Here is a 57,232-nt window from a genome sequence, read left to right as displayed (position 1 = left end):
GGATTCTATCTGCCGCATCGCCCAGAAGGCCCGCGCCGCCGGTATGCACCTGATCGTAGCCACCCAGCGCCCCAGCGTGGACGTGATCACCGGCCTGATCAAGGCCAACATCCCCAGCCGCATCGCATTTGCAGTGTCCAGTCAGGTGGACAGCCGCACTATTCTGGACGGCTCCGGTGCCGAAAAGCTGCTGGGCATGGGTGATATGCTGTTCATGCCCGTGGGTGCGCCCAAGCCTACCCGTATTCAGGGCACTTTCGTGCGGGATGAGGAGATCAGCCGTGTGCTGGACTTCATCAAGCAGAGCGGCACCGTGCAGTATGACGAAGCCATGATCGAAGCCATGGAAAAGCACGCCATTCAGGACGGCAAGAAGGGCAGCGGCGGCGCGGACTCCGACGAGGATCCCGATACCGACCCGATGTTCAAGCAGGCCGTGGAGGTGGTCATCGATGCCGGTCAGGCATCCACCAGCCTGCTGCAGCGCCGCTGCAAGCTGGGCTACGCCCGCGCGGCCCGTATCATGGACGAGATGGAACAAAAAGGCATCATCGGACCCTACGAGGGTGCCAAGCCCCGTGCAGTGCTCATCAGCCGCCAGCAGTGGATCGAACAGCAGATGAACCAACCGGAGGAATGACCCTCTCAGGCGCTGACGCGCCAGCTCTCCCGAAGGGCGAGCTTTATGAGTGGGTAAGATATCGTCTGCCTTCAAAGAAAAACTGGATGAAAAGATGCAAAAAGCTCCCCCTTTGAGGAAAGACTTCCCCCGCTCCGGGGGAAGATGTCGCGCAGTGACAAAAGGGGGAATCTGGCAACGCCGCAAGGCGTTGCCTGAGAGGGTTTAACAATAAAAGGAGCATTATGGATAACTCTTCCCCAAAGATCTACACCGAATTTCTTCCCATCAGCCGGGCCGATATGGAGGCCCGCGGGTGGGAGCAGCTGGACTTTGTGGTGGTGGGCGGCGACGCCTATGTGGACCACCCCAGCTTTGGCACTGCCATCATCAGCCGCCTGCTGGAAGCCGAGGGCTATAAGATCGGCGTGCTGGCCCAGCCACGCTACACCGACTGCGAGGACTTCAAGCGATTCGGCAAGCCGAAGTACGGCTTCTTCATCGGCGGCGGCAACGTGGACAGCATGGTCAGCCACTATTCCGTGGCAAAGATCCCCCGCGCCGAGGACGAATATTCCCCCGGCGGCAAGGGCGGCGCACGCCCGGACCGCAGCGCCACCGTGTACACCCGCCTTGCCAAGCAGGCCTATCCCGACCTGCCGGTGATCCTGGGCGGTCTGGAAGCTTCTCTGCGCCGCTTTGCCCACTACGATTACTGGCTGGACACCGTGCTGCCCAGCATCGCCGAGGATTCCGGCGCGGACATCATCAGCTTTGGCATGGGCGAGCACCAGACCGTGGAGATCGCCCGCCGCCTTGCCGCCGGGGAACCGGTGGAGAACATCACGGACGTGGACGGCACCTGTTACATGACCGACTTCGACCATCTGCCCGAGCGCTACGTGGAGTGCGCAGGCTTTAAAAAGGTGGCGTCGGATAAGACGGCGTATGCCAAGGCCTGCCGCATCCAGATGGACAATCAGGATGTGGTCAGCGGCCAGATCATCGTGCAGAAGCAGAGCGAGAAGTATCTGGTGCAGAACATCCCCGCAAAGCCGCTGGTGCGCGGGGAGCTGGATAAGGTCTACGCCCTGCCCTACACCCGCCGTTACCACCCCATCTACGAGAGCATGGGCGGAGTGCCCGCCATCCGGGAGGTGCAGTTCTCCATCATCCAGAACCGCGGCTGCTTCGGCGGCTGCAACTTCTGCGCCATCCAGCTGCATCAGGGGCGGCGTGTCACCAGCCGCAGCGCGGACAGCATCGTGGCAGAAGCCGAGCGCATGACCCACGAGCCGGATTTCAAGGGCTACATCCACGATGTGGGCGGCCCCACCGCAAACTTCCGCTTTCCCTCCTGCCGGGAGCAGATGCTGCGGGGCATGTGCACCGGCGGCAAGCACTGTCTTGCCCCCACCACCTGCTCCCACATGATCGTGGACCACAGCGACTACCTGAAGATTCTGCGCCGGGTGCGGGAGCTGCCGGGCGTGAAAAAGGTGTTCATCCGCAGCGGTATCCGGTTCGACTACCTGATGGCCGACCCGGACGACACCTTCTTCAAGGAACTGGTAGAGTACCATGTGTCCGGCCAGCTGAAGGTGGCTCCGGAGCACTGTGCCCCCAACACGCTGGCCTACATGGGCAAGCCGCCCATCGAGACCTTCAACAAGTTCAAGGATAAATTCTATGAGCTGAGCAAAAAGGCCGGCAAAAAGCAGTATCTGGTGCCCTATCTGATGTCCAGTCACCCGGGCAGCACCCTCAAGGATGCGGTCTATCTGGCAGAATATCTTTATAAAAACCACATGCGCCCGGAACAGGTGCAGGATTTTTACCCCACCCCCGGCACTGTGAGCACCTGCATGTTCTACACCGGCCTTGACCCCTACACCCTGAAGCCGGTGTTTGTGGAAAAGACCCCCGAGGGCAAGGCGCTGCAGCGGGCGCTGCTGCAATACTACGAGCCTCGCAACGCCGAGAAGGTAGTCAAGGCGCTGAAGATGACCCACCGGGAGGACCTGATCCCCCTGCTGGTGCCCGCCGTAGGCCGCCGCGCCGTGCAGCGCTCTGCCCGCCGGGCCGAAGCCGCCGATGTGACAATCCACAATGACGGCACCTATACGGTGCGCCCGAACCAGAAGGGCCATAACGGCAAGCCTGCCCACGGCCAGAGCCGTGCCGCTGCACCGACAGGCCGTGCGCCCAGCCCCGGCGCACGCTTTGCGCCCCATTCGGCACCCGCGCGCAAGCCAAAAAACGATCAACAGAAAGAGAACACAACGTGGAAAACTGGAAAGAAGAAAAAGTAAACGCGCCTAAGAAAGGCCTGTGGCAGCGCCTTGCTGCGTTGGCCGCTGCCGCCGCACTGGTGCTGAGCCTTGCGGGCTGCAGCGGGCTGCCGTCCGTCCCGGGCGGAAGCGCCGATGTAGTGCCGAACCCGTCCGCTTCTGCTGCGGCGGCTGTGGATACAGTGGACGCACCCTTGGAGGTGCATTTCATTGATGTGGGTCAGGCGCTGAGTGTGCTGGTGGAATGCGACGGACAGTTCATGCTCTACGACGGCGGCAATGTGGACGACGGCAGTCTCATTGTCTCTTACCTGCAGAGTCAGGGGGTGGAACAGCTGGAATATGTGTTCTGCTCCCACGCGCACGAGGATCATGTGGGCGGTCTGGCTGCCGCACTGGCCTACTTCCCGGCGTACCATGTGTACAGCCCGGTGGCCGATGCCTCCACCAAGTGCTTTCAGGATTTTGTCAAGTACACCCAACAGCAGGGCCTGCAGGTAGAGGTGCCCGCCGTGGGCACGATGTGGCCGCTGGGCGGCGCTACCGTGACCATGCTTGGCCCGGTGGCACAGTACAGCGACACCAACGATACCTCCATTGTGCTGCGCATCGACTACGGCTCCACCAGTTTCCTGCTGACCGGCGACATGGAAAAGACTGCGGAGACCGACCTTGTGAACAGCGGCGCGAACCTCAGGGCCGATGTGCTGCAGGTGGGCCACCACGGTTCCAGCACCTCCACCAGCTACCTCTTCCTGAACGCGGTGCTGCCGGAAATGGGCATCATCTCCTGCGGCGTGAACAACAAGTACGGCCACCCGCACGAGGAAACGCTGAGCATCCTGCGGGATGCCGGGGTGGATGTGTACCGCACCGACCTGCAGGGCACCATCACCATTGGCAGTGACGGCCAGAACTACACCGTGGGCACCGAGCACTTTGCGGCAGATTCCGCGCTGAACCCCACCGACCCGGCGGCATCCAGCACGGCCCAGCAGGCGTACATCGGCAATGTGAACAGCAAAAAGTTCCATCTGCCTACCTGCCCGAACCTGCCGGCAGAGAAGAACCAGATCCTCTTCTCCAGCTATCAGGAAGCCGTGGAAGCAGGCTATACGCCCTGTTCCAGCTGCATCAAATAAAGAACGAACTCTCCCAGTCTGCTTCACAGACAGCCCCCTCTGGGATGGGGCCTTTGGCAAAACCGAAAAGCTTACCTTTTCGACAGAGGCTCCCTCCTTGAGGGAGCTGGCACGGCGTGAGCTGTGACTGAGGGAGTTTTCTTTTATCCGCCGCTCTGCGGGATTGATAAAATCCCACAGGTGCGGTATACTTAAGACCACTTTATTTCAAAAAAGCAAGGAGGTGCGGCGGATGATCGGTGCACCGCAGCCGCTGGTGCTGGCAAAACCGGCGGCGATCGATACAGCACAGGCAGCGCGGTATTTCGGGGCCAGAGGGGAACCGGACGACCGCACCATGACCCTGTTGGAAACATGCGCCATGCCGCTGCTGGCGGCGGCAACGCCCCGGGCGGTCTGGCTGGAAGCGGACACGGCTGCCCTTGCCGAAGCAGGCATCCTGCGGGGTGGGGATGTGATGAAGCATCTGGAAAACTGCCCGCAGGCGGTGCTGCTGGCCGTGACCCTTGGCCCCGGCGTGGATGCACAGATCCGCCGTGCCGGTGTGGGAGATATCGCGGCGGGCGTTGCGTCCGACGCACTGGGCAGCGCGCTGGCCGAGCAGGCCGCAGACGCAGCCGAAGCAGAGCTGCGCCAGTGGGCCGCAAAAGAGGGAAAGTATTTGACCGGGCGGTTTTCGCCCGGCTACGGTGACTGGGATATTGCAGTACAGCCGCTGGTGGCAAACGCGCTGGATACGGTGCGCCGGGCGGGCCTGTGTGTGACCGATACCAACCTGATGACCCCGCGCAAGAGCGTGACGGCCATTCTGGGGGTCAGCGGCCACCCGGTAAAGGGAAAACTGGCCGGGTGCGGCCACTGCGTGCTGCGCACCCGGTGTGAGTATAGAAAGAGGGGAAAGACCTGTGCAAGCGAGTGAACTTTTCAAGCAGAGCAATACCGTCCTGCTGGACGGCGGCATGGGCACCATGCTGCAGGCTTCGGGCCTGAAGCTGGGTGCAAAGCCGGAGGAGCTGAACATCACCAATCCGGAGCTGATCGAGAGCATCCATGCCAAGTATGCCGCTGCGGGCAGCCGCATCGTCAACGCCAACACCTTTGGCGCATCGGCCCACAAGCTGGCGGGCAGCGCCTACAGTCTGGAAGAAATCATTGCGGCGGGCATCGCCAACTGCAAGCGCGCCTGTGCGCCCTACGGTGCCCTGACCGCGCTGGATGTCGGCCCGCTGGGAGAACTGCTGGAACCCAGCGGAACGCTGGCCTTTGAGGATGCGGTGAGCGAGTATGCGCGCATCGTCCGGGCAGGCGCTGCCGCCGGGGCCGACCTCATTTTCTTTGAGACCTTTACCGATCTGTACGAGCTGAAAGCCGCTCTGCTGGCAGCAAAGGAAAACAGCGGCCTGCCTATCTTAGCCAGCATGAGCTTTGAAGCCGGCGGGCGCACCTTTACCGGCTGCACGGTGGAAAGCTTCGGCGTGACCGCCCGTGGCCTGGGTGCCAACGCGGTGGGCATCAACTGCTCACTGGGCCCCAAGGAGATCTTTCCCATGGCAAAGCGTCTGGCAGAGGCTGTGCCCGGCGACTTTCCGGTGTTCGTCAAGCCCAATGCGGGCCTGCCCCGGGCCGACGGCAGCGGCTACGATATCACTCCGCAGCTCTTCGCCATGGAAATGAAGCCCTACCGGGACCTGCACCTGTTTGCGGCGGGCGGTTGCTGCGGCACTACGCCGGAGTTCATCAAGCTGCTGAACAGCGTTTTTGCAGGCTGCGTACCCGGCCGTTCGGCCCACAAAATGCCCTCGGTGCTCTGCACGCCGGTGGATTTCGTCAACGTGGACGGCATCACGGTGGTGGGTGAGCGCATCAACCCCACCGGCAAAAAGCGCTTCCAGCAGGCACTGCGGGAAGAGGATATGAACTACGTTCTGGAGCAGGCGGTCAGTCAGGTGGAAGCCGGTGCTCAGGTGCTGGACGTGAACGTGGGTGCACCCGGCGTGGACGAGCCTGCCCTGATGCCCAAGGTGGTCAAGGCCCTGCAGAGCGTCACCAGCCTGCCGCTGCAGCTGGATTCCTCCAATGTGGAGGCGCTGGAAAACGGTCTGCGCGTGTACAACGGCAAGCCCATCGTCAACTCTACCAACGGCGAGCAGGAAAAGCTGGACGCGATCCTGCCCCTGTGCAAAAAGTACGGTGCGGCCATCGTGGGTCTTGCCATCGATGAGCGGGGCATTCTGCCCGCCGCCGAGGACCGGGTGGCCATTGCCCGCCGCATCACGGAGGCGGCCCTTGCCGTCGGCATCCCGCGGGAGGACATCTACATCGACTGCCTGACCCTGACCGCCAGCGCCCAGCAGAAGGACGTTCTGGCCACCGTGCAGGCACTGGAAGCCTGCAAAAAAGAGCTGGGGGTGCGCACCATTCTGGGCGTGTCCAACATCAGCTTTGGCCTGCCCTGCCGCCCCTATCTGAACACCACCTTCCTCACCATGGCGATGTATGCGGGCCTTGACCTCGCCATTATGAACCCTTCCAGCGAGGAGATGATGGCGGCAGTGTACGCTTACAATGTGCTGACCAACCGCGATCCGCAGAGCACGAAGTACATTGAGCGGTATGCCGACCATGTGCCCGCCTCGGTGGCCCTCAAGCAGGCCGCGCAGACGGTGCCTGCGGCTTCGGCATCCGCATCCGGTGAGAGCGCAGAGCTTACCGGTCCTTATGCTCTGCTGATGAAGGCGGTGGAAAAGGGCCTGAAGGGCGATGCCGCCGCCCAGACCAAGGCACTGCTGGCCGAAAAGCAGCCGCTGGAAGTGGTGGACGAAGCACTGATCCCGGCGCTGGACATCGTGGGCGCAAAGTACGAGAAGGGCACGCTGTTCCTGCCGCAGCTGCTGCAGGCCGCAAGTGCGGCCCAGAGCGCTTTTGAGGAGATCAAGAACGTCATTGCCCAGAAGGGCGAGGGCAGCGCCAGCAAGGGCCGCATCGTGCTGGCCACCGTCAAGGGCGACGTGCACGACATCGGCAAGAACATCGTCAAGGTCATTCTGGAAAACTACGGCTTTGAGGTGATCGACCTGGGCCGTGATGTGCCGGTGGAGACGGTGGTGAACACCGTGCGGGAAAAGAATGTGCATCTGGTGGGCCTTTCCGCCCTGATGACCACTACCCTCAAGAGCATGGAGGAAACCATTGCCGCCCTGCACGAAGCAGGCTTGGACTGCAAGATCATGGTGGGCGGTGCGGTGCTCACGCCGGAATATGCCGAGAAGATCGGCGCGGACTGGTACGCCAAGGATGCCAAGCGCAGCGCGGACATCGCCAAGGAATTTTTCGGGGCGCAGTAAAAGCATGAATGCAGGCCAGTAGGAAGCTTTCTCCGCGAACAGCCCGGGACTCCAGTCCCGCCCCAACGCTTATGCGCGGGGCCTCCTTTGAAAACACCTGAAAATCTATTTGCAAATTGTTCAAAAACTCCACAAAGAAATGCCACGATTGTTTGGTAGTATAAGGGTGCAGTCAGGGAGATGCAAAGACATCTTCCCAAAGCCGACAAGGGCTTTCACCTGCGGGGGCTGGTGCATCTGACACAGCCCAGCAGGTACTTATTAAAACACTGTCCCCCGCCTATGCCAGGCAATCGCCAACGACGGCGGACAGACTACCAAATCCCTCCTGATCCGCCGCAAAGTTCGGGAGTTCTCATACCGCAGCCAGCACCGCTTTATCCTCCTTTCCACGGTGCTGGCTGCTTTTGTTTTTACCTGAATGCAAGAGAACGATTGGGAATAGCCGCCGCGTGCGCTTTGGCTGTTTTAGCGGAAATTCTATTATAATTCGTTGAGCCTCGGAAAAATCTGCGGATTTTTCCGAGGCTCTTTTTCACGAATAGAATCGAAGCGATATACTTCATCTGAATGTAAAAAGCAAAGCGAGAACGAGTGCGAAACGAAATTGGTTTATACAGTTCGTTCTACTTCACTGGGTTTCGCCCATTTGTTGCTGATCTTATCTGCCAGCAGGGAGCCGCAGGCCCCCAATGCAAGGCCCAGTGCCACGCCGCCCAGAATGTCGGTGGGGAAATGCACATACAGGTACATCCGCGTGAAGCCGATGAACCCGGCCAGCACAAGAGCCGGGACGCCGAGCCTGCGGTTCTGCAGCCAGAGCGCAAAGGCAGCGGCAAAGGCGGAGGCCGTGTGTCCGGAAGGAAAGGACCAGCCATGCGGCCGGGCCACCAGCGTGAGCATCTCCGGCCGGAGGTCGCAGGGGCGCGGGCGTGCGAACAGCGGCTTTAAGGCGCAGTGGCCCGCCAGCATATAAAGGCCCAGCGCCAGCGCCATGGCCAGCCCGGCCCGGCGGGTGCGCCGGAACGCCAGCAGCACCACTGTAAATGCGATCCAGATCTCGCCGTGGGCACCGGCCTGATCGAAAAACACCGCCAGTGCATCCAGCACCGGACAGCGCAGAGCCTGCAAGGCATCCAGAAGGGTAAATTCAAAGGACATGGATAAAGCCTCCCTGCTTGTTGTTCTTGCCCTTATGGTAACATGGAACCGGGCAGAGAATAAGAACAAGGCTTGTACAAAGGATAAACAAATCTTAAACCGGCAGAGAAGATGTCGGAAACAGGACAAAACTGGAATATAGCGGCGCAATACTACAAATTGTAAATGAAAAAGAAGCCCTGCGGTGCTGGACGCGGGGCTTTTTGCATCCGTTACTGCATCTGGTCAAGGGTGGGGTAGCTGTCGATGGCACCGTGCTGCTGCACGCTGATGCCGCAGAACTGGTTGGAAAAGGCAAGGTACTCGCAAAGACGGGCCCGGCTCAGTTTTTCCAGCTTGTTCCGCGTCACGCCGTCACGTTCCAGCTGCCACAAAAACGAGCCGATGAAGCCGTCGCCTGCGCCGGTGGTGTCCACAGCCCGGACTTTCCGGCAGGGGGCAAAGCCGTGGGCGGTGCGGGTATAGGCGTGGGCACCGCTGCTGCCGCAGGTGTAGACCACCAGCTGCACATCACCCACAAGCAGCTGCGGCAGGGCGGCTTCGATGTCCGCAGTGCCGGTGAGAAATTCCAGCTCTTCATCCGAAATTTTGAGGATGTTGGAAAGCGGCAGGAACTGCAGCACGGTCCCGCGCAGCATGTCGCGGTCCGGCCAGAGGGGGAAGCGCAGGTTCGAGTCAAAGCTGACGATAGCACCAGCTTCGCGTGCGGCGGAGATGGCCGCAAGGTGGGCGTAGCGCATGGGGCTGTCCACCAGCGAGACACTGCAGAAATGCAGGGCAAAGGCATCGGCGAACCATGCAGGGTCGATCTGCTCCGGAGAATAGAGCAGGTCGGCCGAGGGCTTGCGGTAGAAGCTGAAGGTACGGCTGCCGTCCTCTTCCAGACTGACGAAGGCAAGGGCCGTGTTGGCCTTGTCGGTAAAGGCCAGATGGGAGAGGTCGATGCCGCAGTCTGCCAGCTCCCGGGCGATCTTGTGGCCGAAGGGGTCGTCGCCCAGCTGGCTCAGAAAAGCACTTTTGCCGCCCAGCCGGGCAAAGGCGGCGCACACGTTGGCCGGTGCGCCGCCAGTGCGCGGGCTGAACGAGGGAACCTCGTCAAAAGAACAGCCCACCCTGGACGGGATCATATCGATGAGTGCTTCGCCAATGGAAAACAGTGTGCTGCCGGACATAGAGAACCTCCCAAATTAAGATGCTGGTAATAAAAGACTTCCCCCGGCGAGGGGGATGATTTTGTGACCGCTCCCAGTGTAAGGGCCAGAGCCCGGGCTGTCAATGCTTTTTTGCGCGGTACAGGGCGCTTTTGTGTTGACTTGCATTTTGGGGTGTGCTAAAATATGCCGGTATGCGTAAAAAATGCCATGAAAGGGAACTTGGATGAACCTGACAAAACAGTTCTTTAAATATGTATCACAGAATATCTTCGGCCTGCTGGGCACCTCGTGCTACATTCTGGCCGATACCTATTTCATCTCGCAGGCGGCGGGCACCGACGGCGTTACCCTGCTCAACCTCTGCCTGCCGGTCTACAACTTCATCTTTGCCGTCGGCTCCATGGTCGGCCTTGGCGCGGCCACCCGCTATGCCATCCTCAAGGCGCAGGGAGACGAGCGCTGCCAGCGCTATTTTTCCAATGCCATCTTCTGCGCCTGTGTGCTCAGCGTGCCGTTCCTGCTGGTGGGCATTTTTGCGCCCGGCGGCCTTCTGCGGCTGATGGGCGGTGACGCGGGGATCGTGGCGCTGGGCATCCCGTATGCCCGCATCTTCCTTATGTTCACGCCCTTCTTCATGTGCAACTATATCGTGTCGGCCTTTGTGCGCAACGACGGCGACCCCTCCCTTGCCATGGTGGCTACCCTGAGCAGCAGCCTGTTCAATGTGGTATTCGACTACATCTTTATGTTTCCCATGGGTCTGGGGCTGGCCGGTGCGGCGCTGGCTACCGCCGTGTCTCCCATCATCAGCATTTCCATCTGCAGCCGGCACTTCTTTAAAAAGGAGAACAGCGTGCAGTTCGTGCGCCAGCGCCCCTCGGCAAGGCTGCTGGGCCAGAGCTGCCAGCTTGGCATCTCCGGCTTTGTGGGTGAGATGAGCTCCGGCGTTACCACCACCGTATTCAACCTCCTGCTGCTGGGTCTGGCGGGCAATGTGGCGGTGGCGGCCTATGGCGTGGTGGCAAACTTTGCGCTGGTGGCAACGGCCATCTTCAATGGTGTAGCACAGGGCGCACAGCCGCTGGTGAGCGAGTGCTACGGAAAAAGCGACAAGGCCGGTGCCAGAAAGCTGCTTATCCTGGGCAGCTGCACTGCACTGGTGCTGGCAGCGGTGCTGTACGGCATCATCTTTGGTGCTACCGATGCACTGGTGGGCGTGTTCAACAGCGAAAGCTCCGCCCGGATGGCCCAGTTTGCCCACATGGGCATGAGGCTGTATTTTGTGGGCTACTTCTTTGCCGGGTTCAACATCGTGGCGGCGGGCTATCTGAGTGCGACCAACCGCCCGGTGGAAGCCTCCGTCACCTCCATCTGCCGCGGCATGGTGGCCATCGTGGCCTGCTCGCTGGTGCTGAGCCGCCTGTTCGGCATGAACGGCGTATGGGCGGCGTTCCCGGTGTCGGAACTGCTCACCGCAGTGCTGACCCTGTTTTTGCTGCTGCGCGGTAAAAAGCAGACCGCATAGCCCTTAAATATAAAGCTCCTGTTCGCGCAGAGATTCCTCGGGCGAAAGCCCACTCTGCGCGGCGTGACCGGCCATTGCCCGCCACTGTGCGGGGGATTGGCCGGTTTCTTTTTTGAACACCCGGCACAGGTAGTTGGCACCGGAAAAGCCGCACAGGCTGGCTACCACGTCCAGTGTGTACTCCCGGTGGAGCAGCAGCCGCTGGGCTGCTTCAACGCGCACCGTGGTGAGGTATTTGCCCGGCGGCACGCCAATGGCTGCGGTAAAGGTGCGCACCAGATGGCTCTTGGACACGCCCAGCCGTTCGCTCAGCTCCTCCACGCCGTAAAGGCCCGCGTAGTTTGCGCGGATGTCCTCAATGGCGGCCTGCACCAGCGGCGGCAGGGCGGACGCGGCACTGTCGGCATCGGCCAGCTCACACAGCAGTGCGTAGGCCAACTGGCTGCGGGCACGGCTGTGGGCGGCCTTTTCCTCAGCAAGGCGGTCCATCAGTTCGGCAGCGGCCGGGCAGGAACCGCCCTTGGCTAGGAAGGGCAGTTCGTGCAGCCCGGCCAGAAACTGGGAAGCCGCCTGCCCGGTAAGCTGGACGCAGAGCAGATGGCAGATGCTTTCCGGCACAAGGGCCAGCGGGGCACGGCTCAGGATCAGGTGCCCGGCAGGCACGGACTGCGGCGGCAAAATGAGCGCTGCACCCAGCGGCAGCGGCCCGGCAGCAGGTACGGATGCAGAGCACTGGCCGCTGGACACAAGGCACACCCACAGTCCTTCGCCGGAGAGGGTGAGGGGGGCAGACAGCTGCAGATCCTGCACGGAAGCGGGAAAAGCGATGGTGTTCCAGTCAAAAAGCAATATCTGACACCTCTGATCAATAAAATGCTATTTTATATCACAAAATTATCTGCTATTATAGTACCAACGAATGAACACGCCGTCAAGAGCGTGAGAACCTTAAAAATTATGGAGGCAAACGACTATGGCTTCGATCAGCTGCCAGCACATCTATAAGATCTATCCGGGTGCTACCGCTCCCGCTGTTACCGACTTTAACCTGGAGATCCAGGATAAGGAATTCATCATCTTCGTCGGCCCCTCTGGCTGCGGCAAGTCCACCACCCTGCGCATGATCGCCGGTCTGGAGGAGATCTCCAAGGGCGAAATGTACATCGGTGGCCGTCTGATCAACGACGTTCCCCCGAAAGATCGTGATATCGCAATGGTGTTCCAGAGCTACGCTCTGTACCCCCATATGACCGTTTACAAGAACATCGCTTTCGGTCTGGAACTGCGCAAGACCCCGAAGGACGAGATCGACAAGCGCGTGCACGAGGCTGCTAAGATCCTGGAGATCGAGCACCTGCTGGACCGCAAGCCCAAGGCTCTGTCCGGTGGTCAGCGTCAGCGTGTTGCTCTGGGCCGTGCAATGGTTCGTAACCCGGCAGTCTTCCTGCTGGACGAGCCTCTGTCCAACCTGGATGCTAAGCTGCGTACCAGCATGCGCACCGAGATCATCAAGCTGCACAAGAAGCTGGCTACCACCTTCATCTACGTTACCCACGACCAGACCGAGGCTATGACCATGGGCGACCGTATCGTTGTTATGAAGGACGGCATCATCCAGCAGGTCGATACCCCGCAGAACCTGTACGATATGCCTTGCAACATGTTCGTTGCTGGCTTCATCGGCAGCCCCCAGATGAATTTCCTGGACGGCACCCTAATCAAGAAGGGCGAGCTGTACGGTGTTGATCTGGGCGGCGACGTGATCCCCCTGCCCAAGGAGAAGACCGCAGACGGCAAGCTGGATGCTTACGTCGGCAAGAAGATCAAGATGGGCGTCCGTCCCGAGGATATCGACGACGAGCCTGAGTTTATGGCAAAGCACGCAGACTGCCAGCTGGATGCTCAGGTGGATGTCTCCGAAATGATGGGTGCTGAGATCTACCTGTATCTGGAGTACAAGGGCAACAAGATGACCGCTCGTGTGGCTCCCACCTCCAAGGCACGCAACGGAGACACTGTCCGCGTTGCATTCGATCCCCACAAGGTCCACCTGTTCGACATCGAGACCGAGCTGACCATCCTGAACTAAAATTTTGCGACGATCATTTTTGATCCTCCTATCATAAGAAAAACCGCCGAAGGAAAGCCTTCGGCGGTTTTTCGTTTGTGTGTTCAGCTTTACGCTTCAATGGACCCGTGCTCTTTTCATTTGCTGGCAGTGCCGGGCGCGGGCTGGTGCACCAGCTCGATAAAAGCTTTCATCTGAGGGGTCAGCCATTTGTCACGGTGGTAAAACAGCTGACGGTGCATCTCCACGGTGCAGTCCGGCACATTCAGCCGGGCAAGACGACCTGCGGCCAGCGCCGGACGCACGATGTACTCCGGCAGGAAGGAAAGACCCATGCCCTGCTCCACCATCTGGCACAGCAGCGCAGCGCTGCCCAGCTCCAGATAAGGGTGGATGGCAAGGCCGCGGGCGGCAAGGCACTGATCCAAAGCGTCGCGGTAGCTCATGCCGCGCTCAGTGAGCAGAAATTCCTGCCGGGGCAGCTCTTCCAGTGTAACGGCTTCCTGCCCGGCAAGCGGGTGAGCGGATGGTGCAATAAAACACACCGGCTCCGGCACATCCGCCGCAAGCACCAGATTGGGCTGCAGCAGGGGCTGGTCCAGCGTATAGGCCAGATCAATCTGATTTGTGCCCAGCATCTGCAGCATTCCGTCGGCAGTGGCGGTGCACAGCACCAGCTCCACCTGCGGGCACAGGGCGTGGTAGCGTTTGAGCAGGCCGGGCAGGAAGGTGGAGCACACCGAATCCGCCAGAGCGATGCGCAGACTGCCGCTGATCTGCCGGGCGGGCTGCAGGGCAGCCTGCGCCTGCTGGGCCGTGGCCAGCAGGGTGCGTGCATAGCCTAAAAAGGTCTGGCCCGCATCGGTGAGCCGCACGGTCTTGCCCACGCGGTCGAACAGCGGTGCGCCCAGCTCTGCTTCCAGCTGTGCGATCTGGGAGGACACCGCCGACTGGGAATAGCCCAGCTGCCGCGCAGTGTGGGAAAAGCTGTGCAGCTCGGCGATGTGCAAAAAGGTATTGATGTTCCGCAGTTCCATAAACGCTTCCTCTCAGCGGCGGGCGATGCCGGTCACGGTGAGCACCTCGCCATCCACGGTAAAATGCACCTCTACCGGGCCGAACTCCATGCCGTACACCCGCTGCGGGTCGTGCTGATAGGAGGGGCGCGGGTCACCTGCCAGTACGCCGGTCAGGGCGGCGCGGTCGGCCTGCGGCACCTGTGCCAGCAGTTCGGGCGGGAACTGTACCTGCAGACGGTGGAACTGGGTCTGGCCGGTAAAGCCCTCGGCGGCATCCGGGTGGCAGTCGGCATAGGGAATGTAAGGCTTGATGTCGTAGATGGGGGTGCCATCCATCAGGTCGGCACCGCGCACGATGAGCACCGGGCCAACGTCCGGCCGGTGCTCGATGCCTTCCAGACGCACGCTGGAAAGGCCCAGAGGATTGGGGCGGAACGGCGACCGGGTGGCGAACACGCCCATGCGGGTGTTGCCGCCCAAGCGCGGCGGGCGTACAGTGGGGGACCAGCTGTCCCGCACCGCGCCGGAGAACTGCCACACCAGCCAGATGTGACTGAAATCTTCCAGACCGCGCACGGCATCGGCATTGCGGTATTCGGGCGCAAAGATCACCTCGCCGCGCAGCTCGTCCACAAGGCCGCTCTGGCGCGGGATGCCGAACTTGGTGGGAAAGGCAGTATGGATATGGGCAATGACCTTCAGGGTCATCTCTTCAGGTGCAGTGGGCATGGCGAACTCCTTTTAATAGATCTTTTTCAGGGGGCATTCCGGCGGGATGCTGTACCGTGCCCGGAATGCGTCCAGTTCCTGAGGCGTGCGAATGAGCTGAACGTCCTCAAAATGGCCATCCGGGGAGATGAAACCGGCCACCTGCTCCCCGGTGCAGATGCTGCACCGCAGTGCAGGCTGCTGGGTGGCGGGGTCGTAAGAACGGGCAGGCTTTTTGCGGGAGAAAAACATGAGAAGCCTCCTCCTTTTATGAAACGTGCCTGAAAGACTGCAGGCGGCTCACAGCCCCCGGCACAGGCCGACAGCGCGGCCCTCAATGTGCAGCTCTTCCAGCTGCAGGCCGGTAAAGATCATGGGTGGGCAGACGGCGGCATTGTCCGCAAGCAGCATCACAGCATCACCCTGCCGGTGGAAGTGCTTGAGGGTGGCCTCGCCGCCAATGCGCACTGCGGCGATCTCGCCCTGCTCCACCTCCGGCTGGCAGCGAATGCATACGATGTCGCCGTCGCAGATGGTGGGGGACATGCTGTCACCGTGGCAGGTCAGGGCAAAGTCGGCGCGCCACGCGGCGGGAACGCCGATATAGCGTTCAATGTTCTGCTCTGCCGTGATAGGAGTGCCGCAGGCAATGGAACCGATCAGCGGGACCTGCGTCATGGCAGGCAGCGGCTCAAAGCCCGGCGGCGGACAGGGTGCGTCCAGCCCCAGCAGATAGGCAGGGGTGGTCTCCAACGCGGCTGCCAGCTCTTCCACCTTGGACTGCGGCAGGTCGTTGATGCCTTTTTCCAGCTTGGTAATGGAGGATTTGGACCGATAGCCCATGCGCTGGGCAAGCTCTTCCTGCGAAAGGCCCAGTTCTTTGCGGCGCAGATGCAGACGGGTAGAAAGCTCAGACATGCGAAACCTCTCTGAAAAACGTATGGTTGTTCTGTAAAAAGAATGCTGTTACCAGAAGTATACCAAAAAATTGCATTAAAATCAACTTTTTTCTGCGAATTTGCAAAAATGGGTTGACACTGAATCAATGCAGGAATATACTACAACTAAAGATTGTGAAACGACATTGCCGATACGAAAAAAGGAGAGAGGAATATGGCAAATACTGAAATGATCCGGGATTATATCCGCGCCAGTGGGTACAAGATGCAGTATGTGGCACGAGCCTTGAAGATCAGCCCCAATGCACTGAACCTGAAACTGCAGGGGCGCACACAGTTCAAGCTGAGCGAAGCAGAACGGCTGAGCGCGGTGCTTGGTCTGAGCATGTACGAGCGGGATCTCTGCTTTTTTGAAGAGCAGAACCGCCGCGAAGTGCTGGCACGCCGCGCGGATGAAAAGAGGAGGGCAGAACATGACAAGCGAGCAGAGAAATCAGACGCGGCTGGCACTGTACCGATATGGGATGCGGCAGCGTGCACGAAGCCCGGTGGAGCGCAGCTGGTGCGCCGCCATTGAGGAGGGCCTTGCCTATTACCGGCAAAACGACCCGCTGCGTGCGGATCTGTTCGAGCTGCGCTATGTACAGCACCGCACGGAGGACGATGTGATCGATCAGCTGCACATCGGCCGCACTACTTACCAGAAAGCCCATCAGGACCTGCTGAGCACCATTGCCGTGTACGCGGCAGAGCGTGGGGTGTTTTACCGCGAGACGGAAAGCTGAAAGCAGAATGCCCCCGGACGCTGCCAGCAGGCAATGTCCGGGGGCATTTTTGAACTCAGGCTTTTTTGTTCGGGTCCTGTTTTTCGCAGTGGCTGTGGCAGGATGCACAGTTGCCGCCGCAGCCCTCGCCCTTCCAGCCGCCCTGCTTGGAGATCCACACAACGGCCAGTGCAAACAGAACGATCAGAACGATCAGCGTAATGATTCCACGAAGTGTCAGCATTTTTTGTACCTCTTTTCCCGGTGGGAAAGTTTCTGTGTTCAGTATACACGATTTGGCATCAAAGGGCAACCGGAAAGCGGATACAAAAAGTGTGATTTTTTTAAAATTAGGGCTTGCATTTTGGCAAAGGCCGTGCTATAATAATCACGTTCCAGTTCGGAACGCACAAAACAAAATATGGAGGATTAGCTCAGCTGGTTAGAGCACCTGCATCACACGCAGGGGGTCTGGGGTTCGAGTCCCTAATTCTCCACCAAACGTAAGGCCGTTTACCTGAAAAGGTAAGCGGCTTTTTCTTGTATCTACGTGCTTTTTGATATGCAAAAGTGAAACAGATTCACTTTTGCATATTGATAATGAAACGTGTAGGAGGCCCCCTTTTCAGTCGTTTGTAGCAAGTTTGTAGCAGATCTGTAGCAAAATTCGGAGAGGAACGGCAAAATGGCTCTGAAAACCCGATTTTTGCAGATTTTTTGGCATAAAATTTTATCCTTGGATTTTGTGCAGAATGACGGTGGTGCTTTTCATTCGGATTCTGATGCCGTACAATAAAGGAAAAGATCATGGATGAAAGGAGAAATCGCTGTGCGCTACACCATCAGGCATTTTGATTTGCCGCTGCTTACCTTTGAAGCAAACATGGACAGTGCAGATACTGACCTCCATATTATAAAGGTCTACGAAGAAAAACGTTCCTTTTTACCTTTGAACCTGACTGTATCAGAAGATGGTGTAGAACGCTGGCTGCGGCATCGCGCAATTCCGAAGAACCGAGCGTATGTAGATGCTCTGCTCTCTAAGGTGGGGCTTTCTTTGAATCGACCGCTTGGAATTATTGCAGCCAATAAAGGTCTTTCGCTCAATGATTGCTTTTGGGTAGATGCAGAGGGTTCCGGGGATACTTTTGAAAAAGTAAATCTTTACGATAACCGATTCAGTCAGGTGCTGGCAGCAATCGCCTTTACAGGATATGGCAGCAGCATACGAACTTCGCTTGCGTCCTGCCCGGAGTTCTCGACCAACGGGATGCTGCCAAAATGCTGGCGCAGACAAAACGGAAAAATCTATCTTTATAAAGGTGGCACGTCAGGGTTCAGTAATCTGGGATTTGAACCGTACTCGGAAATGTATGCTTATCAAGTTGCACAGGTGATGGGCGTGAATGCGATTCGCTACACCCTGACAAAAGATCTGAAAAAGACGCTTTGTTCCAAGTGTGAGCTGTTCACCAGCAAAGAGTATTCTTATATTCCCATCGGACAGCTTGTGCCCAAAGGTGGAATAAAAGCAATTTTTGCGTATTATCAGACGTTAGGTCAGAACTTTGTGGATGCGCTGGAAGATATGCTGGTCTTTGATGCGATCATCTGCAACACTGACCGCCACTATGGAAATTTTGGTGTGCTGGTAGACAATAAAACCAACACGATTGCGGCACCTGCACCGCTGTTTGACCACGGAAACTCGCTGTTCAGTCTGGGCGGAACGGATCTTTGGGACAACCAGAAAGCATTTGATGAATATGCCCGCACACTGCTTCCGCTTGCATACGATGATTTTTTTGCAGCTGCAAAGAGTGCAATGAAACCTCGTCACCGTACAATGCTCCATAAGCTGCTGGATTTCCATTTTGACCGCAGAGCGACACGTTATAATCTGCCGCCAAATCGCTTGAAGATGATCGAAAAAGAGGTACAGCGCAGAGCAAGAGTGCTTTTAGGGTAAAAAAGAAACCGTCAAACGTGAGAGATTTCTCTCTCATGCATTGGCGATTTTTTGTATATCTGAAGCCGTCACACCGTGCCAGTTCATCGTGCTGAGGGCATTGACATATTCCTGCGAGACTTCCTTATTGGGAATACTCGCAATGCGAGCAGAAGGAAAAACATTTCCCTCGTGCAATTTCATGATTGCAGCGTCCATTGTACAGGCACTTGGAAAATGTGTAAAAAGTGTTCTGTATATAGCAGCAATATGAAAGCAGTATTTCACAGCTGGGCATTATGAATCTATAATAGGTAGCTGGAAATAAACAGAAAGAGGGTCTTTTTGATGGCAACGATATTTCCAAGAGAAGAAAAGGCAGAGGCACTGTTCGGGGAGATCCTGAAAAATCCAGAAGCCTGCCGACGCCTGATGGATACCTTCAACGACTCGCTGGACATGGCAGACGTACTGGATGCGCCGGCCGTGAGTGCACAGCAGTTTGCCGCAGCACTGTTCAATGCCTACGAGAACAAGGATCTGTCTGCCTTTCTGATGGCGATCTGCCAGCACAGTATGTTTGACCTGCTACGGAACGCTGCCCTGATCCCGTTCAAATTCAACGCCGATGGTCAGCCGAACCCGGTGATCCTGACGGATGATGCCGGCGTTCTTTTGCCGAACAACAAAGTTGCCGTGAGCAGCAAAGTATACGACCGGTTCATCCGGGTGTTCCAGAAGCAGGAAAAGGTAAAAATGTACCTTGCCAGCGGCTACTGCAAGTATCATGGCTACGACGAAGGCTCGATGGATGTGGTGGAGTACCACTACAACCAGCATTTGGGGCTGCTGCTGATCTACGAACTGCCGGACACCGTGAAGCAGAAGGTAACGGAAGCGGAGGCCTACTCCACCGTCTGGGATATCCAGATGAAGCTGCAGCACGCACTGCCCCGTTCCGTGGTCTACTATGGACAGGATACGCTCAAGGACGGCGGAACCCGCTACGATGAACTTGGCGTTTTTCTGCCGCTGGAACACTTTGCCGACCGGCTGGAACGCCATGTGGAAACTACTACCAAGATCGTTTACGGGGAGTAAATGCCCTGTAAACGAACTCCTTTTATAAGTGCATCACAGCAAAACAAAACGCAGCGAACCGTTAAAAGATTCGCTGCGTTTTGCCTTATATGAGAGAATGGAAATGCTGCACATCAGGTGCAATAACGGAAAGTCTTGTCAGTGACAATACGGGCGAAGATCAGCCCTAACGGCAGTGCTACGATGATGAGAATGGCATCTGCAAACCATGTGGCAGAGTTCATCAGAGACAGGATGCCCAGATTATAGATGGCACGGTAGAAATACAGTCCCGGTACCATGATAACGATGGACGGCACGGTGACGGAGATGCGGGGATAACCGGCGGCGCTCTTCAGGCAGGAGGCCAGCAGTCCGGACAGCAGTGCGCCCAGAAACGCTGCAACAGCGGGCGGAAAGCCCGCAAGGCTCACCAGCTCCAGCCGGAACGTGTTCGTTACCGCACCGATAAGGGCGGCGCAGACTGCCAGGTTCCGGGGACTGTTGAACATGAGCGAAAAGCCGAACACACCGCCAAAACTTGCCAGCAGCCGGAACACGATCTCTTCCGGGAGTGTCAGGCTCAGGGCAGGGAACTGCACCGGCTGCAAATGCAGCAGCAGTGCCATGATCCAAGCCGTCATGGTTGCCACCAGAATGATGAGGACGGCGTAGGCCAGACGTTCCAGCCCGGAGCGCATATCCAGCTTGGCAAGGTCGATGCCGCTGGTAATGAACGGAAAGCCCGGAATGATGAAGAGCATGGAGCAAATATATCCCGCCTCGTGCTGCGCCGATACGGCAAACAGCACCTCGGCCAGCTTCAGCAGGATGGCATACACGAGGCTTGCTGAACAGACCGACGCCGTAATGCCCAGAAACAGGGTGAAATGGTGCTTTGTCAGCTTGCACCGTACAAAGTTGCCGATGCCTGCACCGCAGAAGGCACACAGCATTTCCACAATGCCGCCGCCAAGCAGAAAGGTGAAGCAGCTGCAGGCCAGTGCAGCTGCAAAGCCCAGTGCGATGGGCGAATACAAGCCGTGGATGCGCTCGATCTCATCGAGGTGGCTGTGCAGTTCTTCGCCGGTCATAAATTTTCCTTCCCGGTCGAAGTCGTTGACGAAATGCTCCAGTCGGTTCAGCCGGGAGGTATTCACGCCCGTATTTGTCAAACAGAGTGACTGGGTATAACACTGGTCACCGTCAAAGCAGGTGAACTCAATGGACAACAGGCCGATGTCCGCTGTTGTTGTGACTCCCAGCTCCCGCGAAAGGGTGTTCATGGAGCTTCGGACACGCCATGCGCCGGTGCCGCATTCCAGCAGCATCAGCCCGGTGCGTCCAATGACGGAGGCTTTTTCCACAAGCCCCGCCTCGGTAATGGGGATGCCCTTGCTGGCCGACGCATAGTCGTGCCAGTAAACTTCCATGTGATTTTTGATGATCTCACTTTGCCGTTGTCCCATACCGGAAAGCCTCCTTTGTGATATGGGAATGTTGCAGCCGTTTCAAGACTGCGGTGCTATTATAAGGGAAATTGCAGGGTGGGTAAAACGTATCTTGGATATGCCGGCAATGTTCGTTTGGTATTTCAAAGAAGAAAATACGTTGCGTTTTTGGCGGCTCTGCGGTAGGATAGAAAAAACACGCCGAAAGGAAACTGCCGTGACCCTTCAACAACTCCGCTATGTCACGGCTGTTGCCGGCGCCGACACCATCGAGCAGCTGGCCGAGTACATCGGTGTGGAGCCTGCAGCCCTTTCCGCTACTGTGGAGCAGTACAATAAGGTTTGCGCCGAGGGCTACGACAGCGACTTTGCCAAGGACCCGCACTTCCTGAATGCAGTTGCAAAGGCTCCCTTCTACGCCCATGTCACAACCCCGAGTCTGGGCTTTGCACTGGTGACCACCGGCGGCTTTGTGACCACCAATGACCAGCAGGTGCTGAACGAGGATTATCAGCCCATCGAGGGCCTGTACGCTTCCGGCAACACCTGCGGTATGCGCTTCGGTCCCGAGTATATCACCCCGATCCCCGGTGTGAGCATTGGTATGTGCCTGACGCTGGGCCGCGAGCTGGGCAAGTATCTGGCTGCAAAGTAAGCAGTTCTGATATAAATATAGAAAAGGCAGGCTTTTTCCGCTGGGAAAGGGCCTGCCTTTTTGCTTTTTATAAAAAGTATGTTACAATAGAACTGGCAAAGAAACCGCAAAGAAACCGGTGCCGGGCGGTGCGGCTCCGGGGTAAGGAGGAAGCACGGTGAGCGAAAACGAAAAGGGCTATTATATCCGAGAATTTTCCAACATGACCGGTCTGCCCCAGAGCAAGATCCGGTATTACGAAAAGATCGGCCTGTTCAAGGTGAAGCGGATGAAAAACGGCTACCGCTGGTTCAGCCCGGAGGATGCATTCCGGGTGAACGCTTTCCGCTGCCTGCTGCAGTATGGCTTCAGCATAGAGGAAGCGGTGCGGATGCTGGACGAAAAGCAGCAGACCGAACAGTTTGAGCAATCTCTCAAGCGGCAGCGCTACACCCTGACCCACGAGAAGCAGCTGCTGGAATACCGCCTGCAGGCGCTGGATGAGGCCATTGGCCTGCTGAACATGGAACCCGGTTCAGACTTTTCGGTTCAGGATGTGCCGGATAAAATATATGTCTATGCTTCCAATGGGCGGGACTTCAGCGTGGCGGGGCAGGCAGGGGAGACCATTTCCCGCTTTGTGGAGCTGCTGTCCATTTCCAGCTATGCGCGGGTGATCGAGACGGCGCAGTTCAGCTTCGAAAAACCGGAGCTGAACCCCAGCTATGTCTGTGCCATCCCGGCTTCGGAGGAGTGGCGGCTTGGAACATATGACCGCACCCATGTCCACTGGATGAATCTGGGCAAATGCATCGTGTATCACCGCAGCCTGACGCGGGAGGAGAGCGTGCGCAAGGAAACCTTTGCCCTGCTTCTGGACTGGATGACTGCCCACGGCTACCATATGCGGGAAAAAATGATGATCCTGCCCGGTTTTTTGAATCTGGATGGCTGCGGAAAGGACATGGAGACGGTGATCCTGCCGGTAATCTGAGCCAAAAACGCGGTACAGCACAATAGACACAAAAAGCCCTTGTGGAGTTTGCACAAACTCACAGGGGCTTTCTTGTTGTTAAATGACAAACAAAGTTTCAAAACGGTAACGGTGCTTGACCTTAAACCCGGTTTATGCTGTAAAGTGTTGTTCGTGAAATGTCAAACGAAGTTCCGGCCCGGCGGTGCCTGACCGGAAAACATCGTACACACGAAGAAGAAAGAAAACGTAAAGGAGAACCTTATCATGGCAAACCGCATTTCCCGTCGCAACTTCCTGAAAAAGGCTGCTGCCGGTGCCGTCGGCGCTGCTGCTGCCGGTGTGCTGACCAGCTGCGGCAGCTCTGCAAGCTCTGTTGCTTCCAGCACTGCTGCTTCCTCCACCGCTTCCTCTGCTGCTGCAAGCGCAGCTTCCGAGGCTGGCTTTACCTTCAAGCCCGGCACCTACACCGCCAAGGCTTACGGCAATATCTCCGACATTGAGCTGGAGTGCACCTTCTCTGAGACTGCGCTGACCGATGTGAAGATCGTGGGCCAGAACGAGACTCCCGCGCTGTTCAGTCAGGTGGAGAACGAGCTGATCCCCGCCATTCTGGACAATCAGGCAGGCGGCGTGGACAGCATTACCGGTGCTACCAATTCCAGCCGCGCTGTCAAGGAAGCCATTGCAGACTGTGTTGCGCAGGCAGGCGGCGACCGTCAGGCATGGCTGGCCAAGACTGTGGAAAAGACCGCAGGCGCAGCTGAGGAATACGATGTGGATGTGGCCGTCATTGGCTGCGGCGCAGCAGGCTTTATGGCAAGCATCGTGGCAGCCCAGAAGGGCATGAAGGTGCTCACCGTGGAAAAGGCCGGCAGCGTTGCAGGCGTGAACGGCATCAAGGTCTCCGGCCCCTTTGCAGTGGACACCAGCGTGCTGCACGCACGTGAGGGCGGCACCACCCTGACTGTGGACGAAGTGTTCAACCATGCCATGAACTACACCCACTGGACCCCGAACCCCAGCCTGATCAAGCGCTGCCTGGAGACCTCCAATGACGCTGTGGAAGAGCTGGTGGGCATCGGCTACGAGATGAAGGAAGCAAACTTCCGCTTCGAGACCCCCTTCAAGGATGAGAAGGGCGGCTTCCACCTGATCACCAACGCTCTGGATGAGCGCGTGCAGCTGTGGGAGAAGGCTCTGGACGACAACGGCGTGCAGGTGATCTACAACACCGCAGCCAAGAGCCTGATCGTGGAGAACGACAAGATCTGCGGCTTTACCGCTGAAAAAGAGGACGGCACCCCCATCACCGTCCATGCAGGCGCTGTCATCATTGCATCCGGCGGCTTCCTTGGCAACCGCGACCTGCAGGAGAAGTTCCTGCACACCCGCAAGCTGAACGCAGCTGCAGGCGGCAACAGCCTGTGCACCGGCGACGGCATTGTAATGGCAAACGACGCAGGCGCTGTGCTGTGCAAGACCTTTGGCTACTGCCCCTGCGAGTACGGCGGAACCAACAGCAAGGCCAGCCGCCCCGCAAAGCAGGATAAGTACGACCAGAACTACTGCTTCAAGTTCGGCCTGTACGGCAACCTGCTGGTGGACGGCGAAGGCAAGCGCTTTATCAACGAGGGCCTGCTGTGCGATTACCCCATGAGCTACGGCTCCGAGCAGATCCTGCTGAACGCCCCTTGGTACGGCATTGTGGATCAGGCTTATGTGGATGCCATGACCACGCAGGGCCTGTACGAGTACACCACGGCAAAGGGCGCTACCAGCGAGAACTGGTTCATTGGCAACTACTTCAAGGGCCGCATTCTGGACAACCTGCCCAGCGATATTGAAGAGGGCCTGAAGGAAGGCTGGCTGGTCAAGGCTGACACCATTGAAGAGCTGGGCGAGAAGTTCGGCCTGACCCATCTGGCTGAGACCGTTGCAAAGTACAACGAGTACTGCGAGAAGGGCGTGGACGAGCAGTTTGGTGCTAACAAGTGGTACCTCAGCCCCATCAAGGAAGGCCCCTTCTACGCTGTGCAGTGTGAGCCGAGTGCATGGAGCACCTTTGGCGGCGTGCGCACCGACGACTGCTGCCGCGCTCTGGATCTGGACAACCAGCCCATCGACGGCCTGTACGTTGCCGGCACCGACAGCGGCAGCCTGTACTACAGCCCCTACTACGATATCCCCGGCTTCTGCTATGGCCTGTGCATTGACAGCGGCTATATCTGCGCTGAGGAAGCAGCTGCCTTCGTCAAAGCCTGATCGGCTGCAGTAAAGCCCCATAAGCAAAAAAGATCCCGTCCACTTCTGGGTGAACGGGATCTTTTTTGCGTATCAGACAGGGAAAAGCGGCTCAGAGGTCGTTTTTCTCCTGCCCCAGATTGTCGGATTCCAGGACGACACAAACTATGTTGCCATTGGCGGCGTAACGCCGGAGAACATCCCGGAGTTCCGCAAGGCGGGCTGCCTTGGCGTGGGCCTTGCCAGCAGCCTGATGCCGAAGGACAAGGCCGCCGCCCGCGACTGGGATGCCTGCGCGGAATACGTGCACATGCTGCTTACAAAAGCCAAAGGCGAATAAACCGCAGAAACAGCAAGACCGCTCACCCGAAAAGATGAGCGGTCTTTTGTTGTGTGATGGGATGGCATCGCCGCCTACTCTTTAGACCATGGCTTCGCGTCATCCTGCCGGAGCAGTCGGCATCGATGCCATTCTGCTTTGTCTGCTGCGTGAACCACTTTCACTCCTGAAATGAACTGCATGAAAAATCAGAAGGCCCCATTCTATTGACTTTGCCTTTGCAGGGGAGTATACTCCATGTCACCAAGAATATTACGGCTATGACGAGAAAAAGTACCCGGAAGGAATGCTGCAGAGAGCTGCCGGTTGGTGCAAGGCAGTGCAGGGCATCCGTGGGAAGATCCTCTCCGAGCTTTCCGGCTGAATGGACGGTGTGCGCCCCAGTAAGCAGGAACGGCAGGCCCCCGTTATCACGGGCCGCGCGTTGTTGGACGTGCACTGAGTGGTCAGCGTTGTGCTGGCAATAAGAGTGGTACCGCAGAGGATATTACACGCCTTTGTCTCTTACAGACCGTAGGGGACAAGGGCGTTTTGTTTTGCGGATGCTTTTGTCCCAAAGCATGTCAGAAGGAAAAGGAGAAGCAATTATGAAAACACTGGAAAAAGTAAGCGACTTTGTGGGCAAGTACATGGCCGCCATCGTTATTGTGGTGGCTGCGGGTGCCCTGTTCTTCCCCGGCCCGTTCAGCGTGGTAAAGACGGCGTGGGTCAATAACCTGCTGGGCATCGTGATGTTCGGCATGGGCCTTACCCTGAAGCCGGAGGACTTCAAGGTGGTGTTCAGCCGCCCGAAGGATGTGATCGTGGGCTGCGTTGCACAGTTCACCCTCATGCCGTTTCTGGCATGGGCGCTCACGCAGGTGTTCCACCTGCCCACCGAGCTGGCCATTGGCGTGATCCTGGTTGGCACCTGCCCCGGCGGCACCTCTTCCAACGTGATGACCTACCTTTCCAAGGGCGACGTTGCACTGTCCGTTGGCATGACCGCTGTTTCCACCGTGCTGGCTCCGTTCCTCACCCCGCTGCTCACCCTGCTGTACGCTGGCCAGCGTGTTGACGTGAACCCCATGAGCATGTTCATGTCCATCGTCAAGGTGGTGCTGGTGCCCATCGCACTGGGCTTTGTGGTCAATCACTTCTTCCATAAGTTCACCGAGGAAGCCGTCCGCGTGCTGCCTCTGGTCTCCACTACCGCCATCGTGCTGATCATCTGCGCCGTGGTCTCCGCCAACAGCGCCAAGATCATGACCAGCGGTCTGCTGATCCTTGTGGTGGTCATCCTGCACAATGTGCTGGGCTACCTCACCGGCTTTGGCGTGGGCAAGCTGCTCAAGCTGGACTCCACCAAGTGCCGCGCGATCTCCATCGAGGTGGGCATGCAGAACTCCGGCCTTGCAACCAGTCTGGCCGCCGCACACTTTGCACAGTATCCGCTGGCTACCATTCCCGGCGCTGTGTTCTCCGTGTGGCATAACATTTCCGGTGCGATCCTCGCCAACTTCTTTGCCCGCACAGCAGAGAAGAAGGATTGATCTTTCATAACATAGTAAAGCCCCCGGCAGGTGCAAACCTGCCGGGGGCTTTGCTGTGCCTGCGGGCCGGGCAAGTGCAACAAAACCGGCACAAATTGTGCTTTTCACGCTGCTTTTAGGGCGATTCACGCAGGTTTGCTTCCAAAATGCGGTAAAGTGTGGGATAATCAAGATACTGTAATATATACCCCCCCCCGTAAAAATGCGAGGGGAAAAAGGAGGCTGTACCATGAAACAAGGCAAACTTATCCGGCGTGCAGTATCGGCGGCGCTGGCCGGATGCATGATGTTCACCTTTTCCGCTCCGGCGCTGGCTGAGAGCACCGATGCGCTGATGCAGTTGAGCACCGCTGCCAAAAGCGCGGTGAGCGTGCTGGACGCGGAAAATGGTGACACAGCTAACTATGGCTTTACTATCGATCTTAACGGAACAACAAAAACGGTTAATGAATCAAACTGCAAGGATATTTTCGAAGATAAAAAACTCAGCTATGATCCTATTACAAACAAGCTGACGAACAATGGCACCATAGGCGGAAAATTGACCATTGACGCGCCAAATGTGGACGTAGAACTGACAGGAAATAGCTCTGTTATTGACGGCTATAGTACAAACCTGAACATCAAAAACGCGCGGAATGTAACGCTCTCTACAAATAGCTTCTCTGTCGTGGGCGGTTTGTACAGCGGCAATGTTGAAATCAATTGCTCAGGCAAACTGACGATCAAGAACTCTGACTTTACATGGCCGGCGATCAAAGGCGATCTGACCGTGCATAATGCATTGGAGATATTGGTCGAGGGTCGGTTCAGTACAGTGGTCGGTGGCGATGTGAAAATTGAATGCGCCTGCCCGGCGACCTTTAAAAATAACCAAAACGGCGGAATTGCAAAGAGCATTACCTACGCTGGTGATTATGTTTACTACACCAGTGATGCAACAGATGCTGAAGCAGTTGACCCGAATGTTACGTCCATCCCAGCAGAAACGGCAAAGTATGTGCGCATTGCGCCGAAAATGCGCTACAACATCTATACTGCAGAAGATGCAACCATCAAGCTGCAGGGACAGAGTACAGAACTGAAGACTGCCTTTGCGGGCGAAAAGGTCACCGTGACCGCTGCAGGCAAAGAAAACGCTGAGTTTACCGGCTGGACTGCTGAGGGCATCACGCTTACAAAGGAGCAGAAGGCGAACCCCACAGTCAACTTTACCATGCCGGACAAGAACGTGACTCTGAACCCGAATTACAATGTTGTACAGGATTATGGCCTTGAGGTGGGCAGCGAGAACACTACACCAACCCGCGTTACCAGCAAAAACTGTAAAGACATTTTAGGAAATGGTGTGCTGAGTTACGACCCGACCACCCAAACGTTGAAGTCGGATGGCAGAATAAAGCGCTCGTCTCTGAAAATCAACGCACCCGGCAAGGATATAAATCTGGATGGTAAAGATCAGATTGCTGTGGCTGCAAAGTTGATTGTGGAGAATGCACATAATGTGAAGGTCAGCAGTGATAAGTATGCTGCGATTTTCGCCAGAGATGATACCAGCACAATCGACTGCACCGGTAAGGTGGATATCCGCAGCGGCGGAGACGTGGTTGTGAATGGAAATCTGAGTATTAACAATCTCGGTGATGTTGATCTTTATGCAAACGGCAATAGTATTTCGAATAAGGCTCTTACCATTACCAGCGGTGGTAACGTGACCATTGAGAGTACCGACGGTAGAGCGGCGCAAAAACTGACGATCAACAAGGCCGAGGATGTCACCATTTCCATCAGTGATGACGAAAGAGCAGTCTCCGAAAACACCAAGATCACCGCTTCCGGCACTGTGATCCTGGAAAACAAAGCACCGGGTGGCCCTGTGGGCACTGTTGACTTTACACAGGCAGACGGCAAAAAATACGTCTACTATACCAGCGAAGAGCCGGATGCTGAGCTGATCGACCCGCGCATCCATCCGCTTGCAGAAGCGGCAGAAAGCAGCTACCTGCGCATTGAGCCGAGGGAGACTTACTACAGTATTACCGTTGCGAACGGCACTGCGCAGGTGGGCGACGACACCACCGGCCAGATTACTACCGCCTTTGAGGGCGAAACGGTCACTGTCAAGGCCAATGCACCCACCGATGAGGATGCCGCCAAGGGCGTGAAGTTCCATCACTGGAAGGTGGAAGAGGGAAGCACCAGCTTTGACCCGACCGAGGGCAGTCTGGGTTCTGCGACTGAAGCAGGCACCGCAGAGATCAGCTTTGATATGCCCAAAGGCAATGTGAAGCTGACCGCCGTTTACAGCATCCCCGCTTCCGTGCTGAGGAGTACCGTTACTGTTACGGGCGGCACGGCAAAGTCCACTCTGGGCGAGGGCAGCGATATCCCCGCAGAGATCGGCACCGAGGTGGAGATCACAGCTACCCCGTATGATGCCGAGAAATACCCCGGCATGGAGTTCGTGGAATGGGAGATCAAGTACCCCGATAGCTTCTACGAGAAATTCCCCGATGGCATTCCGGAAAATCTGCAGCTCAAGCTGGACAATGCCAAGAGCGCGGCCACGACGTTTAAGATGCCCGTTTACCCGGTCAAACTGATCGCCCACTGGTCGGCAAGCCCGGTGGACAAGCCTAACCCGGACGAACCTATTGATGAAGACTTCGGCGTAGAACCTGCACCCATGGATACCACGGGCGGTGCAATTGCCGCCGTGGCCGTGGGCGGTGCAGCCATCTGGGGCGGCTACGAGATCGCCACCCGCATCATCCTGAACGACCTGCTGCCTGCAGGCGCAGCCATCCCGGCAAACCGCGGCCAGCTGGCTCTGCTGATGTGGAACACCGCAGGCAGGCCCGAACCCGCAGGCGCACCCGCCTTTGCGGATGTGGCCGACGCTGACATGGCAAAGGCCGCACAGTGGTGCACCGAGCAGGGCACCATGGATGCCAAGGGCGACCGCTTTGAGCCCGAAGGCTGGACCCCGAAGTTCAAGGTGATCGAAGTGTGGAATAAGGCATTCCCCAAGCAGTAAAACAGCAAACAGCCCCCGGCAGGCGCAAACCTGCCGGGGGCTTTGCTGTGCCTGCGGGCCGGGCAACTGCAACAGAACCGGCACAAATCGTGCTTTTCACGCTGCTTTTAGGGCGATTCACGCAGGTTTGCTTCCAAAATCCGGTAAAGTGTGAGATAATCAAAGTACCGTAATGCATACCCCCCCCCGTAATAATTTTCGCAAAGGAGGAACCCCTATGAAACGAAATATTTTGGCCCGGCGGGCGGCTTCCGCTGCGCTGGCAGCATGCATGATGTTCACCCTTTCCGCCCCGGCTCTGGCCGCAAGCACCGATGCCCTGCTCCAGCAGAGCACCGCCGCCAAAAGCGCGGTGAGCGTGCTGGACGAAGAGAACGGTACGGAGGTAGAAACTGAGTATCAGATGAATCTCAAATACGGCAGCATCACAGTCTATATTGGGGCTGATGACAAACAGTATGTCCAGCAGGGCAATAATGAAGCCCAGCAAAGGGGCAATCTGTCTATCACAACGGACGGCAGCCAGACGCACAATACCATTACCATCGAAGGCGGCACCACTGGTGCAAAAGTCACACTGTCTAATGTCAAGATCAATGCTTCCGGCGCGGCAGTCTCGGTCAGCGGCAATGTGGAGCTGGTCATTGAAGGCACGAATACCCTGCACAGCGGCACGAAACACGCCGGTGTTGAAAAGGCCGACGACAACGGGACCCTGACCATCAGCGGCTTCGGTACGCTGAATGCTTACGGCGGCGAGAGCGGCGCGGGCATTGGCGGCGCATGGCATAAAAATGCCAGCAATATTGTGATTGAAGGTGGTACGATCGAGGCCAACGGCGGTAACTGGGGTGCAGGCATTGGCGGAGGTCACGGCGCAGCGGGTCAAAATATTACGATTCGTGATGGTAATGTAACGGCGAAACCCGGTGGCGAAGCAGCAGGCATTGGCGGCGGCTATCTAGGTGACGGTAAGAACATTACCATTGAGGGCGGTACGGTACATGCAGAGTCTGGCGGCGGAAAAGGTCGTACTGCGGCAATCGGCGGCGGACGAGAGACTGGCAAAGGCGAAAACATCCAGATCACCGGCGGCAATGTTACGCTGCAAATTGTAGATGACAATGGCATTTATATCGGCAATGGTCAAGAGGAAGCTGAAATTGACACCAGCAAGCTGCTTGGCACGATCACCAAACTGGACAAGGACGGCAATCAGGTTGACGAAATTGTACAGGATTTCAACATCAAAATCAATGGTGAGTCTGTTACCAGCAAGAACTACAACGACATCCTTGGAATCTGCTATGACATTGAGGAAAAGACCCTGAAGCTGAAGGATGGAAAATCCTTTGAAGGTGCCCTGACCATCACGGCACCGGAGGATGTTTCCATTGATCTGGAAGCGGATGCGTCCCACGTTGTGAACGGTGACCTGACCGTAAACGGCGCAAAGGATGTGAAAGTGACCAAGCTAGGTGGCAGTGCGGCTGCAGCAATTGAAGGCAAGGCGGAGATCACCTGTTCCGGTGATGTGATCCTCAAAAGTTTTGGCGGTTCGCATGGTGACGGCCGAAACCTGATAGGGAATGGCCTTACCGTGCATCGGGCAAATACGGTCACGACCGAAGGCGGCATTGGCGGCGAAACGATTATTGACTGTACTGGCGATATAAAGCTTGGTAATGAGTGGGGCACGACGGTTTCAAAGCTGATGGTGAACAGTGCAAACAATGTGACGATGACGTCCGGCAGTTGGTATTGTTTGATCGATCAGGGCGCAGTGATCAAATGCAGCGGTACGGTAATAATTAGCGGTATGAGCCCAATCAAAGGTGATGTGACGATAGATGCAGGAAAAGATGTTTCTCTTGAGTATGAGTACAATGACAAGGTGATTAATATCAAGGCAGCTGGCAAGGTGGAACTGAACAGTGACAGTTACCGTAACCTTGGCAAAGTGATCTTCACTCAGGCGAAGAAAAAACCCTATGTCTATTTCACGGACCAATCTTCGGAGTACAAGGACTCCCGCATTACCCCGATTCCTGAGACAATAGAAAGCAACTACCTGCGCATTGAGCCGAGGGAGACTTACAGCATTACCGTGAAAAACGGCACCGCACAGGTGGGCGACGACACCACCGGCCTGACCAGCGCCTTTGAGGGCGAAAAGGTCACGGTGAGCGGTAACAACAAAAACCCGAGTGTTACAAAGTTCGGCGGCTGGAAAGTGATCAGCCCGGAAAGCTTTGAACTGACCGAAGCGCAGAAAAATACCGAAAAAAATATGACCTTCACCATGCCGGCCAGCCCGGTGGAGCTGAAAGCTTCTTATAGCTTCCCGGCACCTGTATTAGATATGCAAGTCACAGTGAAGGACGGCACGATCCGCGTCGGAAAGGGCGAAAGACAGACGGGCACGGTGTTCGTACAGCCGGGCCAGACCGTCACGATCGAAGCCAATGAGCCTGTCAAGGAGAATGAGTCGTTCCATCACTGGAAGGTGGAAAAAGATTCCAGCAAGAATATTGGCATAATTGAGGGTAGTCTGGGCTCCGAAACGGAAAAGGGCACGGAAAAGATCGTCTTTACCATGCCGCAGGACGGCGTGAAGCTGACCGCCGTTTACAGCATCCCCGCTTCCGTGCTGAGGAGTACCGTTACTGTTACGGGCGGCACGGCAAAGTCCACTCTGGGCGAGGGCAGCGATATCCCCGCAGAGATCGGCACCACGGTGGAGATCACAGCTACCCCGTATGATGCCGAGAAATACCCCGGCATGGAGTTCGTGGAATGGGAGATCAAGTACCCCGATAGCTTCTACCAGAACTTCCCCGATGGCATTCCGGAAAATCTGCAGCTCAAGCTGGACAATGCCAAGAGCGCGGCCACGACGTTTGAGATGCCCGTTTACCCGGTCAAACTGATCGCCCACTGGTCGGCAAGCCCGGTGGCCGACCCGGACGAACCTATTGATGAAGACTTCGGCGTAGAACCTGCACCCATGGATACCACAGGTGGCACCATTGCCGCCGTGGCCGTGGGCGGTGCAGCCATCTGGGGCGGCTACGAGATCGCCACCCGCGTGATCCTGCACGGCCTCCTGCCCGAGGGCGCAGCCATCCCGGCAAACCGCGGCCAGCTGGCACTGCTCATCTGGACTGAGAAGGGCAAGCCCGAACCCGCCGCACAGCCCGCCTTTGCGGATGTGGCCGACCCCGATATGGCCAAGGCCGCTCAGTGGTGCGTGGAGCAGGGTCTGCTGGATGCACGGGAAGGCAAGTTTGAATCGGACGGCTGGATGCCCAAGTTCAAGACCATTGAGATCTGGAACAAGGCGTTCCCCAAAAAGTAACCTCTGAGCGCTTTCTCCGTAAAGCCTCAGAATGACAGATCCCCCCGATACCGGATACCCGGTATCGGGGGGATTTTTTGCGCAGGCACGCGTGGCATTGGCGGTGGCAATCATCTCCGACATTTCAATGATCCAGTGACCTTGCAGTTTGCGCGAAACAAAAATACTCCGGCAACTTTCCAACCAAGAGAAAGCTACCGGAGTATTCCGCTTTACTTATTTGTTTTTACCAGCAGTGCCTGATACGGCTCCAGTTCCACATCCGCCAGCCAGACGGAAGTGCCCTCCGGGGTGTGATACTCGCCGCCCAGAGCGTCCAGACTTGCCCCTGCCGGGTACTCGGTAAAGTTGAACAGCCCCACCAGCGTTTCCTCGCCGCGCTTGCGTACCAGCGCCAGCACGCCGGGGTTGTGGCTGTCCCATGTGGTCACCCACGCATCCGGGGCAAAGCAGGGGTCTGCACGCATTTGGCGCAGCTGCTCCATGCCCTGCCACAACTTGTTTTGCAGCGTGCCCTTCCGGGTGCGCTGCTTTGCGTCCTCCCAGTTGAATTTTGTGCGGTGCAGATTGCGGCTGTCCTCCACACGGTCGGGGTCGTTTTTATAATCCCAGCCATTGAGTTGTGCAATCTCATCGCCGCAGTTCAGCATGGGGAAGCCCTGCAAAAACGCCATGGCAGTGTGCAGCAGCAGGTCACGCTTCACGGCATAATCCAGTGCGGTCTTATCGTCCTTTTCCAGTGCCTGCTCCACGCCGCACAGGCTGGCGGTGGTGCCGCAGCTCCGGGCATCGCCGGTGGCAGGGTCGTAGTTGTACAGCTCACCCTTTGCCCAGCTGCCGGGGAAATTGCCCTCGTAGAAGTGGTACAGATATTCTTTGTGCTTTTGCGGGTCAATGCCAAGCCGTTTCTCCACCGCCTCATCCAGACCCCAGCCGATATCATCGTGGCAGCGCAGATAGTTCACGAACCAGCAGTTGTCCGGCAGGGCATGGAGGGCATCCAGCTGAGCTTTCAGCAGCCGGGTATCCCGGCTGGCAAGGGCACCCCACAGGTTGACCATGGTGGACACGTTGTAGAGCATGTGGCATTCCGGCTTTTCGGGCGTGCCGAAATAAGCCGCCAGCTCCTTGGGAGCCATGACTACCTCGCCCTTGAGGATGACCGCCGGGCAGACGCATTCCAGCACCATGCGGAGCATCCGCACGATGGTGTGCACCTGGGGCAGATTGCGGCAGGTGGTGCCCAGCTGCTTCCAGATATAGGGTACGGCATCAATGCGGAACACCTCTACGCCGAGATTGGCGAGGTGCAGAATGCTCTTGGTCATGTCCACGAATACCGCCGGGTTTGCGTAGTTCAGATCCCACTGGTAGTCGTGGAAGGTGGTCAGCACCCACTTGTGCATTTCTTCGCACCATGTAAAGTTGCCGGGTGCGGTGTTGGGGAACACCTGAGGCACGGTCTGCTCGTACTGGTCGGGGATGGTGCGGTCCTCGTAGAGGTGGTAATAGGCCTGAAACCACGGGTCTCCGGCTTTTGCCGCCATGGCCCAGCGGTGGGTGCTGGCGGTGTGGTTCATGACAAAATCCAGACACAGACTGATGCCGGCCTTGCGCAGCTCCCGGGTCAGGTTTTCCAGATCCTTGTTGGTGCCAAGGGCCGGGTCTACAGTGTCAAAATCCTCCACCGCATAGCCGCCGTCGTTGTGGGGATGGGGCATCTGCAGCAGGGGCATCAGGTGCAGATAGGTCAGCTTCTGCTCCTTGAGGTAGGGCAGCTTCTTTGCCAGTTCTTTCAGGTTTCCGGCAAAGAGGTCGGTGTACATGGTCATGCCGAACATATTGCCCCGCTTGTACCACTCCGGGTCAGCAGAGCGCGCTTTGTCCAGCGCTTTCAGCTCGGCGCTGCGGGCGTTGTAGGCTTCTGCCATCTCCCGCTCCAGAACTTCCAGCCCTTCCCGGTTGTGGTACAGTTCCATGAACAGCCATTCCAGCTCGTCCTTGTGCTTGGCAAACCGGGACGCAAATTCCTGTTTTGCTGCCATGGTTCAGCCCTCCACTTCTGCAAGGGTGGGCATGGCAGGGATAGCACCATGCCGGCTGGTGGTGATGCTGGCCGCTTTGTTGGCAAAAGCCAGAATGCTTTCCAGCTTGTCCACCGTCAGGGTATCCAGCTCCTCCTTGCAGAGCTTGGACAGGGCAGCCCCAAAGAAGGTATCGCCTGCGCCGTTGGTATCACCCACCTTGCAGGGAACGCCAGCCACATGGCCAGTCTTGTCCCCAAAGCGGTAGAATACGCCGTTTGCACCCAAGGTGACAAAAATCAGCCGGATGCCGTTCTGTGCCAGTTGTGCCGTGCCGCTTTCGCAGTCGGTGGTGCCGGTGAGCAGGGGCAGTTCTTCATCGGACACCTTCAGGATATCCACCAGCGGCAGGGGAGCTTTCATCTGGGCAATGGCATCCTCTTTGTTCTTCCAGAGGTTTGCACGGTAGTTGGGGTCGTAGGTGATGGTAGCACCCAGCTTTTTGGCGCGGGCGGCAGCATCCAGCGTGGCAGTGCGGGAGGGGTCAGCGGTCAGGCTGACAGAGCCGAAGTGGACGATTTTGGCAGCTTTCAAAGCCTCGTCCGAAATGTCCTCCTTGCACAGCATCACGTCAGCGTTGGCGCTGCGGTAGAAGCTGAAATCCCGCTCGCCGGTGGCATCCACCGAGACCACCGCCATGGTGGTGGGGTGGTCTGCATCCACCGCCATGCCGGAAACGTCTACCTTGTTTTCTGCCAGAACCTCTTTCAGGTAGCGGCCAAAGGCATCCGCACCCACCTTGCCGATAAAGGCGGTCTGTGCGCCCAGTCTGGAAGCAGCCACCGCCAGATTGGCCGGTGCACCGCCGGGGTTTGCGGCAAACTGGGGGATGCCGCGCGCATCCTTGCCGGTCTGGGTCAGGTCGATCAAAACTTCACCAATCGTTAAAATGTCCATGCGTTTTCTCCTTATTTTTATCCTATAAGCCAAAACCCAACGGTCACCGCTGGAACAGATAATGAATGTAAGCGGCTGCACGCTCCGGGTGCGGTGCATTCTGCACTACCCCAAGATAGACCTTGCCAGAAAAACCTGCCTGCCTGACAAACGGCGTGTCCGAAATATCCAGCACGGTTCCACCGGCGTTCAAACCCGACAGTGCATGGAAAGACGCATCCAGTGTCCGCAGATCGAGAAAATAATCATCTGCCAACAGTCGATCCCGTGCATATTCGTCCATCAGAACAACATCTAACCGCTGGGCACTGACTGCACCCAGCAGCTTCATCTCCGAAGCATATACATACTGCTCCTCTGCGCGTTCGCTTTCACTGAGCAGCAAGCCGGACAGCAGATCGACCTGTTGCTTTTTGGTCAGACCCTGCGCCTCGGCAAAGCCGGTGGTAAGCTGTTCCGTCAGATCAGACCCGGCAGTGATATTTACCAGACCAAGGTAAAGCACATCCTCTTTTTTCGTCACATGACGGTAGGCTGCATACCCGAGGATATAGACGACGATGAGCACGATCGCAATGGGCAGCTTGTAATATGCCCAGATGTGCTCCCACTTTTTGCGCCCATGGAGGGAGCGGAGCGTATCCCGGTCAGTTTTTGTCATGGTCGTATTCCTCGTGTACTGCATCAGGGTCTCCACCGATCAGATAGAGGATCCGAAGCATCAGAAAGGAGCAGAGCATGGCGCACAAGCCCATGCCCAGCAGGAATGCAGGCGTGAATACAAACACTATGACGTACCCCATGATGCCATAGATCGCCGCCATCAGCAGGGTGCAAAACAGATACCGGACACCCACGAGAAACGCTGTTTTCAGGATGCCGAAGGTGGTGTTTTCAAACCGTGCCAGCAGAGGAAAGGCATACAGCAGAACGATGCCGTACAGAACTGCCGCACCAATAAGCACTGCAGTGAGCAGCGTCCAGAAAATGTTTTCGCTCCACATTCGGCGCAGCACAAAGCCATCCACAGCCAGGAAACTGCCGACTGTCAGCAGGATTAGCCAGAGTTTTGTGGCAGGCTTAAAATTCTCCCGGAACGCCTTAAAAAACATCCGGGTCAGACCATCGTCCCGATCTTCCGCCATTTTGAGCGTGACGTAGAACAATGCGGTCGTAGAAGCTCCTATGGTAACGATGGGCAGGCTGCACACGAGCCATAAGATGTTCAGGTAAGCACTGTAAGTCAATTTCGTCAGCACAGCAAACAGCGGCTTGTCCGTGTTGCACAGGTCACGCATGGGGGTTCTCCTTTCGCTCAATCTCCTGTGGATTCGCGCAGGATCAGGTTGGTTTCCGTATAGACGGTGCGATAGTTCAGCGATGGCTCTTCGATGCGGGTCATAAGCAGATTGGCAGCGGTGTAGCCCATGATCTGTCCATGGATATGGATCGAAGTCAGATGGGGGGCAAAGTAGGAGGCCTCCTGACTGTCATCGAAGCCGCAGACCCAGATATCATCGGGAACCGAATACCCCAGCTCATTCAATGCCTTGACCAGATCCATGGCAACAAAGTCATTGGCGCAGACAAAGGCATCCGGCATCGTTTTGAACCGACGTATGGTTTCGTACAGGGATACCGGATAGTTCTGCTGTCCAGATGGCATCGCACAGGTGCTCAGGCCTTCTGTCAGACCAAAGTACTCCACTGCATCCTTATAAGCCATATAACGCTCAAAGAAGGACTGACAGTGGTTTTTATCCCCCGCAAAGCTGATGCGTTTTTTGCCGCGCTGGACCATGTGGGCCACCGCATTCTGGACCTCAATGCGGTTTTCCATATAAAGGCGGTCGGCTTTAAGGGGAGGACGCATATCCATCACAGGGGTGTCTACAAACAGTAGCGGAACATCCAGATCGCACAGCATCTGTGCGTAGTCATAGTCGAATACTTCAATGCAGATGATGCCGGCTGTGCGCTGGATGTTGAGAGAAGATGGAAGCTTTTTCTCTTTCAGCTCTATGGGAGAAATGCGATGAATGGTCGTACAGCTATGCAGATGCTCGATTTCCGACTGGAAACGATCCAGCATCATGGAGGAAAAGTGAGAGCTGCTCAGAAACTGGGTCGTCAGCATGGCGATCTCCCGTTTGTCACTCGGCAGAATGGAATGCTCTGCTGCTTTTGCAGTGTCTTCCTGAAACAGCGGCAGATAGGCAAACTGCTTATAGCCCATTTCGGCGGCTTTGCGCAGGATCTTCTCCCGTGTGGCATCTGCCAGCACACCGGTGTTGTTGATGGCCTTTGAAACTGTGTTGCGGGAAAGCTGCAGTTCGTTTGCAATATCCTGAATGGTGACTTTGGTTGCCATAAGTCATCCTCTTTCTTTATAAATAGGAGCGGGTGTTCTTTCTTTTATAGATAAAGTCCGGTGACGGATCTTATTCTTTGCGACTCCAGTATAGTGCAAATGCACAAATTAGTCAAATGCAAAAATGCAAATCATCATTTTGCATATTTGCGCACTTTTGAATTTGTGCATCTGTACAAATCCACAATAATTTTTGATGTATACCATGAATTATCGTTGACATTCGCTTGCGTGAGTGGTATAAATGAATTACAGAGTTTTACATTTGCACAAACGAAGTGAAAAACGTAAAATTCAAAGGTGCAAATATAAAGTGCGAATCAAACGGCAAGCAAATCAAACAAGGAGGAGAATGATTCATGAAAGCAAAGACGGCCTCGCCGGAAACGGCTGTGCTGACAGCAGAACGCAAGCTGCACAACACATGGGTCTACATCAAACGGCATTGGCAGCTTTACCTGTTGTTCCTGCTGCCTGCCGTGGCGCTGACGCTGGTGTTCAAGTACGCTCCCATGGGCGGTGTGCTGATCGCGTTCCAGAAGTACAATCCCTTCAAGGGCATCTGGGGCAGCGAGTGGGTAGGCTTCAAAAACTTTACCCGCTTCATGTCCTCGCCGGACTTCCAGCGCTATCTGATCAACACCCTGAAGCTGAGCGTCTACGGTCTGCTGTGGGGCTTCCCGATCCCCATCCTGCTGGCATTCCTGCTCAACCGTATCGAGAGCAAGAAGATCAAGCAGAAGGTGCAGCTGGTGCTGTATATGCCCAACTTCATCTCGGTCATCGTGCTGTGCGGCATCGTCCGAGTGCTGCTGAGTGTCACCGGTCCGGTGAACGGCCTGCTTCACACCAGCATCAACTTCATGACGCTGCCGGAAGCGTTCCGCCCCATCTACATCATCAGCGGCATCTGGCAGGGTGCCGGCTGGGCATCCATCATGTACACCGCATCCCTTTCTAATGCCAGCAAAGATCTGAAGGAAGCTGCGATGATCGACGGCGCAAACCTGATCCAGCAGATCATGACGGTGGAGTGGCCCGCCATTAAGGATATGGTCGTTATTCAGTTTATCCTGCAGGCAGGCAACATCATGAGCATCGGTTTTGAAAAAGCCTATGCCCTGCAAACGGACCTGAACCTGAACACTGCCGAGATCATTGCAACGTACGTTTATAAAAAGGGCCTGTTGGACGGCGATTACAGCTTTTCCACGGCAGTCGGTCTGTTCAACACCATTGTCAACGTCATCCTGCTGATCGCAGTGAACAAGATCGTTGCCAAAATGAACGATGGCAAGGGCTTGTAAGGAGGGGTTTACCATGGCAAAACAGAAAAAATCAAAAATGGCCCTCTACACCAGACAAGATAAGATCATCCTGTACTGCGGCTACGCACTTCTGGGCTTGTTCCTGCTGGCAATCATCGTTCCGATGATCTACATCGTTATCGCGTCCTTTATGGACCCGGTCACTCTGCAAAACAAGGGCATCTCCTTTGATTTCAGCAAGTGGAGTCTGGATGCTTACCAGCGTGTCGTTTCGGACAAGCAGATCTGGGTCGGCTTCAGGAACGCAGTGCTTTACTCGATCATCTTCACCATCATCTCGGTAGCTGTGACGATGCTTGCCGCTTATCCCATGTCGCTGCCGGACTTCAAAGGCAAAAAGATCTTCAACACCTTGTTTGTGATCACGATGTTTTTCAGCGGCGGTCTGATCCCCACCTACCTGCTCATCAACAATCTGGGTCTGCTGGATTCCATGTGGGCGGTCATTCTGCCGGGAGCATTCAGCGTGTGGAACATGATCATTGCCCGTACCTATTATCAAGGCGTCCCGCGTGAGCTGCGCGAAGCTGCGGATGTGGATGGAGCCAGCGAGATGCTTTACTTCTTCAAGATCCTGCTGCCCGTCTGTATGCCGGTGGTGGCAGTTCTGGCCCTGTGGCAGTTCGTGGCTATGTGGAACAGCTACTTTGATGCCATGATCTACCTGAACAGCGCATCGAAGCAGCCGCTGCAGCTGGTGCTGCGTTCCATCCTGATCCAGAGCCAGCCGGAATCCGGCATGATCGCAGATATCCAGAGCACTGCCGAACGTGCCAAGATGGCAGAGCTGCTCAAATATGCAACCATTATTATTTCCAGTCTGCCGCTGCTGGTGATGTATCCCTTCTTCCAGAAGTATTTTGATGCCGGCATCATGGCTGGTTCCATTAAGGGCTGAGGATATTCCAGAATTTTATAAGCAGGTACGCTCATCTGTTACACGAAAAAAGAAACATGAAAAAGGAGAAAATACCATGAAAAAGCTGATCTCTCGCCGCAACTTCCTCAAGGTCTGCGCTCTGGCGGGCTCTGCCGCTGCTCTGTCTGCCTGTGGCGGCAAATCCACCGGCAGCGGCGATTCTGCTGCCGCAGCTGTGGACGTGACCGGTGCCGTTACATTTCCGCTGTCCGAAAAGGTCACCTTTACCGGTATGACCAGCTTCCCTGTGGGCAGCGAACCCGAACCGAACAACCGCACCATCTTCAAGCGTCTGGAAGAGCAGACCAATGTGCACATCGACTGGACCGCCATCCAGTCCGACCAGTGGAGCGATAAGATCACCCTGAATATGTCCAACCCCAACACCCTGACGGATTTTGTTTTTACTGCTGATTTTACCGACAGCAATCTGCTGCGCTACGCAGATCAGGGTGTCATCCTCAATCTGGAAGACTACATTGACAACAATATGCCTTATCTCCAGAAGGTCTTTGAGCAGTACCCGGAGTACCGCACCATGTGCACCGACAGCGATGGCCACATCTGGGCACTGCCCTGGATCGAGCAGCTCGGCTCGGAAAAGACCGCCATCCAGACCATTGGCAACATGAGCTTCATCAATACCAAGTGGCTGAACTTCCTCGGTCTGTCGATGCCCACCACAGTGGACGAGTTTGAGCAGGTGCTGATTGCATTCCGTGATAACGCCGCTTCTATCAAGGCAGAGTATGGCATTGACGGCGACATCATCCCCATGTCCTGCATCGTCAACAACGGCGATCAGGACCCCAGCATCCTCATCAATGGCTTTGGCGAAGGCTACGGCGATGCAGACAAAGACCGCCATATCGCCGTTACCAACGACCGGAAAGTTATCTGTGCCGCCACCCAGCAGGGCTACCGTGATGGTCTGGACTGGCTGCACAAGCTGTATGCTGAGAAGCTCATCGACCCGGAGTGCTTCACGCAGGAGTGGTCCACCTATGTTTCCAAGGGCAAGGCTGGCCGCTATGGTGTCTGCTTCAGCTGGGATGTTGCCAACATTGACAACCTGACCGACTGGGAGCCGCTGCCTGCTCTGACCGCCGATACCCGAAATATCACTCCGCAGAACGGTTCTTTCACCAGCGGCTTTGCCCGCGGCAGATGCGTTGTCACCGCAAAGGCGACTAATCCTGCACTGGTTTGCGCATGGCTGGATCAGATGTACGCACCCCTCCAGTCTCCGCAGAACAACTGGGGTACTTACGGCGATGCGGAAGGCTTTAACATCTTTGAACTGTCCACCAACGATAAGGGCGAGCCCATGCTGAAGCACGCTCCTCTGGGCGATGCTTCTCCCGTGGAAGTCCGTGAAGCGCAGTGTGTCAGTGGACCTCTGGCAGTTCTGGATGATTACTATGGTGTATACGTTACCTGCCCGGACGATGCACAGTATCGTCTGGACTGGATCAAGGAGATCTACACCCCGGATATGAACAACGATTATGTCTATCCCAATGTCTTTATGAGCAGCGAGGACACCGAGCAGGTCTCTAACCTGCAGGCAGATCTGCAGACCTACATGAATACGCAGAAGGCCAACTGGATCATGAACGGCACGAAGGATGCAGAGTGGAACGAATATCTGAGCAAGCTGGAAGACTACGGCCTGTCCGACTATCTGGGCATTATGCAGAAATATCTGGATGCTTACTACGCATAAGAATTCTTTCCTTTGGAGGATTCCATGAACGATTTGACTTTACAAAAAGCCCGTGCCTACGAGGCCGAGCACGGCGCAGCGATCTCCCCGGAAGAACGCCCTGCCTACCACATGACTCCTTATGTGGGCTGGCTCAACGACCCCAACGGCTTCTCTTATTATAAAGGCAAGTATCACCAGTTCTATCAGTATAACCCCTACGATGTGCGGTGGGCGCCCATGCACTGGGGTCACGCGGTCAGCACCGACCTGCTGCACTGGGAGTATCTGCCCTGTGCGCTTGCACCGGATTCCCCGGCAGACAACGGCCCCGGCTGCTTCTCCGGTTCTGCTACCGAGATGGATGACGGCAAGCAGCTGCTGATGTACACCAGCGTGGTGGCAGAAAAGCAGCCCAATGGGGAGATGCGGGACATCCAGACCCAGAGCATTGCCATTGGTGACGGTCTCGACTACGAAAAGCCTGCCTGCAACCCGGTGCTGACCCAGAAAGACCTGCCGGAAGGCTTCAGCAAGTTCGACTTCCGGGACCCCAAGATCTGGCGTGAGGCCGACGGCACCTACTCCGCCGTCACCGTCTGCCTGGCCGAGGACGGCAGCGGCGCAGCAGCACTGTTCCAGAGCAAGGACGGCTTCGACTGGCACTTTGTCACGGTGCTGGAACGCTGCAACAATCAGTACGGCAAAATGTGGGAGTGCCCGGACTTCTTCCCGCTGGACGGCAAGCAGGTCTTGATGCTCGGCCCCATGGAGATGCTGCCCAAGGGCGAGTTCCACAACGGTCACAACGTGATTGCCTTCATCGGCAGCTACGACGAAGCTACCCACACCTTCACCAAGGAAAACGTGCAGCTGATGGACGGCGGCATCGACTTCTACGCCACCCAGACCACCCTTGCCCCGGATGGCCGCCGCATCATGACCGCATGGCTGCAGACCTGGTCGGACACCGAGGATAAGCCCAAGGGCTGCAAGTGGTTCGGGCAGACCATCTGCCCCCGCGAGCTGCACATCAAGGATGGACGCATTGTTCAGGCCCCGGTGCGGGAGCTGGACGCCGTCCACGGCAAGCGCACCCTGCACGAAAATGTGACGGTGCAAAGCGAAACTTCTCTGGAAGGCATCAAGGGCCGTGTGGCGGATCTGACCGTCACGGTACAGCCCGGCGAATACCGCTCCTTCACCCTGAAGCTGGCCGCCGATGCAGACCATCACACCAGCCTGACCTACGACCCCTACACCTCCGAGCTGACGCTGGATCGCAGCTATGCCGGTTCCCGTGCCGACATTGTTCACCGCCGCAGCTGCAAGGTGCGCAGCCAGAACGGTGCACTCAAACTCCGTATCCTGCTGGACAAAAACAGCATCGAAGTTTTCGCCAACGACGGTGAACAGACCATGACCGCATGGATCTACACCCCCCAGTCTGCCGACGGCATCACCTTTGCCGCAGACGGCAAAGCAACTGTTACGGTGGAACAGTTTGAGCTGAATCTGTAACCTGATATTCCTTTCATTTCTCCTTCATTGAATACAGCCCCGCTTTGGCTTCTCCTTCGCCAAAGCGGGGCTGTGTTTGTTATGTCATTGCTCTTCCAGCCTGCCGTGGTCGCAACCAAGCGAGAGATAATGTCCAATCTCCCCACCCAGCACAAGCTGGGCATACTCCAAGGGCTTGTTGTAGAGCAGCCAGTCCAGTTCTGCCCGCTGTGCCGGGGTGTTGCCGTATTCGTCCTTCACGTTTGGCGTATGGTGTAGTTTTTACTGGAAATTCATCAAAAGAAAAAGCCTGAAACTTCTCGGTACATCAAGAAGTTTCAGGCTTTGTTTTGCTTAAATTGGAGCTTGCCGGGGCAAGGTCCCTCCATCTTGCTGGCGCAAGACCGCTCGGCCGCTTAAAAGCCTCACTGGGGCTTTCATTGCTGCGCAAACGCGGAATTTACTGCTCAATCGGCTTCATCGTGGGGACAGGTCAAGGAAGGCTCACAAATGGCTTTATTTTCCTTTATAAGCCTATCCATGCGGCTTCCTTTTTCCTGCTCCCGCACATCTCCCTACGCAACTCTCCACAACTTACCGGCAATTTGGTGTAAAAGTGGTGTAGTAGTTGGTGTAGTGGATTTCAGACCGAAATGCCCAATTTGCCGTTCAGATTTGCAAAGGAATGGGCTTTGGCTTCCTTGGTGGCTTCCGCGTAAATCTCCATCGTGGTGCTGATGTCCCGGTGTCCCATGATGTCCTGAATGATCTTCAGGTTGGATGATGATAAACCCACTCTCGAAGCCGATGTCACCCCAGCACAGGCCAACCGTTTCCGAGATGCGGCATCCGGTCCCCAGCATGAAGGTGAACATCGGGAGCCAGTGCTGGAACTTCGGCGTTTTGAAATTCAGAAACGCCTGCTGCTGGGGCAGGGTCAGAGCGTGGCGTTTGGGCGTTTCGTACTGGTGGGCGGCTTTAATGGCCGTCAGGACACCATCCGTGGGATTCACACGGATGTACTCATCGTCCACCGCCACCGCAAAGACCTGATGGAGAACATTCTGGATGGTTTCCAGCGTGTTCAACGCCATCTTGCCGTTGCGGACGATGCCATTGTAGTAGCTGCGGATATCCGACTTGCGAATGTCCTTGAGCTTCATCATGCCGATCTCATCCCGGACGAACCGATTGTACATATAGACGTAATTGGCGAAGGTATGCTCTTTCAAGCCCACCTTGTTCTTACGCCACAGTTCAAACAGGTCGTTCAAGGTCAGACTGCACTCCGGAATGCGGATGCCTTCTGCCAAGTCGTGCTGGATCTTCTCTTCCTTTTCGCGCAGCCCCTCCAAGGTTGCATCATAGATGGTATGGCGTTTTCCGTTTTTCGCAGTCCAACGGTACATATACAGCCCGTCGCTCTTGCGGTAGACCTCGCCATCCTTCAAAACACGGCCTTTATTGTCTTTACGTCTTTGCATATAAACGCTCCTTTTCATGCACAGAATGTTGAAAAGGAGCCTTACGCCATGAGTATACCATGACGCAAGACTCCCTGCAACATCAAACAGTCAATTTTTGAACCGCATCAGATCGAGAATGCCGTGTCCAGATATTCGTCCAGCTTACGGCGTTTGATCAGCCGTTTGGTTCCGTTCCAAAGGACGAACTTGCATTCATCGCTATCGGTCATTGACCGCAGTTTATTGATACCGATCCCAGAGTAAGCCGCCGCTTCCTCCAAGGTCAGATTACTCTTTTGCCAAATCGGAACTTGTCGGGACTTAGTCCCTCCATCTTGCTGACGCAAGACCGTTCCATTGCTTAAAGTCCCCACTGGGGACTTCATTGCTTCGCAAACGCAAACTTCTTTCACTTGCACCTCCAATTCCTTGTAACCGGGTGCCGGGGCAGAAGGTGCCAGCTTTCTGCCCCAAACGCTCCCGATGAGGTTCAGATTTCCGAGTGTCCCTCCTGTGTGCGGGGTTGTGCCGATGGTTTGTTTTGCGCCTGTTCTACCTGCAAGCGGCTCAGCAGTTGCAGAACGGAATCCCGCGCTTTCTCCTTGACCTGCTCCTTGCCCTTCTGCCGGACTTCCGGCTTCAGCAGCTTCTCTTGCAGGCGGGCGGCGGTGGTCTGCATGGTCTTGAGAAACTTGTCCAGCACGCCATCCAAACGGTGAGCGGCATACTCTCTCGTGGCCTGCGGAGCCTTTCTCTCCGGGGATAGCACCCACTTCTTCGTGTCCTCGATCATCCGCATATCTTCCGTCCGGGTCTCGGCGCGTACTACATCTGTCACGACCTCCACCGCCTTGTCATAGGCCGCAGCCGAAACATCTTCCAGCAGGGTCTCCATAGACATCTCTCCGTTTCAACAGCTTGGCGGGGAGAACGCAGCAGCGGAGCTGCTGGATTTGCCGCCGTTTTGCGCCAGATAATACCCAGTAGGATATGACGCACAGCATCATATCACTGGGCAAGGCGTTCCCCCTTGACTCCCTTCAAAAGGCTGCGGTCTCGCCTGTCGGCTCGGTCGGTGCTTCAAAATACCTGCGGCCTTTTGAGGTCGCCACTGGCGACCCGCACCTCTGCACTCTTGCTCCGGGCAAGCTGACAGGCAAAGATTTGCGAATCCCTGCCCGCAGCTCGTCCGGCTTTTTCAGTTGGCCAAATTGACCAACTGATTTTGCCTGTTCCCAAAATGGTAACAGGCAGATAGACGGTCTGATAACGGCCATCTCACCCTGATTCCCATTTTGGGGAATTGGGTAGGAGCTGGTAAGTGCCGTTTCCCGTCACTTACCACTCTTGGCAAACTGTCAACTTGACACTTTGCCAATAACACCCCTATATGGTGCGTATTCGGTCAATCGCTGCGTACGTGCGTACAGAGAAAGGGCATCCGCCGCGTACGCACGTACGCAGCAAAATGTCCATATTCTCCTTTATGGGGAGTCATGCCCGCCAGCCATTGGGGGGAGGTCGGGCTGCACAAGGGCTTCGATGCCCACAAAGCCCCGGACACGCCGCCCGGACGAGTTGACGATGTTATTGGTGGATTCCAGATTATACCTGCGCTGGTTGGCGATCAGCGCATCGCTGAACCCTCTGGCCTTGATCGCATTCAGGCTGTTTTCCTCACACCACATCCGGTAGACCTCATACAGCTCGTTCGAGCTGGTACAGGCATCCGCCTTCAGGCGGATGTAGCCCTCGGATTCGAGGAAATCAAACACATTGTTGTTGTCCCGCTTCACCAGTTCCCGGTTGCGCTTGGCACGGTCACTCTCGGTGAACTGGAAGCCATTCTTCACCAGCCGCTGCAAGCCCTCAAATGCCCACAGCAGGATGCCCTCGACCTCTGCCGCCATCTTCTCGGCAATGTCCGGGTCATCCACACGGGAGAGGGGATTGTCCTTGGTGGTCAGGATGAGCTGACGGCGATAGAAACCGTCCGAGCGGTCATACAATGCCTGCAGATCGCCGTTGCTGAACGCCAACAGACGGGCGTACATCCAACCCTGATAGCTCTGTTTGCCCTTGCGCTCCAAGTCCATCTGCCCCTGTGCGGTCACAATGGATTTGACATAGTTGGTCTGGCGAAGGGCTTCCATCCGCATATCGTCGTCCACGCAGAGCAGGGTGTGCTCCAGGTCAGCACGGGCGAAGCGGTTCTCCGAGATCTTGCCGATGCTGCCATCCTTCATGTTGCAGCCGAACAGCCGGGACAGCACCACACCGATCTGCGACTTTCCCTCGCCGCCGCTGCCCTTGATGACCATCATGCGCTGGCCCTTGTTGCTGGGGATCAGGCAGTAGCCGATGAACTCCTGCACGGTGGGAATGTCTTCCGGGTAGAGCAGGTCGGACAGGAACCGCAGCCAATGGGAGGGCTGCGGAGCTTTCGGGTCATACTTGACCGGGAGCCGGTTGCGGACGATCTCCGGCTTGCCCTCCTGAAAGGTGCCATCCAGATACAGGGTGCCGTTTGCCAGTGCAATACGGTCGGTGACGGGCGGAAAGTCCTCCACCTGTGCCGCCAGCTTCAGCACGTCCACCACATTGGTAACCTTCTTGGCAAGGTTTGCCCCAACGTATTCACGCATCATCTCGAAGATCTCACACCGCAGGGGCATGGGGTCCACCATTCTGCCGTCCGGGGTGAAAAACGCGCCATTCGAGTAAAGCAGCTGGTGGGTGCTCAGAAAATCGTCACAGAACAGGGATTCGTTGAAAAAGCCTTTCTTGAACCATGCAGGGGTAAAATTACTCATAGGCATTCCGTCCTTTCGTTGGCGTCACGGAAAACGATGTGGTCAATTTGACCACATCGTTTTTCTCCGCAACTGGGAAATCAACGTCCTGCCGTTTTCCCTGCATGGCTTTCCTGCCCCCTTCCGGCGGCGTTTTCCGGCTCTCCCACTTGGGGGTCATCGCCGGGTATCCCATGCAGACGGTCATGCTGTTTTCAAGGTGCAACGGGCAAAACGGCAACAAAAAAGCCGTCACAAAACAGACCAGCCCTGCCTTCGCTTTTTCTGGAAGGTCATGCTAGTCGGTTATGTAACGGCTGAAAGCCAAGATGTTCAGCCCCGCTGGGTCTGAACGAATATGTAAAAATATGTTATATTCAATTGTTGGGATAGACTACCACAAAAATCGAGCCGTGTCAACGTGAACTTGTCGGGGCGAGGCCCCTCCATCTTGCTGCGCAAGACCGTTCTGTCGCTTAAAAGCCCCACTGGAGCTTTCATTGCTCCGCTGCGCTGCGCAAACGCGAACTTTTGAGAACACGCCACTTTCGGCAGTGTGCAAGAAAAAGCAAGGGAAACTTTGGCAAAAAAAGAGAGGGCTGGACGACGCCTACCCTCTTGACAAGGCAATAATAGTCAAAAAGTTTCGTACCCATCTTCATCCCGGTTTCATCCCGGTTTCGTCCCGGTTTGCAGAATGCCCTTGCAATCCGAAAGGAGCCGTGCTATAATGCCGCTGTAATTGAATCAGAAATCTTCAGGGCAGGGTGCGATTCCCTACCGGTGGTACAGCCCACGAGCCGTAAGGCATGATTCGGTGAAACTCCGAAGCCGACAGTACAGTCTGGATGAAAGAAGATACCAAGCGCAGAGCCCGCACGGTTCTGCGCTTGTGGAGGCTGCTCTGGGATGCGTTTGCATTCTGGAGCTTTCTTTTTTGCACAAGGGTCCCTTGTGTCTTTTCGGCTTGCCCTGAACGGTTTTGTTCAGGGCTTTTTCTTTTGGAGGCGACACGATGAACGACAAAGAGTATATGCGTCTGGCTTTGCAGCTTGCAAAAAAAGGTTGCGGATGGACATCTCCCAACCCGATGGTGGGTGCCGTGGTCGTAAAAGAGGGCAGGACCATCGGACAGGGCTGGCACCAGAGATACGGTCAGGCTCATGCGGAGCGCAATGCGCTGGCATCCTGCACCGAAGATCCGCAGGGAGCGACCCTGTATGTGACATTGGAGCCGTGCTGCCATTACGGAAAGCAGCCGCCCTGCGTGGATGCGATTCTGGACGCGGGCATTCACCGGGTGGTCGTGGGTTCTGCTGACCCGAATCCGCTGGTGGCTGGAAAAGGAATTGCAATCCTGCGCGCACACGGCATAGATGTGACCGAAAATGTTCTGCAAGAGGAATGCGATGCGCTGAACAAGGTGTTCTTCCACTATATCACCACAAAACGCCCCTTCGTTTCCATGAAATACGCCATGACGATGGACGGAAAAATCGCCACATACACAGGCGCTTCCAAATGGATCACCGGGGAAATTGCCCGGAATCATGTTCAACGGCAGCGACACCGATTCCGCGGCATTATGGTGGGAGTCGGAACCATCCTAGCAGATGACCCGCTGCTGACCTGCCGGATAGAGGGTGGCCGTGATCCCGTCCGGATCATCTGTGATACACATTTGCGGACACCGCTGCAATCACAGGTGGTCATGACCGCCAAACAAGTTCCGACCATTCTTGCGACCTGCTGCGGCGACCCGGAGAAGCAGGCGGCATATCAACAGGCCGGGTGCCGGGTCCTTTGTCTGGAAGCGCATTGCGGTCATGTGAATCTTCTGCAACTGATGGAACAGCTGGGGCAGGAGCAGATCGACAGCATTCTGCTGGAAGGCGGCGGAACCTTGAACTGGTCTGCACTGGAAAGTGGCATCGTGCAGCAGGTACAGGCTTACATTGCCCCGAAGCTGTTCGGAGGAAGGGATGCCAAAGCACCCATTGAGGGTGCAGGTGTCCCGCTTCCGGATGCTGCATTCCGCCTGAAGAACAGCCGATTGGAACAGCTTGGCAAAGATTTCCTGATCGAAAGTGAGGTGGAGTACCCATGTTTACCGGAATCGTGGAAGAAGTCGGAACAATAAAGTCCATCAATCGGGGACAGCATTCCGCCGTACTGACTGTTCGTGCAAAAACGGTTCTGGAAGGAACCAGGATCGGCGACAGCATCGCCGTCAACGGCATCTGCCTGACCGTCAGGCAGCTCTTCCCGGATAGCTTTGCTGCGGATGTCATGCACGAGACCTTGAACCGCTCTGCACTTGCACAGCTCACCGTTGGAAGTGCTGTCAATCTGGAACGTGCCATGCCGGCCAACGGACGTTTTGGCGGACACATCGTAGCAGGCCATGTGGATGGCGTCGGACGCATTGCTAATATCCGAAAAGACGATACGGCTATCTGGTACACCATTCATGCAGATTCTGCGATCCTTCGCTATGTCGTTGAAAAAGGCTCTATCACAATAGACGGTATCAGCCTGACCGTGGCTGCGGTGGAACCTACGGGCTTTTCCGTGTCCACGATACCGCACACCGTCCGTCAGACGAACCTGAACCAACGGCACAAAGGGGATTTTGTCAATTTGGAAACCGATGTTGTTGGAAAATATATCGAGAGGCTGCTTCCATCAGAAACACCGAAGCAAAACACGCTCACAAAAGAAATGCTGCTGCGCTGCGGCTTTTAAGGAGAGTTTACGATGAACTTCAATACCATTCCCGAAGCTTTGCAAGACCTGAAGCAAGGAAAAATCATTCTGGTAACGGATGACCCCGACCGTGAAAACGAGGGGGACTTCATCTGTGCTGCCGAATTTGCCACCACCGAAAACGTCAACTTTATGGCGACCCACGGCAAAGGTCTGATCTGTATGCCGATGTCCGAAGCTTTCGTCCAGAAGCTGCAATTTCCGCAGATGGTGCAGCATAACACCGACAACCATGAAACGGCATTTACGGTGTCCATCGACCACGTTTCTACTTCTACGGGCATTTCTGCCGCAGAGCGTTCCATTACGGCGATGGCTTGTGTGGACGATCACGCAAAAGCAGAAGATTTCCGCAGACCGGGCCATATGTTCCCCCTTCTGGCAAAAAAGAACGGTGTGTTGGAGCGCAACGGTCACACGGAAGCAACCGTTGACCTGTGCCGTCTGGCAGGGCTGAAAGAATGCGGCCTGTGCTGCGAGATCATGCGGGAGGATGGCACGATGATGCGCACCGCTGAACTGGCAAAGCTGGCAGAGCGTTTCCAGATCAAATTCATCACCATCCGTGATTTACAGGAGTACCGCAAGTGTCACGATAAACTGGTCGATCAGGTGACGGCAGTGAACCTGCCCACCAAGTATGGCACCTTCAGAGCTTATGGTTTTGTGAGCCGCCTGAACGGAGAGCATCACATTGCACTGGTAAAAGGTGACATTGGCGATGGAAAGGATATTCTGTGCCGCGTCCACTCGGAATGCCTGACAGGAGATACATTTGGCTCTTTGCGTTGTGACTGCGGCCAGCAGCTGGCCGCTGCCATGACGCAGATCGAAAAAGAAGACCGGGGTATCCTGCTCTATATGCGGCAGGAAGGCCGGGGCATCGGTCTGATCAACAAGCTGCGTGCCTATGAACTTCAGGAGCAGGGCATGGATACGCTGGAAGCCAATCTCGCTCTGGGGTTCCATGGAGATGAACGGGAGTATTATCTCGGCGCACAGATCCTCCGGGAACTTGGCGTAAAAAGCCTGCGCCTGCTTACCAATAACCCGGACAAAGTATATCAGCTCTCCGAGTTTGGGCTGGAGATCTCCGAGCGCGTACCCATTCAGATGACGGCGACCCCGTATGACCTGTTTTACCTGAAAACGAAGCAGGCACGGATGGGGCATCTTCTGGAATATTAACAACGAAAGAGGTATTTAAAAATGAAAACATTTGAAGGCAAGCTGGTTTCTCAGAATATCAAGGTCGGTATCGTAGCTGCCCGATTCAACGAATTTATCACGTCCAAACTTCTGAGCGGAGCAATGGATGGTCTGCTCCGGCACGATGTGCAGGACGCTGATATTCATGTTGCATGGGTTCCGGGTGCTTTTGAGATCCCACTGGTTGCCTCTAAAATGGCAAAAAGCGGAAAGTATGATGCTGTGATCTGCCTTGGTGCCGTGATTCGCGGTTCTACCAGCCATTACGACTATGTGTGCAATGAGGTTTCCAAAGGCATTGCCACGGTCTCGCTGGAAAGCGGGGTTCCCGTCCTCTTTGGTGTTCTGACCACCGAAAACATCGAACAGGCCATCGAGCGGGCAGGCACCAAAGCAGGTAATAAAGGCTATGACTGTGCAGTCAGTGCCATCGAGATGGTAAACCTGCTCCGGGAAATGGATACCGCCGCAGAGTAAAATACACGCAGGAGTTTGCCATGATCGTTATAAAGACCCGACAGCCTGACCCGGAATTGGAGCAGAAGATCCGGATGCTTCTGGAACGAGAGCACATCGAGGCAGAGCAAATATCCATTGATTCATGGGAGAAGTTGGTTCTTCCGGGGCTTACACTGGACGGAATGACCCACGAAGTGTCGTGCAACGGCAGAAAAGTCTCCCTTACACGACTGGAGTTCGATTTGCTGCTGATGCTTGCCTCCCACGAAGGACAAATCTTCTCAAAAGAAGAGCTTTTCCGTGCTGTGTGGGGACAAAACTGTGACGACACCTTAAAGGTCGTGGCAAATACCGTTTCCAATCTGCGAAAGAAGCTGGCCGGCTGCGGTAGCTTTATCCGCACTACCCACGGCGGCTATGCTTTTGTAAGCCAAAAGGAGAACGACCCGGCATGACCAGGATCTTATTTATTTGTCTCGGAAATATCTGCCGAAGCCCGATGGCGGAGTATGTGATGAAAGACCTTACGTCCAAGGCAGGACTATCCGAGCAATTTGAAATCGCATCAGCCGCCACCAGTGCATGGGAAATCGGAAATCCGGTCTATCCTCCTGCACGGCAGAAGCTGGCAGAACATGGCATCGACTGCAACGGCAAGACCGCCCGGCAGATGACCCGGCTGGATTATGCACGGTATGATCATCTGATTGGCATGGACGAAAGTAATCTGTGCGACATCCTGCGGCTTGTCGGCGGAGACCCACAGCATAAAGTCTCGCTGCTGATGGCGCATACGGATCATCCCCGTGAAGTGGCAGACCCATGGTTCACGGGAGATTTTGAAGCCACATGGCAGGATATACTGGAAGGATGCACGGCATTGCTTGAGGAACTGCGCTAAATTGGCGTAAATTTTGGCGTATGCCAAATCAGGAGTGTTTGACACTTGCCAACGACAAATTGATTTAACCACAGGAGAAGTTGCCTGTCAGCATAAAATCTCTATACGAAACAAAAAGCGGCAGCTACGTTGTATTTTCACAACATAGCTGCCGCATTTTTGCGTTTGGGGTTCAGTGTACCTACTACACCAATCCGCCTATTCGATTCTTACACCACACCGCTTTGTAAGGCTCCTTTTCGGGAAAACGTCCCAAAATTGGTGTAGTTGTGGTGTAGTACCGCAGATGCCGCTTGAATTTTGTCCGAAATTTCATCGTATCTGCGTTTTAATTTTGCGTTTTACTGCTCAATCGGCTTCATCGTGGGGAACAGCAGCACATCGCGGATGGAGGCGCTGTCGGTGAGCAGCATCACCAGACGGTCCACGCCGAAGCCCAGACCGCCCGTGGGGGGCAGGCCGTACTCCAGTGCGTTCACGTAGTCGTAGTCCACCTGTGCCTTGCAGTCGGGCTCGATGGCCTTGCGCTCGGCCACCTGACGCTCAAAGCGGCCCTTCTGGTCGATGGGGTCGTTCAGCTCGCTGAAGGCGTTGCCGTACTCGGTGCAGTCGATGAAATACTCAAAGCGCTCGGTGAAGGCGGGGTCGTCCGGCTTGCGCTTTGCCAGCGGGCTGATCTCCACGGGGTAATCGTAGATGAAGGTGGGCTGGATGAGCTTGTCCTCCACGAAGGCATCGAAGAACTCAGCCAGAATGGAACCCTTGGTGGGCACCTCGGGCAGCTCCACGTGGTGCTCCTTGGCGGCGGCGATGGCATCCTCGTCGGACTTCCAGTCGTTGAAGTCTACGCCGGAATACTTCTTGACCGCTTCCACCATGGTCAGGCGCTCCCAGTGGCCCATGTCGATCTGCTTGCCCTGATAGGGGATGACCATGCTGCCGCAGATCTTCTGGGCAAGGCGCTTGTACAGCTCCTCCACCAGATCCATCATGCCGTGGAAGTCGGTGAAGGCCTGATACAGCTCGATGCTGGTGAACTCCGGGTTGTGCTTGGGGTCCATGCCCTCGTTGCGGAAGATGCGGCCCACCTCGTACACGCGGTCCATGCCGCCCACGATCAGGCGCTTGAGGTACAGCTCGGTCTCGATGCGCAGCACCATGTCCATGTTCAGGCTGTTGTGATGGGTGTAGAAGGGGCGGGCAGAGGCACCGATCTCGAAGGGGGTCAGGATGGGGGTGTCCACCTCCAGGAAGCCCTTCTCGTCCAGATAGGCGCGGATCTCCTTCAGGATCTGGCTGCGCTTCACGAAGGTGTCCTTCACCTCGGGGTTTGCAATCAGGTCCACGTAGCGCTGACGGTAACGCATCTCGGTGTCGGTCAGGCCGTGGAACTTCTCGGGCAGGGGACGCAGGCTCTTGGCCAGCAGGGTCAGCTCGGTGGCGCGCACGCTCAGTTCGCCGGTCTTGGTGCGGAACACCTCGCCCTTCACGCCGATGATATCGCCCACGTCCAGCTTCTTGAAGGCGGCGTAAGGCTCTTCGCCCAGCTCATCGCGGCGGACGTACAGCTGAATGTCGCCCTTATCGTCCCGCAGGTGGGCAAAGCTTGCCTTGCCCATTACGCGCTTGGACATCATACGGCCAGCCAGCGCCACGGTCTTGCCGCTGTCGGTCTCGTTGGGCAGGTCGGCAAACTCGGCCTTCAGGTCGGCAGAGTAGGCATCCTGCGGGTACTTGGTCAGGGTGAAGGGGTCGTGGCCTGCAGCCTGCAGGTCGGCCAGCTTCTGGCGGCGCACCTGCACCTGCTCGCTCTCGGACAGGCCCTGCGCCGGGTTCTTCTTTTGTTCTTCCATGGTTTCTCCTATTCGTTTGGCCTGCTCAGCCTGCAGCGTGGGTAATGTTCAGCACGGTGTACTCCACGGTGTGGCCGGTGGGCAGCAGCACTTCGGCCTTGTCGCCCACAGCCTTGCCCAGCAGAGCGTGGCCCACGGGGCTTTCGTCGCTGATCTTGCCGTTCAGGGGGTCGGCTTCGGTGCGGCCCACAATGTCGTACTCCTCGTTCTCGTCCTCACCGGTCATGAGGATGGTGACGTGGGTGCCCACAGAGACATTGTCCACGCTCAGCTCGCTCTCATCAATGATGACGGCGTTCTTGATCATCTGCTCCAGTTCGGTGATGCGGTTCTCCACCAGACCCTGCGTATTCTTGGCCTCGTCGTACTCGCTGTTCTCGGAAAGGTCGCCGTGGCTGCGTGCTTCCTTGATCTCTTCGGCCAGCTCCTTGCGGCGCACCGTTTTGAGGTATTCCAGTTCTTCCTGCATTGCCTTCAGACCGGCAGCGGACATTTTGATCTCTTGTGCCATGTTGAGAATCTCTCCTTGTCTCTATTTGTGCTGTGCAGCCGCAAAGCCGCACAAGAATGCCATTTTGACTACATTATTATAATAGCAGGCGGCTGCTTTGTCAACAAAAAAGGCGGCGGTAGGGCAGAAAAATGTGTCGGCTGGATCAAATAACGGAACAGCCCGCTCTTCAAAAAAGGAGAACGGGCTGTTTTGATTCCATTGGGTGTTACTTGGTAGACGGTTTCATCTGCTGTGCCTTTTTCCACGCGCGAATGGCTTTTACGGTGGAGACCGGCACATGGGGGTCGAATTTGTCCGGATGCTCACTGCTGCGCAGCGTCATCAGCTCGTTTTCAATTGCCCACTGTGCAGCCTGCTGCGCATCGGTGTCGTCGGTGTCGATATCGGTATAAGCGGCTTCGGCAGCAGGAACAGGCTGTCCGGCATCCTTCCAGAGCACTTCGGCCAGTTCGATGCGAGTTTCCGGGATGGCGGTACCCTTGGGCAGATGATGGATCAGCCACAGCTCGGTGCCCAGCTGATGCAGCCCGCCCACCAGCAGTGCACCGCCAATGATCGTTACCGCAGTGCTGATGCCAGGGTCAACAGGGGAGTCATCGATGATGGGAATATCCATTGTTGAAGCTGTGACTGCTACGCGATTCTTAGGCATAGTAAAGGTGAAGCTTTCTTTATTTTTGTAGTATTCTGAATTGCTTAAACCATCAATCTCCCAACTACCAAAAGAGAGACCACTGTCAGCGAAAGACTGCTGATCAAAAGTGATTTCAACTGTAGCACCGACGGGCACAATAGCTGTATCGCCAACTACAGGATCGCCATCTACTGTGAAAATGCCGCCGCTGACGACCAAAGGCTGTACCCAGTAATTCACGGTGAAGCCGTCCGCTTGAATTTTTTCCAAAACTGTGTTATCTACGCTGCCGCTTTTTAGTAGAGCGTTCCAAGAGTATTTGGTACCGTCATAATTGATAGTGTTGAACTTTGCGCAATCAATAAAAGCATCTTTTTTGATTTCAGTAACATCATCCGAGATGTTTAATGTGGTGAGATTTCCGCATTTATAAAAAGCATTTTCGCCGATGGAAGTGAATCCATTGGGAAGGGTAAAAGACTCCAGACTTTCACAGTTGGCAAAGGTTGCATCAGGAAGCGCGCTTAGCTGCGAATTCTTTTC

Annotated in this window: 51 protein-coding genes, 1 tRNA gene, 2 pseudogenes, 1 riboswitch and 1 other annotated feature (2 of these 56 running past the window's edge); of the genes and pseudogenes, 29 read left to right on the top strand and 25 right to left on the bottom strand. The window is 56.1% G+C overall.

Going from position 1 to position 57,232, the window contains the following annotated elements; all coding sequences use genetic code 11:
- From ACGHP1_RS13285 to ACGHP1_RS13265, 5 genes are all read left to right on the top strand, one after another.
- Positions 1–640, top strand: the end of a protein-coding gene (locus ACGHP1_RS13285) for a DNA translocase FtsK (protein WP_298637501.1). The gene continues 2,288 nt to the left of window position 1, outside the view; the window shows 640 of its 2,928 coding nt (coding positions 2,289–2,928); its start codon lies off the left edge, out of view; its stop codon occupies positions 638–640.
- A gap of 224 nt (positions 641–864) precedes the next feature.
- Entirely contained in the window at positions 865–2,931 is a 2,067-nt protein-coding gene (locus ACGHP1_RS13280) for a YgiQ family radical SAM protein (RefSeq protein WP_390509637.1), read from the top strand.
- Complete coding sequence (locus ACGHP1_RS13275) at positions 2,904–4,052, top strand: ComEC/Rec2 family competence protein (RefSeq protein WP_097773802.1); 1,149 nt, start codon at positions 2,904–2,906, stop codon at positions 4,050–4,052. The genes ACGHP1_RS13280 and ACGHP1_RS13275 overlap by 28 nt, the downstream gene beginning before the upstream one ends.
- 232 nt (positions 4,053–4,284) lie before the next feature.
- The gene (locus ACGHP1_RS13270) at positions 4,285–4,971 is read left to right on the top strand and encodes a methionine synthase (RefSeq protein ID WP_097773801.1); all 687 of its coding nucleotides are present in this window, start codon (positions 4,285–4,287) and stop codon (positions 4,969–4,971) included.
- Positions 4,958–7,396 carry a homocysteine S-methyltransferase family protein gene (locus tag ACGHP1_RS13265; RefSeq protein WP_390509634.1) on the top strand — a complete coding sequence of 813 codons (2,439 nt, stop codon included), beginning with the start codon at positions 4,958–4,960 and terminating at the stop codon, positions 7,394–7,396. The genes ACGHP1_RS13270 and ACGHP1_RS13265 overlap by 14 nt, the downstream gene beginning before the upstream one ends.
- Positions 7,397–8,008: 612 nt before the next feature.
- Here ACGHP1_RS13265 and ACGHP1_RS13260 read toward each other — a convergent pair.
- The gene (locus ACGHP1_RS13260; protein ID WP_390509633.1) at positions 8,009–8,557 is read right to left on the bottom strand and encodes a phosphatase PAP2 family protein; all 549 of its coding nucleotides are present in this window, start codon (positions 8,555–8,557) and stop codon (positions 8,009–8,011) included.
- Between the two features lie 212 nt (positions 8,558–8,769).
- Positions 8,770–9,729 carry a carbohydrate kinase gene (locus ACGHP1_RS13255; protein WP_390509631.1) on the bottom strand — a complete coding sequence of 320 codons (960 nt, stop codon included), beginning with the start codon at positions 9,727–9,729 and terminating at the stop codon, positions 8,770–8,772.
- Positions 9,730–9,934: 205 nt separating this feature from the next.
- Between ACGHP1_RS13255 and ACGHP1_RS13250 the strand changes: the two genes are divergently transcribed.
- Entirely contained in the window at positions 9,935–11,236 is a 1,302-nt protein-coding gene (locus ACGHP1_RS13250) for an MATE family efflux transporter (protein WP_390509630.1), read from the top strand.
- Positions 11,237–11,239: 3 nt separating this feature from the next.
- On the opposite strand, the gene ACGHP1_RS13245 is transcribed toward ACGHP1_RS13250, so the two are convergent.
- On the bottom strand, positions 11,240–12,085 hold the full coding sequence (locus ACGHP1_RS13245; RefSeq protein ID WP_005942868.1) for a helix-turn-helix domain-containing protein: 846 nt from the start codon (positions 12,083–12,085) through the stop codon (positions 11,240–11,242).
- Positions 12,086–12,209: 124 nt separating this feature from the next.
- On the opposite strand from ACGHP1_RS13245, the gene ACGHP1_RS13240 reads away from it, so the two are divergent.
- Entirely contained in the window at positions 12,210–13,325 is a 1,116-nt protein-coding gene (locus ACGHP1_RS13240) for an ABC transporter ATP-binding protein (RefSeq protein ID WP_097773796.1), read from the top strand.
- A 116-nt stretch (positions 13,326–13,441) separates the two neighbouring features.
- Here the strand turns inward: ACGHP1_RS13240 and ACGHP1_RS13235 are convergent, their stop codons facing one another.
- Genes ACGHP1_RS13235 through ACGHP1_RS13220 form a run of 4 tightly spaced genes read right to left on the bottom strand, consistent with a single transcriptional unit; the run spans position 13,442 to position 15,949 of the window.
- Positions 13,442–14,341 (bottom strand): LysR family transcriptional regulator, encoded by a 900-nt coding sequence (locus tag ACGHP1_RS13235; RefSeq protein ID WP_390509628.1) that lies wholly within the window; start codon positions 14,339–14,341, stop codon positions 13,442–13,444.
- A 12-nt stretch (positions 14,342–14,353) separates the two neighbouring features.
- Positions 14,354–15,052: a tRNA (N6-threonylcarbamoyladenosine(37)-N6)-methyltransferase TrmO gene (tsaA, locus tag ACGHP1_RS13230; RefSeq protein ID WP_390509626.1), complete on the bottom strand. Its 699-nt coding sequence runs from the start codon at positions 15,050–15,052 to the stop codon at positions 14,354–14,356.
- A 12-nt stretch (positions 15,053–15,064) separates the two neighbouring features.
- Positions 15,065–15,283, bottom strand: coding sequence for a hypothetical protein (locus ACGHP1_RS13225; RefSeq protein ID WP_005942855.1), 219 nt, complete (start codon positions 15,281–15,283; stop codon positions 15,065–15,067).
- 48 nt (positions 15,284–15,331) lie between these two features.
- Positions 15,332–15,949 (bottom strand): LexA family transcriptional regulator, encoded by a 618-nt coding sequence (locus tag ACGHP1_RS13220; RefSeq protein WP_120120483.1) that lies wholly within the window; start codon positions 15,947–15,949, stop codon positions 15,332–15,334.
- A 195-nt stretch (positions 15,950–16,144) separates the two neighbouring features.
- Between ACGHP1_RS13220 and ACGHP1_RS13215 the strand changes: the two genes are divergently transcribed.
- Together ACGHP1_RS13215 and ACGHP1_RS13210 are read left to right on the top strand one after the other, a co-directional pair.
- Positions 16,145–16,507, top strand: coding sequence for a helix-turn-helix transcriptional regulator (locus ACGHP1_RS13215; RefSeq protein WP_243139256.1), 363 nt, complete (start codon positions 16,145–16,147; stop codon positions 16,505–16,507).
- The gene (locus ACGHP1_RS13210; RefSeq protein ID WP_097773792.1) at positions 16,479–16,715 is read left to right on the top strand and encodes a hypothetical protein; all 237 of its coding nucleotides are present in this window, start codon (positions 16,479–16,481) and stop codon (positions 16,713–16,715) included. The genes ACGHP1_RS13215 and ACGHP1_RS13210 overlap by 29 nt, the downstream gene beginning before the upstream one ends.
- A 55-nt stretch (positions 16,716–16,770) precedes the next feature.
- Here the strand turns inward: ACGHP1_RS13210 and ACGHP1_RS13205 are convergent, their stop codons facing one another.
- The gene (locus tag ACGHP1_RS13205) at positions 16,771–16,938 is read right to left on the bottom strand and encodes a FeoB-associated Cys-rich membrane protein (RefSeq protein ID WP_044953787.1); all 168 of its coding nucleotides are present in this window, start codon (positions 16,936–16,938) and stop codon (positions 16,771–16,773) included.
- Between the two features lie 179 nt (positions 16,939–17,117).
- Here ACGHP1_RS13205 and ACGHP1_RS13200 point away from each other — a divergent pair.
- Positions 17,118–17,194: transfer RNA gene (locus tag ACGHP1_RS13200), tRNA-Val, on the top strand.
- A 311-nt stretch (positions 17,195–17,505) separates the two neighbouring features.
- Positions 17,506–18,663, top strand: a complete 1,158-nt coding sequence (locus ACGHP1_RS13195; protein ID WP_390509623.1) for an XRE family transcriptional regulator — start codon at positions 17,506–17,508, stop codon at positions 18,661–18,663.
- A gap of 33 nt (positions 18,664–18,696) precedes the next feature.
- Here the strand turns inward: ACGHP1_RS13195 and ACGHP1_RS13190 are convergent, their stop codons facing one another.
- A complete protein-coding gene (locus ACGHP1_RS13190) occupies positions 18,697–18,861 on the bottom strand; it encodes a hypothetical protein (RefSeq protein ID WP_390509622.1) in 165 nt (54 codons plus the stop codon).
- Positions 18,862–18,990: 129 nt separating this feature from the next.
- Between ACGHP1_RS13190 and ACGHP1_RS13185 the strand changes: the two genes are divergently transcribed.
- Positions 18,991–19,743 carry a DUF4866 domain-containing protein gene (locus ACGHP1_RS13185; protein WP_390509620.1) on the top strand — a complete coding sequence of 251 codons (753 nt, stop codon included), beginning with the start codon at positions 18,991–18,993 and terminating at the stop codon, positions 19,741–19,743.
- A gap of 113 nt (positions 19,744–19,856) precedes the next feature.
- Here the strand turns inward: ACGHP1_RS13185 and ACGHP1_RS13180 are convergent, their stop codons facing one another.
- Positions 19,857–21,191 (bottom strand): threonine/serine exporter ThrE family protein, encoded by a 1,335-nt coding sequence (locus tag ACGHP1_RS13180; protein ID WP_390509619.1) that lies wholly within the window; start codon positions 21,189–21,191, stop codon positions 19,857–19,859.
- Positions 21,192–21,390: 199 nt separating this feature from the next.
- On the opposite strand from ACGHP1_RS13180, the gene ACGHP1_RS13175 reads away from it, so the two are divergent.
- From ACGHP1_RS13175 to ACGHP1_RS13145, 7 genes are all read left to right on the top strand, one after another.
- Positions 21,391–21,828, top strand: a complete 438-nt coding sequence (locus ACGHP1_RS13175) for an FAD-binding protein (RefSeq protein WP_390509618.1) — start codon at positions 21,391–21,393, stop codon at positions 21,826–21,828.
- Positions 21,829–21,985: 157 nt separating this feature from the next.
- Complete coding sequence (locus tag ACGHP1_RS13170; protein ID WP_349935495.1) at positions 21,986–22,801, top strand: MerR family transcriptional regulator; 816 nt, start codon at positions 21,986–21,988, stop codon at positions 22,799–22,801.
- Between the two features lie 246 nt (positions 22,802–23,047).
- On the top strand, positions 23,048–25,045 hold the full coding sequence (locus tag ACGHP1_RS13165) for an FAD-binding protein (protein WP_390509617.1): 1,998 nt from the start codon (positions 23,048–23,050) through the stop codon (positions 25,043–25,045).
- Positions 25,046–25,094: 49 nt separating this feature from the next.
- Positions 25,095–25,364: a hypothetical protein gene (locus ACGHP1_RS13160; RefSeq protein WP_154255952.1), complete on the top strand. Its 270-nt coding sequence runs from the start codon at positions 25,095–25,097 to the stop codon at positions 25,362–25,364.
- 251 nt (positions 25,365–25,615) lie between these two features.
- Positions 25,616–25,871: a binding site (T-box leader), on the top strand.
- An 80-nt stretch (positions 25,872–25,951) separates the two neighbouring features.
- The gene (locus ACGHP1_RS13155) at positions 25,952–26,896 is read left to right on the top strand and encodes a bile acid:sodium symporter family protein (RefSeq protein WP_097773826.1); all 945 of its coding nucleotides are present in this window, start codon (positions 25,952–25,954) and stop codon (positions 26,894–26,896) included.
- Positions 26,897–27,125: 229 nt separating this feature from the next.
- Complete coding sequence (locus ACGHP1_RS13150) at positions 27,126–29,933, top strand: hypothetical protein (protein WP_390509615.1); 2,808 nt, start codon at positions 27,126–27,128, stop codon at positions 29,931–29,933.
- Between the two features lie 217 nt (positions 29,934–30,150).
- On the top strand, positions 30,151–33,291 hold the full coding sequence (locus tag ACGHP1_RS13145; protein ID WP_390509614.1) for a hypothetical protein: 3,141 nt from the start codon (positions 30,151–30,153) through the stop codon (positions 33,289–33,291).
- Between the two features lie 212 nt (positions 33,292–33,503).
- Here ACGHP1_RS13145 and ACGHP1_RS13140 read toward each other — a convergent pair whose 3' ends face one another.
- Genes ACGHP1_RS13140 through ACGHP1_RS13120 form a run of 5 tightly spaced genes read right to left on the bottom strand, consistent with a single transcriptional unit; the run spans position 33,504 to position 38,643 of the window.
- Positions 33,504–35,336 carry an amylosucrase gene (locus tag ACGHP1_RS13140; RefSeq protein WP_390509613.1) on the bottom strand — a complete coding sequence of 611 codons (1,833 nt, stop codon included), beginning with the start codon at positions 35,334–35,336 and terminating at the stop codon, positions 33,504–33,506.
- A 3-nt stretch (positions 35,337–35,339) separates the two neighbouring features.
- Positions 35,340–36,272, bottom strand: coding sequence for a carbohydrate kinase (locus ACGHP1_RS13135; RefSeq protein WP_302277100.1), 933 nt, complete (start codon positions 36,270–36,272; stop codon positions 35,340–35,342).
- 43 nt (positions 36,273–36,315) lie between these two features.
- Complete coding sequence (locus ACGHP1_RS13130) at positions 36,316–36,933, bottom strand: hypothetical protein (protein WP_015564179.1); 618 nt, start codon at positions 36,931–36,933, stop codon at positions 36,316–36,318.
- On the bottom strand, positions 36,920–37,570 hold the full coding sequence (locus ACGHP1_RS13125; protein ID WP_390509612.1) for a YesL family protein: 651 nt from the start codon (positions 37,568–37,570) through the stop codon (positions 36,920–36,922). The genes ACGHP1_RS13130 and ACGHP1_RS13125 overlap by 14 nt, the downstream gene beginning before the upstream one ends.
- 17 nt (positions 37,571–37,587) lie before the next feature.
- A complete protein-coding gene (locus tag ACGHP1_RS13120) occupies positions 37,588–38,643 on the bottom strand; it encodes a LacI family DNA-binding transcriptional regulator (RefSeq protein WP_097781456.1) in 1,056 nt (351 codons plus the stop codon).
- Between the two features lie 359 nt (positions 38,644–39,002).
- Between ACGHP1_RS13120 and ACGHP1_RS13115 the strand changes: the two genes are divergently transcribed.
- The 4 genes from ACGHP1_RS13115 to ACGHP1_RS13100 all read left to right on the top strand — a co-directional run bounded on the left by ACGHP1_RS13115 (position 39,003) and on the right by ACGHP1_RS13100 (position 44,116).
- Positions 39,003–39,950, top strand: a complete 948-nt coding sequence (locus ACGHP1_RS13115; protein WP_097781457.1) for a sugar ABC transporter permease — start codon at positions 39,003–39,005, stop codon at positions 39,948–39,950.
- Positions 39,934–40,869 carry a carbohydrate ABC transporter permease gene (locus ACGHP1_RS13110; RefSeq protein WP_005945023.1) on the top strand — a complete coding sequence of 312 codons (936 nt, stop codon included), beginning with the start codon at positions 39,934–39,936 and terminating at the stop codon, positions 40,867–40,869. Before ACGHP1_RS13115 ends, ACGHP1_RS13110 begins: the two co-directional genes overlap by 17 nt.
- A 76-nt stretch (positions 40,870–40,945) precedes the next feature.
- Positions 40,946–42,616 (top strand): extracellular solute-binding protein, encoded by a 1,671-nt coding sequence (locus tag ACGHP1_RS13105; RefSeq protein ID WP_120079955.1) that lies wholly within the window; start codon positions 40,946–40,948, stop codon positions 42,614–42,616.
- A gap of 24 nt (positions 42,617–42,640) precedes the next feature.
- On the top strand, positions 42,641–44,116 hold the full coding sequence (locus ACGHP1_RS13100) for a glycoside hydrolase family 32 protein (protein ID WP_097773834.1): 1,476 nt from the start codon (positions 42,641–42,643) through the stop codon (positions 44,114–44,116).
- 84 nt (positions 44,117–44,200) lie between these two features.
- Here the strand turns inward: ACGHP1_RS13100 and ACGHP1_RS13095 are convergent.
- From ACGHP1_RS13095 to ACGHP1_RS13075, 5 genes and pseudogenes are all read right to left on the bottom strand, one after another.
- Positions 44,201–44,356 (bottom strand): annotated as a pseudogene (locus ACGHP1_RS13095) (DUF6061 family protein); the annotation flags it as partial.
- A 314-nt stretch (positions 44,357–44,670) separates the two neighbouring features.
- Complete coding sequence (locus tag ACGHP1_RS13090; protein ID WP_243138981.1) at positions 44,671–45,579, bottom strand: integrase DNA-binding domain-containing protein; 909 nt, start codon at positions 45,577–45,579, stop codon at positions 44,671–44,673.
- Positions 45,580–45,686: 107 nt separating this feature from the next.
- Complete coding sequence (locus ACGHP1_RS13085) at positions 45,687–45,908, bottom strand: excisionase (protein WP_390509819.1); 222 nt, start codon at positions 45,906–45,908, stop codon at positions 45,687–45,689.
- 143 nt (positions 45,909–46,051) lie between these two features.
- On the bottom strand, positions 46,052–46,456 hold the full coding sequence (locus ACGHP1_RS13080) for a hypothetical protein (RefSeq protein ID WP_390509611.1): 405 nt from the start codon (positions 46,454–46,456) through the stop codon (positions 46,052–46,054).
- A 589-nt stretch (positions 46,457–47,045) separates the two neighbouring features.
- Positions 47,046–48,374, bottom strand: a complete 1,329-nt coding sequence (locus tag ACGHP1_RS13075; RefSeq protein WP_390509610.1) for a phage/plasmid primase, P4 family — start codon at positions 48,372–48,374, stop codon at positions 47,046–47,048.
- A 728-nt stretch (positions 48,375–49,102) separates the two neighbouring features.
- A riboswitch (FMN riboswitch) is annotated at positions 49,103–49,217 on the top strand.
- 151 nt (positions 49,218–49,368) lie between these two features.
- Here ACGHP1_RS13075 and ribD point away from each other — a divergent pair.
- From ribD to ACGHP1_RS13045, 6 genes are read left to right on the top strand one after another with little or no spacing between them, the layout of a single operon-like run.
- Positions 49,369–50,493: a bifunctional diaminohydroxyphosphoribosylaminopyrimidine deaminase/5-amino-6-(5-phosphoribosylamino)uracil reductase RibD gene (ribD, locus tag ACGHP1_RS13070; protein ID WP_338427636.1), complete on the top strand. Its 1,125-nt coding sequence runs from the start codon at positions 49,369–49,371 to the stop codon at positions 50,491–50,493.
- Complete coding sequence (locus tag ACGHP1_RS13065; protein ID WP_154261081.1) at positions 50,457–51,098, top strand: riboflavin synthase; 642 nt, start codon at positions 50,457–50,459, stop codon at positions 51,096–51,098. Before ribD ends, ACGHP1_RS13065 begins: the two co-directional genes overlap by 37 nt.
- A 12-nt stretch (positions 51,099–51,110) precedes the next feature.
- Positions 51,111–52,307 (top strand): bifunctional 3,4-dihydroxy-2-butanone-4-phosphate synthase/GTP cyclohydrolase II, encoded by a 1,197-nt coding sequence (locus ACGHP1_RS13060; protein ID WP_097781397.1) that lies wholly within the window; start codon positions 51,111–51,113, stop codon positions 52,305–52,307.
- A gap of 21 nt (positions 52,308–52,328) precedes the next feature.
- On the top strand, positions 52,329–52,805 hold the full coding sequence (ribE, locus tag ACGHP1_RS13055; protein ID WP_097781396.1) for a 6,7-dimethyl-8-ribityllumazine synthase: 477 nt from the start codon (positions 52,329–52,331) through the stop codon (positions 52,803–52,805).
- A 20-nt stretch (positions 52,806–52,825) separates the two neighbouring features.
- Positions 52,826–53,242, top strand: a complete 417-nt coding sequence (locus tag ACGHP1_RS13050) for a response regulator transcription factor (RefSeq protein ID WP_005944121.1) — start codon at positions 52,826–52,828, stop codon at positions 53,240–53,242.
- Positions 53,239–53,688 (top strand): low molecular weight protein-tyrosine-phosphatase, encoded by a 450-nt coding sequence (locus ACGHP1_RS13045; protein WP_015565338.1) that lies wholly within the window; start codon positions 53,239–53,241, stop codon positions 53,686–53,688. Before ACGHP1_RS13050 ends, ACGHP1_RS13045 begins: the two co-directional genes overlap by 4 nt.
- A 341-nt stretch (positions 53,689–54,029) precedes the next feature.
- Here the strand turns inward: ACGHP1_RS13045 and lysS are convergent, their stop codons facing one another.
- From lysS to ACGHP1_RS13020, 5 genes and pseudogenes are all read right to left on the bottom strand, one after another.
- Complete coding sequence (gene lysS, locus ACGHP1_RS13040) at positions 54,030–55,541, bottom strand: lysine--tRNA ligase (protein ID WP_005945010.1); 1,512 nt, start codon at positions 55,539–55,541, stop codon at positions 54,030–54,032.
- A gap of 25 nt (positions 55,542–55,566) precedes the next feature.
- Positions 55,567–56,052 carry a transcription elongation factor GreA gene (gene greA / locus ACGHP1_RS13035; protein WP_005945007.1) on the bottom strand — a complete coding sequence of 162 codons (486 nt, stop codon included), beginning with the start codon at positions 56,050–56,052 and terminating at the stop codon, positions 55,567–55,569.
- A gap of 208 nt (positions 56,053–56,260) precedes the next feature.
- On the bottom strand, positions 56,261–56,671 hold the full coding sequence (locus ACGHP1_RS13030; RefSeq protein ID WP_390509609.1) for a hypothetical protein: 411 nt from the start codon (positions 56,669–56,671) through the stop codon (positions 56,261–56,263).
- 405 nt (positions 56,672–57,076) lie between these two features.
- Positions 57,077–57,175: pseudogene (locus ACGHP1_RS13025) on the bottom strand (leucine-rich repeat protein); the annotation flags it as partial.
- Between the two features lie 38 nt (positions 57,176–57,213).
- Positions 57,214–57,232 carry the end of a leucine-rich repeat domain-containing protein gene (locus ACGHP1_RS13020; RefSeq protein ID WP_390509608.1) on the bottom strand. The gene runs 515 nt beyond the window's last position, so only the last 19 of its 534 coding nucleotides appear in the window; its start codon lies off the right edge, out of view — the gene reads right to left on this strand; it ends in the stop codon at positions 57,214–57,216.

It is taken from the genome of Faecalibacterium sp. i21-0019-B1, from assembly GCF_042852915.1.
GTDB lineage: Bacteria > Bacillota > Clostridia > Oscillospirales > Ruminococcaceae > Faecalibacterium > Faecalibacterium taiwanense.
The sequence above is the reverse complement of the archived record's forward strand: the minus strand, read 5'-3'. Positions and strand labels throughout refer to the sequence as shown.

Excerpts from the sequence above, each read along its gene's own strand:
- ACGHP1_RS13280 (WP_390509637.1), top strand. The coding sequence starts at position 865 with ATGGATAACTCTTCCCCAAAGATCTACACCGAATTTCTTCCCATCAGC.
- ACGHP1_RS13270 (WP_097773801.1), top strand. The coding sequence starts at position 4,285 with ATGATCGGTGCACCGCAGCCGCTGGTGCTGGCAAAACCGGCGGCGATC.
- ACGHP1_RS13260 (WP_390509633.1), bottom strand. The coding sequence starts at position 8,557 with ATGTCCTTTGAATTTACCCTTCTGGATGCCTTGCAGGCTCTGCGCTGT.
- ACGHP1_RS13255 (WP_390509631.1), bottom strand. The coding sequence starts at position 9,729 with ATGTCCGGCAGCACACTGTTTTCCATTGGCGAAGCACTCATCGATATG.
- ACGHP1_RS13250 (WP_390509630.1), top strand. The coding sequence starts at position 9,935 with ATGAACCTGACAAAACAGTTCTTTAAATATGTATCACAGAATATCTTC.
- ACGHP1_RS13240 (WP_097773796.1), top strand. The coding sequence starts at position 12,210 with ATGGCTTCGATCAGCTGCCAGCACATCTATAAGATCTATCCGGGTGCT.
- ACGHP1_RS13235 (WP_390509628.1), bottom strand. The coding sequence starts at position 14,341 with ATGGAACTGCGGAACATCAATACCTTTTTGCACATCGCCGAGCTGCAC.
- tsaA (WP_390509626.1), bottom strand. The coding sequence starts at position 15,052 with ATGCCCACTGCACCTGAAGAGATGACCCTGAAGGTCATTGCCCATATC.
- ACGHP1_RS13225 (WP_005942855.1), bottom strand. The coding sequence starts at position 15,283 with ATGTTTTTCTCCCGCAAAAAGCCTGCCCGTTCTTACGACCCCGCCACC.
- ACGHP1_RS13220 (WP_120120483.1), bottom strand. The coding sequence starts at position 15,949 with ATGTCTGAGCTTTCTACCCGTCTGCATCTGCGCCGCAAAGAACTGGGC.
- ACGHP1_RS13215 (WP_243139256.1), top strand. The coding sequence starts at position 16,145 with ATGGCAAATACTGAAATGATCCGGGATTATATCCGCGCCAGTGGGTAC.
- ACGHP1_RS13205 (WP_044953787.1), bottom strand. The coding sequence starts at position 16,938 with ATGCTGACACTTCGTGGAATCATTACGCTGATCGTTCTGATCGTTCTG.
- ACGHP1_RS13195 (WP_390509623.1), top strand. The coding sequence starts at position 17,506 with ATGAAAGGAGAAATCGCTGTGCGCTACACCATCAGGCATTTTGATTTG.
- ACGHP1_RS13190 (WP_390509622.1), bottom strand. The coding sequence starts at position 18,861 with ATGGACGCTGCAATCATGAAATTGCACGAGGGAAATGTTTTTCCTTCT.
- ACGHP1_RS13185 (WP_390509620.1), top strand. The coding sequence starts at position 18,991 with ATGGCAACGATATTTCCAAGAGAAGAAAAGGCAGAGGCACTGTTCGGG.
- ACGHP1_RS13180 (WP_390509619.1), bottom strand. The coding sequence starts at position 21,191 with ATGGGACAACGGCAAAGTGAGATCATCAAAAATCACATGGAAGTTTAC.
- ACGHP1_RS13165 (WP_390509617.1), top strand. The coding sequence starts at position 23,048 with ATGGCAAACCGCATTTCCCGTCGCAACTTCCTGAAAAAGGCTGCTGCC.
- ACGHP1_RS13155 (WP_097773826.1), top strand. The coding sequence starts at position 25,952 with ATGAAAACACTGGAAAAAGTAAGCGACTTTGTGGGCAAGTACATGGCC.
- ACGHP1_RS13150 (WP_390509615.1), top strand. The coding sequence starts at position 27,126 with ATGAAACAAGGCAAACTTATCCGGCGTGCAGTATCGGCGGCGCTGGCC.
- ACGHP1_RS13145 (WP_390509614.1), top strand. The coding sequence starts at position 30,151 with ATGAAACGAAATATTTTGGCCCGGCGGGCGGCTTCCGCTGCGCTGGCA.
- ACGHP1_RS13140 (WP_390509613.1), bottom strand. The coding sequence starts at position 35,336 with ATGGCAGCAAAACAGGAATTTGCGTCCCGGTTTGCCAAGCACAAGGAC.
- ACGHP1_RS13135 (WP_302277100.1), bottom strand. The coding sequence starts at position 36,272 with ATGGACATTTTAACGATTGGTGAAGTTTTGATCGACCTGACCCAGACC.
- ACGHP1_RS13130 (WP_015564179.1), bottom strand. The coding sequence starts at position 36,933 with ATGACAAAAACTGACCGGGATACGCTCCGCTCCCTCCATGGGCGCAAA.
- ACGHP1_RS13125 (WP_390509612.1), bottom strand. The coding sequence starts at position 37,570 with ATGCGTGACCTGTGCAACACGGACAAGCCGCTGTTTGCTGTGCTGACG.
- ACGHP1_RS13120 (WP_097781456.1), bottom strand. The coding sequence starts at position 38,643 with ATGGCAACCAAAGTCACCATTCAGGATATTGCAAACGAACTGCAGCTT.
- ACGHP1_RS13115 (WP_097781457.1), top strand. The coding sequence starts at position 39,003 with ATGAAAGCAAAGACGGCCTCGCCGGAAACGGCTGTGCTGACAGCAGAA.
- ACGHP1_RS13110 (WP_005945023.1), top strand. The coding sequence starts at position 39,934 with ATGGCAAGGGCTTGTAAGGAGGGGTTTACCATGGCAAAACAGAAAAAA.
- ACGHP1_RS13105 (WP_120079955.1), top strand. The coding sequence starts at position 40,946 with ATGAAAAAGCTGATCTCTCGCCGCAACTTCCTCAAGGTCTGCGCTCTG.
- ACGHP1_RS13100 (WP_097773834.1), top strand. The coding sequence starts at position 42,641 with ATGAACGATTTGACTTTACAAAAAGCCCGTGCCTACGAGGCCGAGCAC.
- ACGHP1_RS13090 (WP_243138981.1), bottom strand. The coding sequence starts at position 45,579 with ATGCAAAGACGTAAAGACAATAAAGGCCGTGTTTTGAAGGATGGCGAG.
- ACGHP1_RS13080 (WP_390509611.1), bottom strand. The coding sequence starts at position 46,456 with ATGGAGACCCTGCTGGAAGATGTTTCGGCTGCGGCCTATGACAAGGCG.
- ACGHP1_RS13075 (WP_390509610.1), bottom strand. The coding sequence starts at position 48,374 with ATGAGTAATTTTACCCCTGCATGGTTCAAGAAAGGCTTTTTCAACGAA.
- ribD (WP_338427636.1), top strand. The coding sequence starts at position 49,369 with ATGAACGACAAAGAGTATATGCGTCTGGCTTTGCAGCTTGCAAAAAAA.
- ACGHP1_RS13065 (WP_154261081.1), top strand. The coding sequence starts at position 50,457 with ATGTTTACCGGAATCGTGGAAGAAGTCGGAACAATAAAGTCCATCAAT.
- ACGHP1_RS13060 (WP_097781397.1), top strand. The coding sequence starts at position 51,111 with ATGAACTTCAATACCATTCCCGAAGCTTTGCAAGACCTGAAGCAAGGA.
- ribE (WP_097781396.1), top strand. The coding sequence starts at position 52,329 with ATGAAAACATTTGAAGGCAAGCTGGTTTCTCAGAATATCAAGGTCGGT.
- ACGHP1_RS13050 (WP_005944121.1), top strand. The coding sequence starts at position 52,826 with ATGATCGTTATAAAGACCCGACAGCCTGACCCGGAATTGGAGCAGAAG.
- ACGHP1_RS13045 (WP_015565338.1), top strand. The coding sequence starts at position 53,239 with ATGACCAGGATCTTATTTATTTGTCTCGGAAATATCTGCCGAAGCCCG.
- lysS (WP_005945010.1), bottom strand. The coding sequence starts at position 55,541 with ATGGAAGAACAAAAGAAGAACCCGGCGCAGGGCCTGTCCGAGAGCGAG.
- greA (WP_005945007.1), bottom strand. The coding sequence starts at position 56,052 with ATGGCACAAGAGATCAAAATGTCCGCTGCCGGTCTGAAGGCAATGCAG.
- ACGHP1_RS13030 (WP_390509609.1), bottom strand. The coding sequence starts at position 56,671 with ATGGATATTCCCATCATCGATGACTCCCCTGTTGACCCTGGCATCAGC.